This is a genomic window from Frankia sp. AvcI1 (assembly GCF_001420875.1).
GTDB classification, from domain to species: domain Bacteria; phylum Actinomycetota; class Actinomycetes; order Frankiales; family Frankiaceae; genus Frankia; species Frankia alni.
Window position 1 is genome coordinate 1 of sequence record NZ_LJFZ01000011.1, and the last position, 57,671, is coordinate 57,671.

Annotated in this window: 33 protein-coding genes, 41 pseudogenes and 3 riboswitches (1 of these 77 running past the window's edge); of the genes and pseudogenes, 14 read left to right on the top strand and 60 right to left on the bottom strand. The window is 73.7% G+C overall.

What is annotated here, in order from left to right; translation table 11 throughout:
- The 4 genes and pseudogenes from UK94_RS13255 to UK94_RS50485 form a co-directional block, all read right to left on the bottom strand.
- Window positions 1–215, bottom strand: a 215-nt coding sequence (locus UK94_RS13255) for a TCP-1/cpn60 chaperonin family protein (protein ID WP_313949499.1), incomplete at both ends; no start/stop codon positions are given.
- Between the two features lies 1 nt (window position 216).
- Window positions 217–307: pseudogene (locus tag UK94_RS73710) on the bottom strand (hypothetical protein); the annotation flags it as partial.
- 399 nt (window positions 308–706) lie between these two features.
- A partial coding sequence (thrC, locus tag UK94_RS50480) for a threonine synthase (RefSeq protein ID WP_235487768.1) occupies window positions 707–1,506 on the bottom strand: 800 nt, incomplete at its 5' end.
- 1 nt (window position 1,507) lies between these two features.
- Window positions 1,508–1,984 (bottom strand): annotated as a pseudogene (locus UK94_RS50485) (pyridoxal-phosphate dependent enzyme); the annotation flags it as partial.
- Window positions 1,985–1,992: 8 nt separating this feature from the next.
- Window positions 1,993–2,108, bottom strand: a riboswitch (SAM riboswitch).
- A gap of 281 nt (window positions 2,109–2,389) precedes the next feature.
- On the opposite strand from UK94_RS50485, the gene UK94_RS13265 reads away from it, so the two are divergent.
- The 3 genes and pseudogenes from UK94_RS13265 to UK94_RS13270 form a co-directional block, all read left to right on the top strand.
- Window positions 2,390–3,187: an HAD hydrolase family protein gene (locus UK94_RS13265; RefSeq protein WP_041941141.1), complete on the top strand. Its 798-nt coding sequence runs from the start codon at window positions 2,390–2,392 to the stop codon at window positions 3,185–3,187.
- A 324-nt stretch (window positions 3,188–3,511) separates the two neighbouring features.
- Window positions 3,512–3,859, top strand: a pseudogene (locus UK94_RS50490) (trehalose-6-phosphate synthase); the annotation flags it as partial.
- Window position 3,860: 1 nt separating this feature from the next.
- Window positions 3,861–5,011 (top strand): annotated as a pseudogene (locus tag UK94_RS13270) (trehalose-6-phosphate synthase); the annotation flags it as partial.
- Here UK94_RS13270 and otsB read toward each other — a convergent pair.
- The 3 genes from otsB to UK94_RS13285 all read right to left on the bottom strand — a co-directional run bounded on the left by otsB (window position 4,989) and on the right by UK94_RS13285 (window position 6,888).
- Window positions 4,989–5,837: a trehalose-phosphatase gene (gene otsB, locus UK94_RS13275; protein WP_011607734.1), complete on the bottom strand. Its 849-nt coding sequence runs from the start codon at window positions 5,835–5,837 to the stop codon at window positions 4,989–4,991. The pseudogene UK94_RS13270 and the gene otsB sit on opposite strands and share 23 nt — an antisense overlap.
- A gap of 86 nt (window positions 5,838–5,923) precedes the next feature.
- On the bottom strand, window positions 5,924–6,571 hold the full coding sequence (locus UK94_RS13280; protein WP_011607733.1) for a LytR C-terminal domain-containing protein: 648 nt from the start codon (window positions 6,569–6,571) through the stop codon (window positions 5,924–5,926).
- Window positions 6,572–6,579: 8 nt separating this feature from the next.
- Complete coding sequence (locus UK94_RS13285; protein WP_011607732.1) at window positions 6,580–6,888, bottom strand: DUF3263 domain-containing protein; 309 nt, start codon at window positions 6,886–6,888, stop codon at window positions 6,580–6,582.
- A 261-nt stretch (window positions 6,889–7,149) separates the two neighbouring features.
- Between UK94_RS13285 and UK94_RS13290 the strand changes: the two genes are divergently transcribed.
- A complete protein-coding gene (locus tag UK94_RS13290) occupies window positions 7,150–7,530 on the top strand; it encodes an RNHCP domain-containing protein (protein WP_011607731.1) in 381 nt (126 codons plus the stop codon).
- Window positions 7,531–7,825: 295 nt separating this feature from the next.
- Here the strand turns inward: UK94_RS13290 and UK94_RS50495 are convergent.
- Window positions 7,826–8,496 (bottom strand): glutamate dehydrogenase (locus UK94_RS50495; RefSeq protein ID WP_235487769.1); only part of this gene is annotated, 671 nt, incomplete at its 5' end.
- Window positions 8,497–8,555: 59 nt separating this feature from the next.
- Window positions 8,556–8,966: pseudogene (locus tag UK94_RS50500) on the bottom strand (Glu/Leu/Phe/Val dehydrogenase dimerization domain-containing protein); the annotation flags it as partial.
- Between the two features lie 582 nt (window positions 8,967–9,548).
- Between UK94_RS50500 and UK94_RS13300 the strand changes: the two are divergent.
- The gene (locus tag UK94_RS13300) at window positions 9,549–10,859 is read left to right on the top strand and encodes a glycosyltransferase 87 family protein (RefSeq protein ID WP_268761338.1); all 1,311 of its coding nucleotides are present in this window, start codon (window positions 9,549–9,551) and stop codon (window positions 10,857–10,859) included.
- Here UK94_RS13300 and mptB read toward each other — a convergent pair.
- On the bottom strand, window positions 10,768–12,117 hold a 1,350-nt coding region (gene mptB / locus UK94_RS34345), incomplete at its 5' end, for a polyprenol phosphomannose-dependent alpha 1,6 mannosyltransferase MptB (protein ID WP_235487771.1). The two genes, UK94_RS13300 and mptB, sit on opposite strands and share 92 nt — an antisense overlap.
- Before the next feature lies 1 nt (window position 12,118).
- Window positions 12,119–12,348 (bottom strand): annotated as a pseudogene (locus UK94_RS73715) (hypothetical protein); the annotation flags it as partial.
- A 146-nt stretch (window positions 12,349–12,494) separates the two neighbouring features.
- Between UK94_RS73715 and UK94_RS50510 the strand changes: the two are divergent.
- From UK94_RS50510 to UK94_RS50520, 3 pseudogenes are all read left to right on the top strand, one after another.
- A pseudogene (locus tag UK94_RS50510) lies at window positions 12,495–13,065 on the top strand (hypothetical protein); the annotation flags it as partial.
- 1 nt (window position 13,066) lies between these two features.
- Window positions 13,067–13,468: pseudogene (locus tag UK94_RS50515) on the top strand (hypothetical protein); the annotation flags it as partial.
- Between the two features lies 1 nt (window position 13,469).
- Window positions 13,470–14,291 (top strand): annotated as a pseudogene (locus UK94_RS50520) (hypothetical protein); the annotation flags it as partial.
- Between the two features lie 2,105 nt (window positions 14,292–16,396).
- Here UK94_RS50520 and UK94_RS50525 read toward each other — a convergent pair.
- The 7 genes and pseudogenes from UK94_RS50525 to UK94_RS50550 form a co-directional block, all read right to left on the bottom strand.
- Window positions 16,397–17,317 (bottom strand): annotated as a pseudogene (locus UK94_RS50525) (NAD-binding protein); the annotation flags it as partial.
- Between the two features lies 1 nt (window position 17,318).
- Window positions 17,319–17,672 (bottom strand): annotated as a pseudogene (locus UK94_RS50530) (potassium channel protein); the annotation flags it as partial.
- A gap of 273 nt (window positions 17,673–17,945) precedes the next feature.
- The gene (locus UK94_RS13330) at window positions 17,946–19,289 is read right to left on the bottom strand and encodes a serine/threonine-protein phosphatase (RefSeq protein WP_041939950.1); all 1,344 of its coding nucleotides are present in this window, start codon (window positions 19,287–19,289) and stop codon (window positions 17,946–17,948) included.
- Window positions 19,290–19,533: 244 nt separating this feature from the next.
- A pseudogene (locus UK94_RS50540) lies at window positions 19,534–19,983 on the bottom strand (hypothetical protein); the annotation flags it as partial.
- Window positions 19,984–23,696: 3,713 nt separating this feature from the next.
- Window positions 23,697–24,833, bottom strand: a complete 1,137-nt coding sequence (locus UK94_RS13340) for a hypothetical protein (protein WP_055750098.1) — start codon at window positions 24,831–24,833, stop codon at window positions 23,697–23,699.
- A 909-nt stretch (window positions 24,834–25,742) separates the two neighbouring features.
- Window positions 25,743–26,574: metallophosphoesterase (locus UK94_RS50545; RefSeq protein ID WP_235487773.1), on the bottom strand; the 832-nt coding region annotated here is incomplete at its 5' end.
- A 1-nt stretch (window position 26,575) separates the two neighbouring features.
- Window positions 26,576–27,224: pseudogene (locus tag UK94_RS50550) on the bottom strand (metallophosphoesterase family protein); the annotation flags it as partial.
- A 192-nt stretch (window positions 27,225–27,416) separates the two neighbouring features.
- Here UK94_RS50550 and UK94_RS13350 point away from each other — a divergent pair.
- Window positions 27,417–28,130: a sulfite exporter TauE/SafE family protein gene (locus UK94_RS13350; RefSeq protein ID WP_041941139.1), complete on the top strand. Its 714-nt coding sequence runs from the start codon at window positions 27,417–27,419 to the stop codon at window positions 28,128–28,130.
- Between the two features lie 173 nt (window positions 28,131–28,303).
- Here UK94_RS13350 and UK94_RS73720 read toward each other — a convergent pair.
- From UK94_RS73720 to UK94_RS50590, 8 genes and pseudogenes are all read right to left on the bottom strand, one after another.
- The coding region (locus UK94_RS73720; protein WP_268761339.1) for a hypothetical protein at window positions 28,304–28,482 on the bottom strand (179 nt) is incomplete at its 5' end.
- 1 nt (window position 28,483) lies between these two features.
- Window positions 28,484–28,974, bottom strand: a pseudogene (locus UK94_RS50555) (AAA family ATPase); the annotation flags it as partial.
- 1 nt (window position 28,975) lies between these two features.
- Window positions 28,976–29,675, bottom strand: a pseudogene (locus tag UK94_RS50560) (AAA family ATPase); the annotation flags it as partial.
- A gap of 1 nt (window position 29,676) precedes the next feature.
- Window positions 29,677–30,102: pseudogene (locus UK94_RS50565) on the bottom strand (AAA family ATPase); the annotation flags it as partial.
- Between the two features lie 38 nt (window positions 30,103–30,140).
- Window positions 30,141–30,329: pseudogene (locus UK94_RS50575) on the bottom strand (hypothetical protein); the annotation flags it as partial.
- Window position 30,330: 1 nt separating this feature from the next.
- Window positions 30,331–30,561: pseudogene (locus UK94_RS50580) on the bottom strand (Clp protease N-terminal domain-containing protein); the annotation flags it as partial.
- A 30-nt stretch (window positions 30,562–30,591) separates the two neighbouring features.
- A pseudogene (locus UK94_RS50585) lies at window positions 30,592–30,808 on the bottom strand (Clp protease N-terminal domain-containing protein); the annotation flags it as partial.
- A 552-nt stretch (window positions 30,809–31,360) separates the two neighbouring features.
- Window positions 31,361–31,449 (bottom strand): annotated as a pseudogene (locus tag UK94_RS50590) ((2Fe-2S)-binding protein); the annotation flags it as partial.
- Between the two features lie 1,585 nt (window positions 31,450–33,034).
- Here UK94_RS50590 and UK94_RS13365 point away from each other — a divergent pair.
- Window positions 33,035–33,232, top strand: a complete 198-nt coding sequence (locus tag UK94_RS13365) for a type II toxin-antitoxin system HicA family toxin (protein WP_235487774.1) — start codon at window positions 33,035–33,037, stop codon at window positions 33,230–33,232.
- Window positions 33,233–33,260: 28 nt separating this feature from the next.
- Here UK94_RS13365 and UK94_RS13370 read toward each other — a convergent pair whose 3' ends face one another.
- The 34 genes and pseudogenes from UK94_RS13370 to fbaA all read right to left on the bottom strand — a co-directional run.
- Entirely contained in the window at window positions 33,261–33,527 is a 267-nt protein-coding gene (locus UK94_RS13370; RefSeq protein ID WP_197537234.1) for a type II toxin-antitoxin system HicB family antitoxin, read from the bottom strand.
- A gap of 210 nt (window positions 33,528–33,737) precedes the next feature.
- Window positions 33,738–34,643 (bottom strand): annotated as a pseudogene (locus tag UK94_RS13375) (SGNH/GDSL hydrolase family protein); the annotation flags it as partial.
- A gap of 125 nt (window positions 34,644–34,768) precedes the next feature.
- Complete coding sequence (locus UK94_RS13380; protein ID WP_011607711.1) at window positions 34,769–35,521, bottom strand: type III pantothenate kinase; 753 nt, start codon at window positions 35,519–35,521, stop codon at window positions 34,769–34,771.
- Window positions 35,521–36,579 (bottom strand): carboxylating nicotinate-nucleotide diphosphorylase, encoded by a 1,059-nt coding sequence (nadC, locus tag UK94_RS13385; protein ID WP_095212723.1) that lies wholly within the window; start codon window positions 36,577–36,579, stop codon window positions 35,521–35,523. Before nadC ends, UK94_RS13380 begins: the two co-directional genes overlap by 1 nt.
- On the bottom strand, window positions 36,576–36,726 hold a 151-nt coding region (locus tag UK94_RS50595), incomplete at its 5' end, for a hypothetical protein (protein ID WP_235487856.1). The genes UK94_RS50595 and nadC, both read right to left, overlap by 4 nt.
- A 1-nt stretch (window position 36,727) precedes the next feature.
- Window positions 36,728–38,276 (bottom strand): annotated as a pseudogene (locus UK94_RS13390) (L-aspartate oxidase); the annotation flags it as partial.
- A complete protein-coding gene (locus UK94_RS13395) occupies window positions 38,273–38,785 on the bottom strand; it encodes an aspartate 1-decarboxylase (protein ID WP_055750104.1) in 513 nt (170 codons plus the stop codon). The pseudogene UK94_RS13390 and the gene UK94_RS13395, both read right to left, overlap by 4 nt.
- A gap of 2 nt (window positions 38,786–38,787) precedes the next feature.
- Window positions 38,788–39,172: pantoate--beta-alanine ligase (locus tag UK94_RS50600; RefSeq protein WP_235487776.1), on the bottom strand; the 385-nt coding region annotated here is incomplete at its 5' end.
- A 1-nt stretch (window position 39,173) separates the two neighbouring features.
- Window positions 39,174–39,813 (bottom strand): annotated as a pseudogene (locus tag UK94_RS76085) (pantoate--beta-alanine ligase); the annotation flags it as partial.
- A 180-nt stretch (window positions 39,814–39,993) separates the two neighbouring features.
- On the bottom strand, window positions 39,994–40,524 hold a 531-nt coding region (locus tag UK94_RS50610; RefSeq protein WP_235487778.1), incomplete at its 5' end, for an MMPL family transporter.
- 1 nt (window position 40,525) lies between these two features.
- Window positions 40,526–40,625: pseudogene (locus UK94_RS50615) on the bottom strand (hypothetical protein); the annotation flags it as partial.
- 1 nt (window position 40,626) lies between these two features.
- A pseudogene (locus UK94_RS50620) lies at window positions 40,627–41,531 on the bottom strand (MMPL family transporter); the annotation flags it as partial.
- Window position 41,532: 1 nt separating this feature from the next.
- Window positions 41,533–42,077: pseudogene (locus tag UK94_RS50625) on the bottom strand (MMPL family transporter); the annotation flags it as partial.
- A gap of 592 nt (window positions 42,078–42,669) precedes the next feature.
- Window positions 42,670–43,581 (bottom strand): phosphoribosylaminoimidazolesuccinocarboxamide synthase, encoded by a 912-nt coding sequence (locus UK94_RS13410; protein WP_011607705.1) that lies wholly within the window; start codon window positions 43,579–43,581, stop codon window positions 42,670–42,672.
- Between the two features lie 404 nt (window positions 43,582–43,985).
- Window positions 43,986–44,460, bottom strand: a pseudogene (locus UK94_RS50635) (adenylosuccinate lyase); the annotation flags it as partial.
- 1 nt (window position 44,461) lies between these two features.
- Window positions 44,462–44,826, bottom strand: a pseudogene (locus tag UK94_RS50640) (lyase family protein); the annotation flags it as partial.
- A 1-nt stretch (window position 44,827) separates the two neighbouring features.
- Window positions 44,828–45,060: pseudogene (locus UK94_RS50645) on the bottom strand (lyase family protein); the annotation flags it as partial.
- Window position 45,061: 1 nt separating this feature from the next.
- Window positions 45,062–45,271, bottom strand: a pseudogene (locus tag UK94_RS50650) (adenylosuccinate lyase); the annotation flags it as partial.
- An 18-nt stretch (window positions 45,272–45,289) separates the two neighbouring features.
- The gene (purE, locus tag UK94_RS13420) at window positions 45,290–45,814 is read right to left on the bottom strand and encodes a 5-(carboxyamino)imidazole ribonucleotide mutase (RefSeq protein ID WP_041939945.1); all 525 of its coding nucleotides are present in this window, start codon (window positions 45,812–45,814) and stop codon (window positions 45,290–45,292) included.
- A gap of 55 nt (window positions 45,815–45,869) precedes the next feature.
- Window positions 45,870–47,128 (bottom strand): annotated as a pseudogene (purD, locus tag UK94_RS13425) (phosphoribosylamine--glycine ligase); the annotation flags it as partial.
- Between the two features lie 423 nt (window positions 47,129–47,551).
- Window positions 47,552–48,430: a hypothetical protein gene (locus UK94_RS13430; protein WP_235487780.1), complete on the bottom strand. Its 879-nt coding sequence runs from the start codon at window positions 48,428–48,430 to the stop codon at window positions 47,552–47,554.
- A 105-nt stretch (window positions 48,431–48,535) separates the two neighbouring features.
- Window positions 48,536–48,923: adenylosuccinate synthetase (locus UK94_RS50655; RefSeq protein WP_235487781.1), on the bottom strand; the 388-nt coding region annotated here is incomplete at its 5' end.
- Window position 48,924: 1 nt separating this feature from the next.
- A pseudogene (locus UK94_RS50660) lies at window positions 48,925–49,178 on the bottom strand (adenylosuccinate synthetase); the annotation flags it as partial.
- A 1-nt stretch (window position 49,179) separates the two neighbouring features.
- Window positions 49,180–49,381, bottom strand: a pseudogene (locus tag UK94_RS50665) (adenylosuccinate synthetase); the annotation flags it as partial.
- Window position 49,382: 1 nt separating this feature from the next.
- Window positions 49,383–49,819 (bottom strand): annotated as a pseudogene (locus UK94_RS50670) (adenylosuccinate synthetase); the annotation flags it as partial.
- Window positions 49,820–49,892: 73 nt separating this feature from the next.
- Window positions 49,893–50,267 (bottom strand): DUF3151 domain-containing protein (locus UK94_RS13440; RefSeq protein WP_235487784.1); only part of this gene is annotated, 375 nt, incomplete at its 5' end.
- A 1-nt stretch (window position 50,268) separates the two neighbouring features.
- Window positions 50,269–50,330, bottom strand: a pseudogene (locus tag UK94_RS50675) (DUF3151 domain-containing protein); the annotation flags it as partial.
- A gap of 106 nt (window positions 50,331–50,436) precedes the next feature.
- A pseudogene (locus UK94_RS50680) lies at window positions 50,437–50,617 on the bottom strand (transglycosylase); the annotation flags it as partial.
- A gap of 1 nt (window position 50,618) precedes the next feature.
- Window positions 50,619–51,066 (bottom strand): annotated as a pseudogene (locus UK94_RS50685) (transglycosylase family protein); the annotation flags it as partial.
- Window position 51,067: 1 nt separating this feature from the next.
- Window positions 51,068–51,159 (bottom strand): annotated as a pseudogene (locus UK94_RS50690) (transglycosylase); the annotation flags it as partial.
- 2 nt (window positions 51,160–51,161) lie between these two features.
- A riboswitch (cyclic di-AMP (ydaO/yuaA leader) is annotated at window positions 51,162–51,363 on the bottom strand.
- 465 nt (window positions 51,364–51,828) lie between these two features.
- A partial coding sequence (locus tag UK94_RS50695) for a peptidoglycan-binding domain-containing protein (RefSeq protein ID WP_235487858.1) occupies window positions 51,829–51,927 on the bottom strand: 99 nt, incomplete at its 5' end.
- A 1-nt stretch (window position 51,928) separates the two neighbouring features.
- Window positions 51,929–52,368 (bottom strand): annotated as a pseudogene (locus UK94_RS50700) (transglycosylase family protein); the annotation flags it as partial.
- Between the two features lie 148 nt (window positions 52,369–52,516).
- Window positions 52,517–52,720: riboswitch (cyclic di-AMP (ydaO/yuaA leader) on the bottom strand.
- Window positions 52,721–53,738: 1,018 nt separating this feature from the next.
- On the bottom strand, window positions 53,739–53,808 hold a 70-nt coding region (locus tag UK94_RS73725; protein WP_268761340.1), incomplete at its 5' end, for a hypothetical protein.
- A gap of 1 nt (window position 53,809) precedes the next feature.
- Window positions 53,810–54,776: pseudogene (fbaA, locus tag UK94_RS13455) on the bottom strand (class II fructose-bisphosphate aldolase); the annotation flags it as partial.
- Window positions 54,777–55,176: 400 nt separating this feature from the next.
- Between fbaA and UK94_RS50710 the strand changes: the two are divergent.
- From UK94_RS50710 to UK94_RS13470, 4 genes and pseudogenes are all read left to right on the top strand, one after another.
- Window positions 55,177–55,631: DedA family protein (locus tag UK94_RS50710; RefSeq protein WP_235487860.1), on the top strand; the 455-nt coding region annotated here is incomplete at its 3' end.
- 1 nt (window position 55,632) lies between these two features.
- Window positions 55,633–55,860, top strand: a pseudogene (locus UK94_RS50715) (DedA family protein); the annotation flags it as partial.
- A 413-nt stretch (window positions 55,861–56,273) separates the two neighbouring features.
- A partial coding sequence (locus tag UK94_RS13465; RefSeq protein ID WP_235487862.1) for a CAP domain-containing protein occupies window positions 56,274–56,883 on the top strand: 610 nt, incomplete at its 3' end.
- A 309-nt stretch (window positions 56,884–57,192) separates the two neighbouring features.
- On the top strand, window positions 57,193–57,671 hold the start of the coding sequence (locus tag UK94_RS13470) for an NAD-dependent epimerase/dehydratase family protein (RefSeq protein ID WP_055750112.1). Its footprint extends 856 nt past the window's final position; 479 of the gene's 1,335 nt are visible here — the first part of the coding sequence; it begins with the start codon at window positions 57,193–57,195; its stop codon lies off the right edge, out of view.

Here is a 57,671-nt window from a genome sequence, read left to right on the forward strand (position 1 = left end):
GACCCTCACGCACCAGGGCCTGGGCCAGGATCGTCGCGGTGGTGGTGCCGTCACCCGCGACGTCGTTGGTCTTCTTCGCGACTTCCTTGACGAGCTCCGCACCGATCTTCTCGTACGGGTCCTCGAGCTCGATCTCCTTGGCGATGCTCACACCGTCGTTGGTGATCGTGGGGACGCCCCACTTCTTCTCCAGAACGACGTTGCGACCCTTCGGANCGAGCGTGACCTTGACCGCATCGGCCAGCTGGTTCATGCCGCGCTCCAGGCCGCGCCGAGCCTCCTCATCGAAGGCAATGATCTTCGGCATGGTTTCTGGGTCCTCCCAGTGGGATGGCAGGTTCGATGGCCTGGCCACAACGACGCCCGCGACGGACGGCTCCCNCCGGCTCCGACCTCGGTGCAACCACCGTGGACGCCGGGCGGAACGGNCAGCCTCGCCGTTTCAGCCTTGGCACTCCCTAGGTGAGAGTGCCAAGTCCTGTTTAGCACTCGGCATGGGAGAGTGCAAGCTCGCCGCCGCTTCTCCGTGTTGCGCACCGCGGCCTCCACGGCCCGCTGCGCGACCGGGCGCGGCACGGCGACGCCCCCGGTCAGGCCGCGTGGCAGGGCCGCGACGCGCCGGCTGCCGGCCCGGTGTCGGCCAGCCGACAGGCCGCGGCATCGGCGCCGGGCGCCGGGGCGGTCAGTGTCGCCGAGGCCGGCGGGGTCAGTCGTCGCCGAGGCCGGCGGCCTCGAAGGCACGCAGCGACGGCTTGATGGTGGCCGTCGGGCCGCCGGTCTCGACCAGCGGGTCGAGGGTCTTCAGCCCGTCGCCGGTGTTGTAGATGACGGTCTCGGCGGCCGGGTCGAGCAGACCCTCGCGCAGCAGGCGGCGCAGGTTCGCGACCGTGACGCCGCCGGCGGTCTCGCCGAAGATGCCCTCGGTACGGGCCAGCAGCCGCATGCCCTCGAGGATCTCGTCGTCGCTGACGTCCGTGATCGCACCGCCGGTGCGGCGGGCGACGTCGAGGGCGTACGGGCCGTCGGCCGGGTTGCCGATGGACAGCGACTTGGCGATCGTCGACGGTCGCACCGGGGCAACCGTGTCGACCCCGCGGGCGAACGCCGCGGCCACCGGGTTGCAGCCGGCGGCCTGCGCGCCGAAGACCCGGTACGGCGTCGGCTCCACCAGGCCCAGCTTGCCGAGCTCGCCGAACGCCTTGTCGACCTTGGTCAGCAGGGAGCCGGACGCGATCGGCACGACGACCTGCTCGGGAAGCCGCCAGCCGAGCTGCTCGGCGACCTCGTAACCCAGCGTCTTGGAGCCCTCGGCGTAGAACGGGCGGACGTTGACGTTGACGAACGCCCACTCGTACTCGCCGGCCAGCTCGCTGCACAGCCGGTTGACGTCGTCGTAGTTGCCCTGGATCGCGACGAGGGTCCCGCCGTACACGCCGGTGGAGACGGTCTTGCCGGCCTCCAGGTCGTGCGGCACCAGCACCACCGAGCGCAGCCCGGCCCCGGCGGNGTGCGCGGCCACGGACTGGGCGAGGTTGCCGGTCGAGGCGCAGGCCACCGTGGTGAAGCCGAGCTCGCGGGCGGCGCTCAGCGCCACCGAGACGACGCGGTCCTTGAACGAGTGCGTCGGGTTGGCGCTGTCGTCCTTGACGTAGAGGGTCTTCATCCCCAGCTCGGCGGCCAGGCGCGGGGCCGGGCGCAGCGGCGTCCAGCCGGCGCCGAGCGACACCCGGCGCGCCGGGTCGTGCCCCGCGGGCAGCAGGCCGACGTAGCGCCACAGGTTGGCCGGCCCACGCTCGATGGACTCCCGGGTGACCCGGCCGAGCAGGTCGGGGTCGTAGGAGATCTCCAGCGGGGCGAAGCACTCCACGCACACGTGGGACGGGGAGAGGGGGTAGGTGGCGCCGCAGTGGCGACAGGACAGTCCGACCGCGGGGTTCGCGACGTCGAGGGCGGGAGTGTCGGCACGCTCGGGCGCGAGAGTCATGAAGAAGCTCCTCATCTTTCCCGGGGCAACCTGCCACGGGTCGGAATTAGCACCTGCCACGCATCGGATGCGGGTGGTTGCCGGGGCTTCACTGGGCCGTTCCCTCTGCCCCTCTGGATGAGCCAGATGAAGTTGTCTGTCCGTACTGTAGACCGAGTGCCGGAGATCGTGCACCGGTGTTTCGTGGTTCACGCTCATGAGATCGTGTTTCGTCGGGTGCGGCCCGCCGCGGCCCCACAATGTTCATCGACGTTCCTCGGCGCCCCGGGCACGGTCACCGGGGCCGGGCACGTCCACCGGCACCGGGAACGCCGGACCGCGTCCGGCGACCGCCGCTCGCGCCCGGTGCCCGGGCGGTCGGTGCCGGCGGGCCGACCCACCTTGCAGACCAGGGAGTCCGTGACAGTGAGTATTCGCGTCGTCTACACCGATCTCGACGGCACGATGGTCGGCCCGAAGGGCTGCTTCTTCCGCGCCGAGGGCGGGGCGATCACCCTGGACCCGGCGCAGGCGCTCGCCGAGCTGCACGCGGCCGGCATCGCGCTGGTGCTGGTCAGCGGCCGCACTCGGCCCCAGCTCGTCGAGGCGGCGCAGATCTTCGGCGCGGACGGCTTCATCGGGGAGCTCGGCGCCATCGTCGGCTGGAACGACGGGCGGGACAGCGAGATCCTGCGCGGCGCCATGCCGCCGGACTTCGACCAGGTCCCCGCGTCGCTGCTCGACCGGCTGATCGAGAACTACCCGGGCCGCCTGGAGCTGCACACCCCCTGGCACGCCGGCCGCGAGGTCGACGTCATGCTCCGCGGTCGCATCGACGTCCCCGAGGTCGACGGCTGGCTCGCCGAGACCGGTTTCGCCTGGTTGAGCATGCGTGACAACGGTCTGATCTCGCCCGCCCACATGCCCGGGCTGGGCGTCGCGCCGCACGTCTACCACCTCGTCCCCGACGGGGTGGGCAAGGGCGACGCGGTGGCCTACGACCTCAAACGGCGCGGCGTGTCCCCGGCCGAGGCGATCGCGATCGGCGACTCGGCCAGCGACCTGGCGATGGCCCCGCATGTCGGCCGCATGCACCTGGTCGCCAACGCGCTTCGCCACCCCGACATCACCGCCCTGCTCGAGCGGTACGACAACGTCACCGTCGAGGCGGGCACGGTCGGCGCGGGGTGGGCGAGCGCCGTGCGCACGGCCGTCGCCGCCTGACCCGCTCGCCGGCAGCGCCCCTCCTGTTCCAGGCGCGTTCGCAGGCGGTTCGATGCTGGTTCACGGCCGGTCCGATGCTGGTTCACGGCCGGTCCGACGCCGGTTCAGGGAGGGTTCGCCCGGTGTTGGCCGACCGGACGGTGTTCGGACACCGGACGGACGATCTCCGGCCATATCCGCCGGAATCCGCGCCGGATGGCCGCGGTGTGGCCGGCGGTCCGGCCTGGAAGGCCGCCCGGATGGCCTACCCTCCGNAGTGTGCAGCGGACGCGGGAAGCCGAGCAGGGCACGTCGGGGGGTCCTTCACCGCTGGGGACGGCGCGGGTGCTGGTCGCCTCCAACCGGGGGCCGGTCGCCTTCGCCACCGGTGACAGCGGGGAGCTGGTGCTGCGCCGGGGGGCGGGCGGGCTGGTCAGCGGTCTGGGGCAGGCGGCGGCCGACGCCCCGCCCGACGCCCTGCCGATGGTCTGGGTGTGCGCCGCGCTCGGCGACGCCGACCGGCGCGCCGTGCGCGCCGCACCGGCCGGCCGGCTCGACCTCGCCGGCCACGACACCGGCGGCACGGCCGTGCGGATGCTCGACGTCGACCGGGTCGTGTTCGACCGGGCCTACAACGCGGTCGCGAACCGCATCCTGTGGTTCATCCAGCACCTGCTCTACGCCCCGGCCTCGNAGCCGGTGTTCGACCCGTCGTTCCGCCGCGACTGGGCGGCCTACGAGGCGTACAACGCGATGTTCGCCGAGGCGCTGGCGCACGAGGCCGCTCCGGGCGCCTCGGTGCTCGTCCAGGACTACCACCTGACCCTCGTCCCCGGGCAGCTGCGCCGGCTGCGCCCGGACCTGCGCATCGGCCACTTCAGCCACACCCCGTGGGCGCCGCCGGAGTACTTCCGGATGCTGCCCGACGACGTCGGCGAGCAGATCCTGCGCGGCATGCTCGGCGCCGACCGGCTGGGGTTCCTCACCGACGCGTGGGCCGACGCCTTCACCGAGTGCGCCCGCGGTCTGCTCGGCGTGCGGGTCGAGGGACGCTCGATCACGGTGGCGCCGCCCGCCGGGGCCGCGGGAGCCGGGCACACGGTGCGCATCGGCGTGCACCCGCTCGGCGTCGACGCCGACGAGCTGCGCGACCGGGCCGACGCGTCCGACGTCGCCGCCCGGGCCGCGGAGCTCGTCGAGCTGGCCGAGGGCAGGCGCCTGATCGTCCGGGTCGACCGCACCGAGCTGTCCAAGAACATCGTGCGCGGCCTCGCCGCCTACCGCGAGCTGCTGCGGACCCGCCCGGAGTGGCGCGGCAAGGTGATGCACCTCGTCTGCGCCTACCCGTCGCGGCACGACCTGCCGGAGTACCGCGAGTACACGGCCGCGGTGCAGCGGCTCGCCGCGGAGATCGAGGACGAGTTCGCCACCGACACGTGGCTGCCGCTGCGGTTGGAGATCACCGACGACTACCCGCGGTCGATCGCCGCGCTCTCGCTGGCCGAGGTGCTCGTCGTCAACCCGATCCGGGACGGGATGAACCTCGTCGCGAAGGAGGGGCCGGTCGTGTCGCGGCGCGACGCCGTGCTGGTGCTGTCCCGGGAGGCGGGGGCCTGCGCGGAGATGGGCAGGGCTGCACTGGTGATCAATCCGTTCGACATCCAGGCGACGGCGCAGGCCCTGCACGCGGCGCTGACGATGCCCGCGGCCGACCGCCGGCGCCGCGCCGGCGAGCTCGCCGCCGTGGCGGGCCGGCTGCCACCGCGGGTCTGGTTCACCGACCAGCTCGACGCCCTCGCCGCCGACCGCCCCGACGCACCGATCAGCCGCCGAGACGCTCGATGAGCACCTCCAGCAGCGCGACCATGCCCGCGGGACCGCCGACGACCAGGTCGGCGCGCTCCCGCAACACGGCGGGGACCTCGGGGCTGTCGCTGCACACCGAGATGCCGGGCAGCCCGCCCGCCCGCATCTCGTCGACGGCGGAGAAGGCGGGCAGGTCGCCGTAGTCGTCCCCGGCGACGAGCACCGAGCGTGCTCCGCGGGCGGCGACGAGCTCGCGCAGCGCGCCCCCCTTGTCGTGGCCGGGCGGGCGCAGCTCCAGCACCTTCTTGCCGGGGGCGGCCTCCAGCCCGTGCTCCTCGGCCAGCGTCGTCAGCGCCGGGGCGAGCGCGGCCAGCGCCGCGTCCGGGTCGGCGGTGCGGCGCACGTGCACGACGAGCGCCTGGTGCTTGTCCTCGACGACCGTGCCGGCGGGGGCGTCGCGCAGCAGCTCGGGCAGCGCGGCGCGGACGGCGGCCACGCCCGGCAACGGCTCCGGGCTGGTGATCGCCCGGGACTGCGAATCCCACCGCTGCAGTCCGTACTGGCCGAGGATGACCAGCTCGCCGAGGTCGGAAAGCTTCTCCAGCCCGGTCAGCTCCAGCAGCGCGTCGACCGGCCGCCCGGTGATGATTGCCAGCGTGCCCACCGCGCGGGAGATGCGGCGCAGTGCCTCGATCGCCCCGGGTGCGGGGACGGCGTCGGCCGGGCGGGCGACGATCGGGGAGAGCGTGCCGTCGTAGTCGAGGGCGATCAGCGCGCGGTCGGGCGCGGTGAGCAGGGCGGCGAGCCCGGCACCCCCGGCGGGGGTGCGGGGCGCTGGCGTGCTGTGCGGGGCGGAATCGCTCACGGAGCCTTCCCGGGGTCGATGTCGTCGATGGTCGAGGGCCGGCGGACATTCCCACCGGGGGATGTCTCAGGCGGGACGATCACTGATCATTTTTCCGGGTCGGCGGGGAAGTCGCGAGTGATGACGAGGATCAGGGTGTCGGTGGAGACGATCCTCGTCTGCGAGCGAGGGACGATCTTCTCGATGCCCGGGACGGCGTCCTTGAGCGCCTGGGCGGCCGCGGCGTCGTCGTCGTCGTAGAACACCGTCGAGACCGGCACGTTGTAGACCGACTGGAAGTTCCCGGTCCGCTCGACGGTGAACCCGGCCGCCTCGACCCGCCCGGCCGCGACCTCCGCGAGGCCGGAGACCCGGGAGTTGTTCAGCACGACCACCGGCGCCGTCACGGTGGGCCGGTGGCTCTGCGCTGCCGGCGGCGGCGCGGGTGTCGGGGACGGCGGGCGCTCGGCGGGCGGCGTCGTCGCGGCCGGGCTCGGGCGGCGGGTCGGCGAGGCCGCGGGCGTCGTGCGGTGCGCCGAGGCCGACGGGCTCGGGCCGGCGTCGTCCGGGGTGTGGGCGGGCGCCGCGACCGGCTTCGGCCGCTCGGGGTCGGACGAGCCGTTGACCAGGTTCACCAGCAGGATGCCCGCGAGCACGGCGAGGACGGCGACGGCCCCCGCCGCCACGGCGTGCAGCCGGTCCGCGCGCCGGCCCGGGGGGCGGCGTCGCGGTGGCGCGCTCGTGCCATGCGTCATGCGGAGCTCTACTCCTCGTTCCGGTCCCGGCGGCCGGACCTGGCGGCCCGGCGCTGCTCGCGCAGCCGGCGCAGCCGCCGGACGAGCATCGGATCGGTGATCAGCGCCGCGTCCGAGTCGATCAGTCGATTGAGGATCTGGTAGTAGCGGGTCGAGGACAGGCCGAACTCGGCGCGGATCGCCTCCTCCTTCGCCCCCGGATGACGCCACCAGCCCTGCTCGAAGCGAAGAATGCGACGGTCGCGGTCGGACAGCTCCGCGGCCGGGGTGCTCGTCCGCCCGGGTTCCTCGGGCGGCAGGGGTTGAGCTGCCTGCACAGCGGGACCTCCTCGGGACGCATCCGGGATGACGAGCGCGGTCGGGCGCGGTCACGCCACGCCCGGTATGGTTCGCCGCCCACTATTTCATCCTGTGGGTCCGACATCCCCGGTCGTCTCCGGGAACACACGTTCCGGCCGATGACCGCCACCCGAGCTCGTTGCACACCGGGCCGAGCCGATTGCGGTGCGTTCTGCGCGGTCCGGGTCCGCGGACCGTGCGCACCGTGCCGCCCGGCGGCCGATGGCTACGCTGGACCGGTGAGCCGGCGATTCACCCGCACCACGGAGGACTTCGACTGCCTCGTCTGTGGGACCGCCGTGCGCGGCGACGGATACACCAACCACTGCCCGGCCTGCCTGTGCTCGCGCCACGTCGACGTGCATCCCGGCGACCGCGCGGCCGCCTGCGGTGGGGTGATGCGCCCGGTGGCCGTCGAGGCCCGCACGCATGACGTGATGCTCACCCACGCCTGCGAGCGCTGCGGTCACCGCCGCCGAAACCGCACCGCGCCGGCCGACGACCGCGACGCCCTGCTCGCCGTCGCCGCCGCGGCGGCCCAGGCGGCGGTGTTCCCCGACGCGGCCCGGTCGGGAGGCGGTTCGGTCGGGAGGCGGCCCGGTCGGGAGGCGGCCGGGTAGGGCAGCCGCGCGAGTTGCCGAGAGATCGCACGATCGGTGGCCTTGACCGTGGTCACCCTCGGCAACTCGGCGACCGGCACCGTCCGGTGGCAGTCCCGGACATCCCGGGATGCCGCCCGGCGCGGCCCGTTCCGGTGCCGGCGCGTCACCTCGCGCCGGCGGGCGTCCCGCCGGTCGGATCTGAGCCCGGACGAGCGGGTCCCGTCCTCGGGGGTCGGCGTGGGGGAGGGGACGGGTCGGTGTCAGGTGGGAACGGCGTGTCGGCCGTGGGCCGCTCGGGGGNGTCGCGGGTCGCTCAGGGGTAGAGGCCGCGCGTCTGGTGGGCCTCGGCGACCCGGCTCACCCCGATGATGTGCGCCGCGGCGCGCATGGTGACGCCCTGGGTGGTGGCAAGCATCGCCACCTCGCCGTAGGCCCGCTCCATCAGGGTCCGCAGCCGGTCGTTGACCTCGTCCTCGGACCAGAAGTAGGCCTGCATGTCCTGCACCCACTCGAAGTACGAGACCGCGACGCCGCCGCCGTTGGCGAGGATGTCCGGCACGACCATCACGCCCCGGTCCTCCAGGATCCGGTCGGCGTCCGCCGTGACCGGGCCGTTGGCGCCCTCGACGATGATCTTTGCCTTGATCCGGTCCGCGTTCTCGATGGTGATGACGCCTTCGAGGGCCGCGGGGACCAGCACGTCCACGTCGAGTTCGAGCAGGTCGTCGTTGGTGAGCGTGTCCGTGCCCGGGAAACCGACGACGGTCTCCGCCCCCTCGGCGAGGTGGCGGATCAGCGCCGCCGGGTTGAGGCCCTGCGGGTTGTAGACGCCGCCCTTGACGTCCGAGACGGCGACGACCTTGCAGCCGGCGTCGTGCAGGTACTGGGCGGCGAGCGCCCCGACCTTGCCGAAGCCCTGGATGGCGACGGTCGTGTCGTACGGGTCCCGCCCGGTCTGGCGCAGGGCGGCGAACAACGCGAGCTNNACGCCGCGGCTGGTCGCCCCGGCCCGCCCGGCGGAGCCGCCGATCGACAGCGGTTTNCCGGTCACGACGCCGGTCGCGGTGTAGCCGGTGTGGGCGGAGTAGGTGTCCATGATCCAGGCCATGGTCTGCTCGTCGGTGCCCACGTCGGGGGCGGGAATGTCCTTCTCCGGCCCGATCAGGGGGACGAGCTCGGCGGCGTAGCGCCGGGTCATGCGCTCGCGCTCCTGGCGGGACAGCAGCGCCGGCTCCACGGCGATGCCGCCCTTCGCCCCGCCGTAGGGGATCCCCATCAGCGCGCACTTCCAGGTCATCCACATCGCCAGTGCCTTGACCTCGTCGAGGTCGCAGCTGGGGTGGAAGCGGATGCCGCCCTTGCCGGGGCCGCGGGCGAGGTTGTGCTGGACCCGGTAGCCGGTCAGCACCATCAGCGATCCGTCGTCACGCAGCAGTGGCACGCTGACGGTGATCNCCCGGCGGGGCGTGCGGAGCAGTTCGTGCAGTCCGTCGTCGAGGCCCAGATGACGAGCCGCGTTCCCCAGTTGAACGCAGGCCGTGTCCCATGCTGAGCCGGATCCGAGGATCACAGGCACCTCCGCGGCGCGTTTCGAGCCACCCTCTGCCGCCGAACGCGCCGCCGGGTTCGTCGGCCACGGCGCGCTCCGTTGCGCACCGTGGCAGTGACTCGATATGGCGCAAACAATAGGTGACGGCAGAGGCCCTCCGCCCGGCGCCTCGAGGGCGCGCCTCGGGCCGCCCGAACGGGCGGGTACGGTCGCGGGCGTGCGCCCGGATCAGTCGGCCCCGTCCGCCGGGGCGCCCCGCCCGCCCGCCCCGCGGGCGACCGCCGCCGCCGGCCGGGCAGCCACATCCCGGACCGGTCCGGGGGCACCCCGATCGGCCGCCCGCCGGTTGTGGGGCGGCTGGCTGCTCACTCGCACCCTGCTCGTCGCCGGCGTCCTGACCGGCCAGACGTTCGGTGCTCAGCAGACCGTCCTCGGTGATGTTCGGATCTACGCCGGCTGGGCGCACGATCTCGGCCACGGCGGNGGGCTGCCCGTCGGCGACGACCGCTGGCAGTACCCGCCCGGGGCGGCGGTCGCGCTGGTGCTGCCGGAGCTGGCTCACACCCTTTCGGCGGTGCCCTATCGGGTGGCGTTCGTCGTGCTGACGCTCCTCGCCGACCTCGCCGTGACCGCCGCGTTGGCGCGGCGCGACCGTGGCGCGGCGTTGTTCTGGGTGCTTGGGATCACCGCCCTGGGCCCCGTGGCGCTGGCCCGGTTCGACCTGCTTCCGGCCGCGGCGGGGCTCGCCGCGGTGCTCGCCGTGTCGCGGGCCCGGTTCGGCCGCGCCGGCTTCCACCTCGGCGTGGGGACGCTGCTCAAGGTGTGGCCGTTGCTGCTGCTGGTCGCGATTCCGGCGCCGGCAGGCTCCCCGGCCCGGTGGCCGGCCCGGCTGCGGGCGGGGGCGGCCCGGCTGGCCGGCGGGTTGGCGGGCGCGGTGGGGCTGCTTGCCGCCGTCGTCGCGCTGACCGGCTGGTGGCGCGACATCCTGGGCTTCCTCGGCGCGCAGCAGGCCCGCGGGCTGCAGATCGAGGCGGTGGCCGCGACGCCGTTCGTCGTCGCCCACATGCTCGGCGGCCCGGCGCCCGCCTACTCCTACGGCTCCCTGCAGTTCGGCGGTTCGGTGGCCCGCGCCGTCGCCACCGCGTGCAGCCTCGTCGAGGGCGTCGTCATCGTCGCGGCGGCGGCGTGGTGGTGGACGCGGGGCCGCCGGCCGGCGGCCGGACCCGCCCGGACGGGTGACGCGGCGGACATGCCGGACGAGACCTTCAGGGCCCCGACGGGCGAGGCCCGCATGGTCTCGACGGGCGGCGGTGGCGAGGACCCGCGGGCGATGGCCGGGACGCTCGCCGGGCGGGCCCTCGCGCTGGTCGTCGTGGTCGTCGTGACAGCCCGGGTGCTCAGCCCGCAGTACCTCGTGTGGATCCTCGCGCTGGTCGCCGCTGGCCTGGCCGTCGCCCCCGCGGCCGCGTCGGACGCCGGGGCCGCCGGGGGTGGCGGGGGTGGCGTCGGGGCCGCCGGGGGTGGCGTCGGCAGCGCGCCGGCGCCGGGGCTCGGCGGCCGGCCGTGGGGCCTGCCCGGTCGCCTGCCGGTGGCGCTGCTGGCCTGCGCCGCGCTGACCCAGCTCATCTATCCGTGGCGGTACAACGACGTCATCCAGGGTCGGATCGTGCTGAGCCTGTTGCTGGTCGGACGCAACCTCGGTCTGCTCACGGTGTGCTGGTGGGCGGTGCGGGCCGCCGCCGGGCCGCCACCAGCGCGGTCGCGACCCCGGCCCCCACGGCGAGCGCGGCGACCGTGACCAGGGCGGCGATCCCGGCGGGACCGAGCAGCCGCCAGGTGGCCGCGAGCGGCGAGAGGGTCGCGAGGCACAGCCAGGCGGAGGTCACGACCAGCGCGGCGACCGTGCGTCCCGCGGCCGTGCCCGGCAGCCGTCCCGTCCGTCGCCCGCCCGGGGCGCCGCCGGTCGTCAGGATCGCGAGCGGCGTCAGGCACAGCGCCAGGTACCAGGGGTAGACCACCGGATTGCCGAGCGCCACGGCCAGCCCGCCGAAGCCGACGACGACCAGGTCCGGCCGCCGGTCGGCGAACGCCCGCAACGCGCGATCGCCCCCCGTCGTGCCGGGGCCGGCGGGTGCCTCGGAGGAGCGGCGCCAGGCGCGCACGGCGAGGGCGCCGACGACGGCCGCCGCGGCCGCCAGGCACAGCGTCCGGGTCACCCGCTGCGTCGCCCCGTCCGCGGGATGCACGCCGAGCAGCGCGAGCACGCCGTCCGCCGCCGCCGCGAGGACCGCGGCGGGAGCGATGCCGGTGGTCAGGGTGCCCGAGGTCGACAGCGCGTGGATCCAGGTCGGGCCGAAGCCGGCGGCGGCGATGCTCAGGGCCGAGGCGACGGCGACGGCGACCGCGTCGGCGGCGAGACGCACGACTGCCGCCCGTACCGGTCGCGGCGCCCGCCGCGCGGCCAGCAGGTGGGCCAGCACCAGCCAGCCGACGCAGAGCAGGGCGGTCGCCTTGACGTTGCCGGCGAGGCCCGCCAGTCCCGTCGCGGCGGCGCCCGGCAGGGTCCCGTGTCCCGCCACGCGCGGGACGCGGTCGAGCACGAGGGCGGCGACGACGAGCGCGGCGGCGAGCGCGTCGAGGTGCGCGCCGCCCACGAGGTGGATGACGACGACGGGGTTCGCCGCGACCAGGACCGCGACCGCGCGGCGCCGGCCCGGCTCGGACCCGGCGAGGAGCAGCGACAGGCAGATCAGGGCGATCGTGGCGAGCACGGCGATCACCCGGAGAACCGCGATGGTCCCCGCCGGGCCACCGCCGATGGCCGCCGCGGCCTTCTCGACCGCGACCGCGGCACCGCCGTAGGGGGTGTGGGTGTGCCACCACCGCGGGTCGACGGCTCGGACGAAGGCCTGGCCGGATCCGTCCGACGCGCCGGCCGTCAGCAGGGTGGCCACCCCGTGGGTCGCCGGGTCCAGGCCGAGCCTGGCCAGCTCCCCCTGGGCGGCGTAGGCGTAGACGTCCCGGCTGAACAGCGGCGGCCCGACGGCGAACGGCAGNCTCCAGGCGGCGGCGGCGGCGAGCCCGGTGCGGGTGGACACCCGCCCGGCGGCCATCGCGCGTACCAGGAGAACCCAGCACAGGCACAGCGTGATGACGCTGAGCGCGGACAGTCCGGCCAGAACGCCCCTTGCCGTCTCCGTCGGCGGGGTCGATGGGAGAATTCCCCACCAGGACGAGGGGTCGGTGACGTTCGGATCGCGTGGGCCGAGCCACCCCTCGGCCAACATGGCCGCGACCGCGGCGCCGGCTCCCCCGATGATCAACCAGATGACGCTGGTCGGGGGCCTGACGGCGGTCGGTCCGCGGCCGTCGTGCGCCGCCGCGTCGGTGGTGGCCGCGGCCGGCCGTTCGCCGACCGGCGGGCCGTCGGGAGATGATCGGTGGGACGCGGCGGACGGACCGTCGTCGGTGCCTTGGGAGGTCGCGGGTGACAGCGCTCGCGGCGCCCGGTTCCCCGGTCGACGCCACGCGCGGTAGCCAGCCGACGACTGTGGCCGTGGCGGTGCCGGCGGGCGAGACCGAGTCTCGCGTGGCTCCACTGCCCCAGACCCCCTTCATCGCCCTCGAGCCGCCGCGGCACCACGGGCCGGTCGTGCGTGGCCTGCTCGTCCTCGTCGCGGCCGTGCGCCGGTGGCCCTGGACGCTGACCGCGGCCCTGTGCCTGCTGTGCGTCGGGCTCGGCGTGACCGGCCCCGACACCCCCGCCCAGGAATACCGGGTGTGGCTGTTCCGCCATGGCGGGGCGGTCCTGTGGGACGATCAGTGGTACGGCGGCCACACCATACCCGGGTACAGTGTGCTGTTCCCGCCCCTGGGGGCGTTGCTCGGGGTGCAGCTGCTGGGCGCGATCTCCTGCGTCGCCTCCACGGTGATCGTGACCCGCCTGCTGCGCGGGCCGGGCCGGCGGTCGGGGCAGGACCTCGTCCTCGTCTGGTTCGCCGTGGNGACGGTGTCGAACCTCGTCGTCGGGCGGATGCCGTTCGCCCTGGGCATGGCGTTCGGCGCGCTGGCGCTGCTCGGGGCCCGTGAGCGCCGGACGAAGCTGACCTGGGCCGGCGCCGTGCTGTCGTCGCTGGCCTCGCCCCTGGCCGCCGGGTTCGTCCTGCTCGTCGGCGCCGCGCTGGTGCTGACCATCGGCTGGCGCCGCGTGCTGCCGTTCGCCGGGGCCGGGGCCGGCATCGTCGTCGCGCTGGCGTTCCCCGAGGACGGCTACCAGCCGTTCCCGGCGCTGACCTTCCTGTCACTGCTGGCGCTCATCGCGGTGGGCCTGCTGGTCGTCCCGAGGGAGGCCCGGGCGATCCGTCACGGCCTGCTGCTGTGGGCCGCCGCGGCGGCGGTGTTCTTCTTNATCCCCTCCCAGGTCGGGGGGAACATCACCCGGCCGGCGACGCTGCTGGCCGGCCCCGCGGCGGCGCTGCTGCTCGCCGACCGCCGCCGGGTGCTCGCGATCGTCGCGATCCCGCTGATCGGCTGGCAGGTCGGCCCGATCCACGGCGCGCTGCTCACCCAGGGCGATCCGTCGTCGTCCGCCGGGTACTACACCGAGCTGCTCGACTACCTCGACCGCGGCGCGCCCGTGCCGGCCGGCCGGGTCGAGGTGCCGTTCACCCGCGCCCACTGGGAGGCGCGTTTCGTGGCGCCGAGCGTGCCGATGGCCCGGGGCTGGCTGCGCCAGCTCGACAGCAAGTACAACGCGCTGTTCTACGACGGCAGCCTCGACGCCGAGACCTACCACGAGTGGCTGCTCGCCCGGGGCATCCGCTACGTCGCCCTGCCCGACGTGGAGCTCGACCCGTCCGCCGTCGCGGAGGCGAAACTACTGCGGGCGGGCCTGCCCTACCTCGAACTCGCCTGGGCGAACCCGCACTGGAAGGTCTGGCTCGTCACCGACTCCGCCGGTCTGGTGCAGGGGCCGGCGAGCCTCACGGAGCTCGGGGTGAGCTCGGTGGCCGTGCGCTTTCGCACTCCGGGGATCGCCACCGTGCTCGTCCACTACACGCCCTACTGGCGGTTGTCGGAGGGCAGGGCGTGCGTGTTCCGCGCCGCCGGCGGCTGGACGGGCATTCTCACCGAGGCGTCCGGGCCGGTGCGGCTGTCCGCCCGACTCTCGGTCGACGGCCTGACCCGGGCCAGCGCCCTGGACTGCCCCGTGGACCAGCGCATCTCCTGACCCCGGCCGTGGCCACTCGGCGAGCTGCTCGGGGGTGAACGCACCGGCGGATCCGGAGCAGGCGACGATCGTGGCAGAGATCCTGGTGTCCTTCCGCTCGCGGACGAACGAGTCACATACCGCGAAGTCGGCCCGCAGCAGCGCGGCGGAGCGTCGCCGCAGCTCGTCATGTTCGAGGATCTGTGCCGTAGGACCGCCGAAGCGGGCCGCGGCGCGTAGCGCCCTCCGGCGGCACCGGCGCGGCAGCCGGCGACTCCGGTCGGGATGCCAGCCGCCGAGCATCCGCCCACCGCCCCAGGTAGGCCGACAGCAGGACCAACCCCCCTCCCGTGAGTTGGGTGGGGCCGAGATTCTCGCTCAGGAGCACGACGGCGAAGACCGCTGCGAAGAACGGCTCGGTGGACATCATGAGACCGACCCGGGTCGGGGAGGACGCCCGCGCGGCATAGAGCTGGGTCAGGAAGGCGAAGGCGGTGCCCGCCACGCCGAGGTACGCGATGACCAGCCAGGCCTCGCCGGGCAGGTGCGTCGCCTCGTGGACGGACCGGCCCGGCCGGAACAGGGAGACCAGCAGACCCCCGCACGCGACGACCCAGAGTTCGACGCCGGTGACGCGCAGCAGCGAGATGTCCCGGCCCTTCGACTGCGAGCTGAAGAGCACGATCTGGACGGCCCGGATCAGCGCGGCCCCCAGAATGATCAGATCTCCCCCGCGCACGGTGAAGCCCCGATCCAGGGTGAGCAGCGCGCACCCGNCCAGGGACACCAGCGTCAGCGGGTAGGTAACCCGGGCGATCCGTGCCCGGAGGAAGGTCCTCTCGATCAGGGGGACGAGTATCACCGACAGTGAGATGAGAAAGCCCGCGTTGGAGGCGAGGGTGTGACGGACACCCAGCGTCTCGAGATACAGGATCCCGAACAGCAAACAGCCGAACAGGGCTCCGATCGACATCTCCTGGCGGGTCAGACCACGCCATGCCCGCGGTGCCAGGACGACGATGGTCGACGCTCCCATCGCGAACCNCAGAAACAGGAAGGCGGGGACGGAGATGAACCGCCCTGACCACTGCATCGCCACGTAGGTTGAGCCCCACACCACCGCTACGCCCAGCACGCCCAGATCTGCCAGCCAGGCAGTGCGGCCATGTTCGGCCGCGACCGGTGGTGCGGGGGCGGTCGCGGCGCGGCCTGTCGGTGCGGGCCGGCTCGCCGCGAGCCCGCCGACGTCGGCGGCGAGGCTGCGCACCGCGGTGCGCCGTCGGCTGGCGCTGTCAGGCGTGCTCGACGGCATATCCCACCTCACCTCGGTCTCGACCACGAAGTGATACGTGTCGACCAGATACACATGATTCTGCCGCATGTGGGCTCCGGAAGGCTGGTTCAGCGAGAATACGAGTGAATCAAAGTAGGCGTATTGGTTTATGGTCAGCCGCAATCGGGCCGGTAAAGTGAATGTGAGCTACGTCATACTCTTGGTCTCGGGCGTCTGCTGACTGCGGGCAGATCTCGTTTTGCTGTCAGACGGATCAGGGTCGCGTACACCGAGAAAACTTCTTGCGGCCGGGTGCGGGGTATGGCCGATGAAAAGTCGTGTTCGGGCCGCCTGCGTTACTCGCCGACGGCGCAGTGCCGGCGGCTACCGAACCGGGCAGGTGTCGGAAGTCAGGTCGGATCCTCCAGGCGGACGATGCGCAGCCCCGCGTGGGCGAGGATCGCCGGCAGGCTGCGGATGACGTCGCGGTCGCGATCCCGGTCGATCTCGGACAGCGCCGACCAGTCGACCATCGCGGGGTGGCGCCGGTCGGCCCCGTCCTGGTGGGTCGGCCCCAGGGCGAAGCCCTTCGCCTCCCGCTCCCGGCGCCACCGCTCGTGCTCCTGCTGGGCGAGCTCGTCGATCTCCCCCACGGTGAACGCGAAGTCGGCGTCAGCCTCTCCGGCCGGCATCAGCATCAGCGCCTGCGCCCNCAGGACCTCCCCGAACTGGGCGGCCTGCGCCCGGTTGGAGTCGCGCAGGTCGTCCGGCAGGTCCGCCCACGCCACCATCGCCCGTCTGGACCCCATCGCGTTGCCCCGGCGGCGTTCCGTGTCCAGGTAGCGCTCGTGGNTTGCCCGGGCGAAGCGTTCGATGAGGTCGGTGTCGCCGAGGTCGAGGGGAAGCGCCTCGTCGTTGACGGCGAAGAAGCGCACGCCCCCCTGGAGGTCCTCCAGCAGCGGCCCCGGCAGCGGGGTCGCGGGGCGGGGAAACGTCGGCCGGCCGAAGACGTCCTGCAGGCTGCGCTGGCGTCCGGTGCGCACGATGACCGTGGTCCGCGCGACGCCGAACCGGCCGTTGAGGGCCTGGGCGGCGTCCAGCCCGTACAACAGCGCCCGTTCCTCGTCGCTCTGGCAGACGTAGACGAACTCGGGCGGCTCCTGCGGACCATCCGCCTGCGTGACGGCCGGCGGCAGCTCGCCGTGCGGGGTGTCGTGCGCGGTGAGCGCGACGCGGGCCAGGGCGGGCTCCCGGGCGCGCAGCGCGGCGAGCTTCTCCTCGGCCGCCGGATCGGCCACGGCGATGGGCAACAGCGGCCCGGACGCGCCGGCCAGGGACCGCCAGCGGCGGGCCAGCTCCATCACCAGGGCGCGGCCGAGGCCGGACAGCCCGAGCACGACCAGCGGCGCCGGCGCGACGGTCGGCGCCGCGCCGGGCTCCGGGGCGGCCCAGCTCGGCGGGTACCGGTTGAGCAGGGCGTGCGCGCCGAGCACCTCGACGGCGAAGAAGTCCAGCCGGAACCCGCTGTCGTCGTTCAGCCCGATCCGCCGGGCGCGCAGGTGCGGGATCAGGGACAGGTCGCCCACCTGGGCCAGGCAGCGCAGCGGCTGCTCCACCCGGTCGGCGGCGAGGCGCCGGGCGGCCAGCGCGATCGCCAGGTTCGACGAGGTGTCCGGCAGACAGCCGTAGACCACGTCCGCACGGGCGACGCCGGCCTTCGCCAGGACCAGCGGTTCCACCGGGTCACCGACAACCCGCAGCAGGCCGGGCGGCANCTCGGCGTCCGGATACTCCCGCTCCGCATCCTCGGCGACCAGTACCACCCGTTTGGATCGGGAGAGCTTGTCGACGAGCGCCGACGCCGTGGGGCCGGTGCCGCACACGATGACGTGATGGCGGGCGTGGCGCGCCCGGAACCGTTCGAAGCGCTGGGCGAAGATCGTGCTCACGCCGTCGGCGACCCCGACGGCCGTCGCCACCGGCGCGAGGAACCGGGCGATCTCCAGCGTCAGCGGGAACTTCCCGCCGTCCTGGAAGACCGTCCCGTCGGCGAGGAAGAGCGTCGCCGTGAAGAACACGATGTTGGGCCAGCTGAACATCGCCGGCTCGCTGCGGAAATGCCGGTACATCCCGATCAGGCCGAGGCTGAACGCGATCACCCCGAGGACGGCGAACGTCCCCAGCAGGTGGCGGCGCAACCAGCGGGCCAGCCGCCCGGCGACGAGCAGCGGCCGGGCCGCCCAGCGTTCCAGCCGGTGCCCCAGGCCGGCGCGCCCGCCCCGGCCACCGGGCGCGCCGCGGCCGATCACCGTGGCCGTCCCGGGCGGACTGCCGGGGCCGGGTCCGGGACTCCGACCGCCGACGCCGGGTGCGCCGCGGCCGGGCCGGACGCCCGACCGGGGTCACCGCGAGGTGGGCTCGGAGACCAGATCGGCGACGACGATGGTGGTGTCATCGCGGGCGCCGGCCAGCAGGGCCGCCTCGACGAGGGCATCCGCGGCCCGCTCGGGCGGCTCGGAGCCCAGCTCGCCGAGCAGCCCGTCGAGCTGCTCGGGCGTCATCACCTTGGTGATGCCGTCGCTGGCGAGGACGACCCGGTCGCCGGCCCGGACCGGCTCGCTGAAGATGTCGGCCTCGATCTCGTCGGCGAGGCCGACGGCGTTCAGCAGCGGGCCGTTGCGGATCGCGTGCGGGGTGGTCAACGCCCGCGGGCGCCCCCGGCCCGGCTGCAGCCAGACCGAGCTGTCGCCGACGTGGGCGACGGTCAGGTACTCGCCGGTGTTGTGCTGCCGGCCGAGGATGACGACGTCCAGCGTGCAGGCCATGCCCAGCCAGGTCGGTTCCTCCCTGGCGCGGGTGCGGACCACCCGGTTCGCCCGTTCCACGGCCCGGCGCAGGCCCTCCAGCGGATCCTCCGCGTACTGCGGCCGGAAGCCGGCCACCGTGGTGACGGTCAGCGTGGAGGCGATCTGCCCGGCGGCCTCCCCGCCGACGCCGTCCGAGACCGCCAGCAGGCCGTCCACGACGACGAAGGCGTCCTCGTTGGGACCGCCGCGCTTGCCCCGGCGGGTCCGGCCGGCGGCGGCCAGCCGCAGCGGGGCGGCCGTGGTCTGCTCGGGCTCGGTCGCCATCAGGTCGGCGGCCTGCTCCCGCGACGCGGCGGCCGCGACGTTGGGATAGGTCGTCGCGGTCGGCGAGCTCTCCCACCGCGGGTCGCCCACGGCCGCCCGCCCCCCAACCGGCTCCGCTCCCACCGCGGCCGACTGCGCGACGAAGGTCGTCGTGGGCGGCGCGATCGGGTAGTCGCCGGTCTGTGGGTCGTAGTAGCGGGTGGCGTCCTCCCGCTCGTCCTCGCGGGACTGGGCCTGATGCGGCGGGGCGGCGGGCGGTGGTGTCCAACCGGTCGCGTCGGGATCGCGACTGTTCTCCCCCCCGACTGGAACCTGCGTGGTCACATCCCCTCCCCACGACGCGCCCGCCTCCGGGCCGTCGCTCGGGTCGTCGGCCGTCTGTTCGGCGGGGGGGTCCGGCGCCGGCTCGGTGAAGCCCGGCACGATCCCGTCCGGCGCGGCGGCGTCGGAGCTGTCTCGCAGCGGCACCGTACCGGATCGATGCCGCTGATGGTCCAAGCCACGGCTGCGGCGTTGGCTGCCCTGCCGAACCGGCCGGTTGTTGAGAGCGAAGTAGATCACCAGGGCCACCAGCAGCACCACGATGAGCATGATTGGTACCAGCGAGCTACCCATGGCCTCCGTCCTCGCCGAACCAGTCACGATCACGCTGTCGGGACGTGTCGCCAGCCGTCTTCCTTCTTACCCAAGGGCACCGACGCACGGCGAACCCCGGGTGTGTCGCGACACCGACACAGGTGCAGGTCATTGTTCCAGACTCGACCGACCCCGAGTAGGGCGAACGGGGCAGNCGCGGTGATCGGGCCGCCCGGTCGGGCGGGATGGCGGTCGTCGCCCCTCGGCCCGGCGACCGGTGCTGTCACCGGACGACGACGAGCAGGGCGAGCACGGCGACGGCCAGGGTGAGAGCGAACACGGGGAGCCCGAAGGAGCGCCGACGGCGCCGGGTCTCGCCTCCTGCGGCGATCTCGCCGATGACCCGGGACTCGACGAAGCCGGGGAGCTCGTGGGCGGCCCGCAGGCGTGGGTCGTCCGGCAGGTAGAGCGCCACCAGTCGGCGCACGACACGTTCCAGGTCGGCGGCGTGCGTGCCGACGACGTCGTCGCCGTACCCCTCGTCGCTGTACCCCTCGTCGCGGTAGCCTCCGTCGCCGTGGCCCTCGTCGCCGCGGGCCTGCGCGTGGTCGTCGGCGCCGACGGAGCCGAAACCGTCACCGTCGCCGGCACGCAGGGCGTGGCGGAAGTACCGCTCCCCCGCAGCGCCCAGCTCCGCCGCCGAGGGCGGGCCGGGCACCATCCTGCCGTCGCGNCGAGGTGTGCCTCGGCTCCAGATCGCCTCGTACAGATCCCAGGCGTCGTCCCAGCTCGGCACGTACCGGACGAGCAGGCCGAAGACCCGGGCCGCGTCGGGTCGGCCCGACGTGCACGCGTCGAGGAACGCGACCGCCGGATCCCGCGGTGCCGCCGCGGTCGGCGGGATGCGCCTGGTGAGCTCGCCGCCGAGGGCGTGCAGTTCCGCAGCGGACGAGGTGGGCCGCCGCGACCGTGGCGCCGCGCTCGCCGCCCGGACCTCGCCACCTTCGCCGTGCACCCCCCCGGATTCCTCCTCCCCGGATGCCGCGCCCTCTCCGGATGCCTCGCCGTCGTCGCCGCGGACGTAGAGGTCCAGCACGCGAGCGACGGTGTCGACCACCTGGCGCCCGCCCGGTCGGGCCGTCGCGAGCCGCTCGAAGAAGGGTCGGGCGCCGGCCGCGAGCAGCGCGGATCCGTCGTCGTCGGCTCCCGGCGGCCCGAACCCGCCCGGCTCGGCCGCCACGGCGGCGGCGATGGCATACCGGACGTCCTCGGCTCCGTGCCAGCCCGGGGCGTACAGGACGAGTATCCGGAAGGCGTCGGCTCCCCACGACCGGGTCTCCCGCAGCAGCCGCACCACCGCCGCGGCCGGTGACTCGGCCGGCGACTCGGCGGGCCGTCCGTCGGCGGGCCATCCGCCGGCGGCCCGCTCGTCGGCAGGCTGCTCGTCGGCAGGCCGTTCTTGAGCGGGCCCTTCGTGGGCGGGGAGTCCCGTTGCCGGGCGTGCCGTCGTGGGGGGTGCCGGGCCGGCGGTCAGCCAGGCCAGCTCGTCGGCCAGTGCGTCGGCGAACGCGAACCCCTCCGTCAGCCCGAACCGGTCGAAGACGGTCCGCAGAGCGGGGGCGAGCAGGTCCCGCATGCGCGCGGCCCGGTGGGTCTCGTCCGGCCGGTCCGTGCCGCCCTGCGCTGCCACCGGCAGGGCGGCCAGGTCCGTGACCAGCCCGGCCAGTAGCTGCACGATCTGCCGATGCATCTCCTCGACGGCGCTGTGGACCGCGGCGACGTAGGCCGTCCGGTCCACCTCGGCCAGGCGGCGCTCCGGTGTCAGTCGGGTGATCGCCTGGGTGACGTCGCTGGCGGCGCGGGCGAGGACGTCGGCGCACCGGCCCGGCGGGCGGTCAGGCTGCGGCCGGGACCGGGCGGCCGGCGGGCCCAGCGGGCCGAACAGGTCGCGCAGCGCGGCGAGTTCACGCAGCTCGGTGGGCGATTCCAGCGGATCGGCCAGCGGATCGGGACCCGACTCCGCCAGCGAGATCCCGAGCGGCACGCCCAGCACGGCCAGCAGCCGGTCGACGGGGTGCAGGCGGCCGTCCCAGTACGACCACTCCGTCCGGTAGGCCGCCGCGACGTGCCGGGTGACCGCGGCCCATGCGGCCTGCTCCAGCTCCTGCCGGTGCGCGGCGGCAGCAACCGCGGGGGAGACTGCCGCCGGCGGTCGGACCGTCACCGTCACCTCGAAGCCGTTCTCCGCCCCGGCCGGGCGGTCGATGCGGCTGGGCGGTGCTTCGAGGTGGCTTGGCGGGGTGGTCGGTGCGGACTGGGTGGCCACGGGCGGGGTGGCCGCGGGCGGGGTGGCCGCGGGGGCCGGGCGACGGACGGTGCGCAGCGCGTCGAGGGTCTCGGCGGCGAGCCGCCGCGCGCTCCCGCCGGCCGTCGCGAGGCGGTAGGACGAGAAGACTGCGTCCAGGCCGGCCGTCAGGAGTCCGATCGCCTGGCGCGACGACTGCTCGGCACCCCGGGTGGGCGACGGGCCACGCAGCGCGGCGAGGTCGTCGGCCAGCGCGGTCAGCGCCCCCTCGACCTGCCGTTGCTCCTCGACGACCGCGGCCTCGACGTCCGCTGTGATCCGGACCCGATCGGCCGGATCACACCCCAGGCGGTCGAGGACACCGGCCACGATCATGTCGCGTCCCTGCTCGCGCGACTGCGGCCCGGGGCGTGCCTGCTGCCCCGTCGCCGATCTTGGCGGCTGGCCGGAGGCACCCGGCGTGGTCAGCCGGCCGGCGACGCGGTGGAGCTGCCCGCGCAGCCGTTCGGCGCTCGGCAGGTCGGCGGGCAGGCCGACCGGGTGGGTCAGGATGGCGATCAGGCGACCCGCCGGATCGGTGTCGTCCCCGACGGCGCCGCCCGGTGCCAGCACCAGCTCGTAGGCGTCATGAAGGTGCTCGGCGACCGCGAGTGCCTGCCCGGCGGCCCCTCGCCCCGCGAGCGGCGCCGCCGGTGATCGCGCATCTGCCGGCGGCGGTGCGGGCCGCCCCGGCGACGGCCAGGCCGGTTCGGACGCCCAGTCCGCGTGCGGGTGGCCGATCGGATTCGGGTCAATCGGACTCGGGTCAATCGGACTCGGGTCGATCGGCTGAGAGTCGATGGGACCGGGGCCGCTCGGCTGGGGGGCAGTCGGCGGAGGGTCGGCCGTGAGCGCGTCGGCCGTGAGCGCGTCGGCCGTGAGCGCGTCGGCCGTGAGGGGGTCGGCGGAGAGGGAGCCGGCGGCGAACGACCCGGCCGTGCCGGGGCCCGGCCACACGCCGGATCCGGCCACCGCCGCGTCCCGTCCGCCGGTCGCCAGCAGCCGGTGGCACCAGCGCTCGGGATCGTGGGGCCGGAACGCCTCGTCGCCGACCAGGGCCAGCAGGTCGCTCACGCCGCGGATTCCGCCCCGTCCGTAGACGTCGACGAGCAGGTGGGCCGCGTCGGAGATGGTCGGGGGGACCGGCGGCGCCACGCGGGGATCCACGTGTATCACCGCCGGGTCGGTGCCGGGCCCGAGCTCGGGGGGGACCGGGACGAACCGGAACCGCGGATCGGACCGGCCCAGGCCGGTGGTCGCCCCGGCCGACGCCCTCGTCGCGTGGTCCGCGGCCGACGCCGGCCCGTTCGCCGCCCACGCCGGCCCGTTCGCCGCACCGGCCGCGCGGGCGGCGGGCGACGTGCGGCGGGGAGTGGGCGGGGCGGCGTGGATGGCGAAGGTGAGCCGGTAGGGAAGCACCCCTTCGAGCATCTCGACGAGTGCCCACATCAGCGTGACGGCCTCGGTCGAGCCGGTAGGTGACACCACCACCGGTCGGTCCATCCACGACCAGGTGAGGGCCGTCGAGACCAGGACGGTCAGCCGGTTGCGCCGGGCGCTGGCCCGGGCGGCCTGGCGCAGCGTCCGCTCGCCGGCCCGTCGCTGCGCGGTGANGTCGTCGAGGTGCAGTGGCTCAAGCCGCGGTGTGGTCCGGGCACCGGCCGCGGTGGCCCCGCCCGCCGCGTGGAGCGCCAGCGCGACCCGTTCGGTCAGGTAGTCGGCCCGCCCGATCAGGACATGCGCCCGCAGCCGGCCGCTTCCGGCGCCGCTTCGGCCGGCGACGTGGGTGTGGTGGACGAGCGCGGCGTCCGGGACGTCGTCCGGATCGTCCCGGGCGGGCCGGTCGGGTGCGCCGACGACGTAGGCGAGAGTGGGCGGCGGCCGGTCGACAGGGCTGTCGCCCGCCTCGACCTGGGCGGCGAGCAGGCCGTTCCACGAACGGGTCGCCGCGGAGCTCAGAGAGCTCGCGACGGGAAAGTAGCCTTCGGTGCCGGCCCGCGTCCGCCTGGACCAGGCGTAGACGATCTGGTCGATGCGGGTCACCGCGGAGGTGGCGTCCCCCGCCGACGGGGCCCGGTCCACGGCCGCGGGGGCGGNGCGGTTCACGGTTGCAGACCCGGGAACAGGACCCCCAGCGCTTCGGCGTCCCGCGCAGGAGTCAGCCGCAGCACGCCGGCGAGCATCGTCGCGGCGGTCCAGACGATCTCGACGGCCGGCCCGACGGCGTCTGCCGGCTCGACGGCGTCTGCCGGGCTGGCGTCATCCGCCTCCGGCGGTGCCGGCTCCGGCGGTGCCGGCTCCGTGCGGGCAACCCGTGGCGCGAAGGCGATGACCGCCGCGGCCTCGGGTCGGGGATCCAGCAGCACACGCTGCCTCTCGCCGGCAAGCTCGGGAACCGCCGCCGCGTCGGCGTGGACATCGGACTGGGCGCCGGCATCGGCCTGGACCGCGGCCCCGATCCGCAACGCGCGCAGCAACTCGCCGGGGAGCCGGCCGACGACGGCGCGGATGCCGGGGAAGGCGAGGCGGCCGGGCATGGCGGACACCGCACGGTGGACCGCGTCGAACACCTCGGGGCTGCGCAGCGCGTCGAGTAGCACCCGCAGCGCCGGGCCGGCCGGGTCCACCGCGGCGGCCGACGATCCGCCCTCGACCGCTCCGACCCAGAGGATCGCTGGGACGGCGGGCGCACTGCCGTCCGCCGCGGTGGTGTCCTCGCCGAAGGCCGGGTCGTCGCCGAGGGCCGGGTCGTCGCCGAGGGCCGGGTCGTCGCCGAGGGCCGGGTCGTCGCCGAGGGCCGTGTCGTCGCCGAGGGCCGTGTCGTCGGTGATGGCCGTGTGGTGGTCGCCGAAGGTCGGGTCGTCGGCGAAGGCATAGAAGGCCGGGTTGTAGGGGGCGTCGAGGTCGAGGAGCGGCTCCTCGCTCGGCCCGGCGCCGAACGGCTCGTCGCGGACACCGGTGCCGCGCGCGGTGATCTCGCCCGGCGCCGGCCCCACCAGGACGAGCAGCACCGACTCGGCGGGACGCCCGGTGGTCAGCGCGGCCACTCCGACCTGGTGGGCCGCCGCCGCGCGGGCCTCGTCGACGATCAGCAGACGTTGCGCCGCGCCCACGTCGAACCGCAGCCGCCGGGTGAGCAGCGTCCGCAGGGCACCGGGAGCCCAGGGGCGTCGCGCCACCCGCCGACGGCAGCCCGAGCGCAGGTCCAGGGTGGCCACCGGGGCGGCCGCGGCGCTCACCGAGGGCCCCGGGCGACGGCCGTCCCGCGCAGCGGCGAACCATTCCGCCGACCCCGCGGACGTTCATTCCGCCGGGTCGGGTATGCCGGGGTGAGATCGACCTTCGACGAGTTTCGGGACTGCCGTTGATTTGCTGGCGGGCAGTATTCCCGCAGAATGGATGCCCGGGTTTCGGCACGTGGACGGGATGAGCTGCCCTCACCCGGCGTCCGCTGCATCCCTGACAATGGACGTCCCCCCGGTTCGCCGCAGTTGACAATGATCGTGTAGTCGACCGATTACCGCCTNCTGGCGAAAGTTATTCCTCGGACCCCCNGTCGGTCCAGCGGAAGTCCGAAAAAATCATCCCGGCCCGGGTGACTGGATCTCCGGACGGCGCCGCCGGCAGCGACCGTCGNCGGCAGCGGGAATTCTGGTCGGCTCCACCGTGTGACGGAGCCGAAGGCAGGTGCCGCGTGCAGCGGCATGTGCAGCACGTTGTTCCCGTTTGNGGTGCGCCGTGGGACCGCGATCGATGATCGTTCCGAGTGTCCTCGCGTACGACTGTTCCGAACACCGCGCCGGGGTTTCCGGCAAAGATGTGCGGACGTTGCAGTGTTGATGTCGGTTCGATGTTCCGCGGGATGTCCGGCGGTCACCGCCCGGGGGTGGTCGGGCTGTCCGGGGAAAGGAGCCCGGAGCTGCGTGCGATCATCTCGTCGCGCCGGGACGCGAGGAGCCTTCTTCACCGGGCGTGACGCGAATTCGGTTCGGCGGCGCGGCCGGAACATATTTCGTCACGGCAGGCGAGCGGTGAANGATCGGAAGATCGCCGACCGCGGCGCATCCCCTGAGTTCCGCATTTCCCGAAGGGCGCCCACGAACCCCGCGGCGGCCACCGCCGGCGGAGGGCCGGGCCCGCTCCCGGCGTCAGCCGGTCGGTGCCGCGTCGGTTCTGGGCCGGACCAGAGTCACCCGGTCGAACGGCACCGGGTCGGGAGAGCCCGAGTCGTACGCGGTGACCCGGATGCTGGTCAGCCCGCCGGCCTCGCCGGGATCCACCTCGAACCCGGCGAAGGCGTAGGGGTGGTCGGGAGCCCGGAAGGCCAACCAGGCCGCGTCCTCGAGCGCACGGACGGCGGCCCGGTGCCGGCGTCCCGGCTCGGGGTCACGGACGCCGACCACGATCCGCCCGGCGGGCGGGTCCAGGAGGGTGTCCGTGGACGGCGACGACGAGCCTCCGGTGCCCGCCATCAGGTGGACCGTGCCCGCCGACGTGTCCACGACGGCGCCGCCAGGCCCGACCGCGCTCGCGACCGGCCGGGGGGCGAGGGTCGGGCTGCCCGGGACGGTGCCTCGCACCGGGTGGCTGCGTTCGTAGTGGTGTTCGTGCCCGTAGAGCACGAGGTCCACTCCGTACCGGTCGAACAGCGGCAGCCAGGCCTCCCGGATGCCCAGGTCGGCGCCGTTGTGATCGGCCGAGGTGGACAGCGCCGCATGGTGCATGGCGACCACGATCCAGTCGATGCCCGGGTCGGCCCGGGCCTGCTCCAGCGTCCGGGCGAGCCAGGCGGTCTGCCGGCCGGCACTGAACCCGCGCAGGTAGATCGGGCCGCTGTTCTGGTAGCAGACGTCGTCGGCGCTGACGACCACGAAGCGGACCGCCCCGACCGTGAACGCGTACCAGAGCCCGGCGAGGTAGCCCTCGTCCCCGTTCGGCGGCAGCTCGAAGTAGGTCTGGTAGGCCGCGAGGCCCAGCGCGNCGTTCCCCCGCTCGATCTCGTGGTTGCCGACGCACGGCATCCACGGCCGTGCCCCCGCGGACGGGCTGATCATCGTGAACCAGTCGGACCAGGTGCGGACCGGGTCCTCGCGCTGATTGGCGTAGGACAGATCCCCGCCGGTGAGCGCGAACAGCGGTGCACACCGCTCGACCCCGACCACGGCGTACCCGGAGGCGGGCGAGCCGTACGGGTCGTACGGCCGGTCGGTGCCCTGATCGCCGAAGAAGGTGAAGCCGAAGGCGGCCCGCGAGCCCGGCGCCGTGCGGAACGAGCCGTCCGCCCCCTGCGGCCGGCCGTCGTGCTCGAGGGTGAACGCGTAGTCCGTGGCGGGTTCGAGCCCGGTCAGGCTCGCGTGATGGACGAAGACCCGCTCGCCCGTGCGCGCGTCCCGGTAGGAGCGGATGGTCGCCGGCACCGGCGGGCCGAGGGCGCCGGGCCGGGCTGCGCAGCGAACCGCGGGCCGGGTGGCGGGGCCGTGGCTCAGCCAGGAGACGACCATGGCCGTCGACGGCTCGGCGCCGAAGGTGAGATGGACGCCGTAGGCATCGTCGGCACCGCCCGTCACTCCACCCGATCCCGCCTGAACTGGTCTGATCTGACCTGGTTGTCGTTGCCGACCAACGAGCATGGTGCCACGGCCCCCGGCTGCCCATCGACTGAACGTCGTGTGGGATGGCCGACGTTGCGCCGCCGCCGCTGCTCGCCCCGTGATCCCCTACTGTCCTGGTGACGCCGCAGGCGCCCGCCGTCCCGGGGACGGGTGACACCGGGGGAGTGAACCCTGACCNCCGCCGACATCGCCCTGCTGGTGGGCGCCGGCGTGCTGGCCGGCATCACCAGCACCGTCGCGGGGCTGGCGTCGCTCGTCTCCTACCCCGCGCTGCTCGCGACCGGGCTGCCGCCGCTGGCGGCGAACGTCACCAACACGACGGCGCTGCTGTTCGTCGCGGTCGGTGCGGCCGCCGGGTCGAGGCCCGAGCTTGCGGGCCAGGCCGACCGGGTCGCCCGGTTCGGGGTGATGACCCTCGCCGGCGGGGCGGTGGGCGCCGTCGGACTCCTGACGCTGCCGGAGCGGACGTTCGAACGAGCGGTGCCGGTGCTGATCGCCGGGGCGGCCGTGCTGCTGTGGGCGCAGCCCCGGATCCTCGCCCGGCGGGCCGAGGCGCCGGCCGAGGGTGGCCCGGCGGTGCTCGCCGCGGTCTTCGGAACCGGGATCTACCTGGGCTATTTCGGCGCCGGTGGCGGGGCGGCGCTGCTCGCCGTGCTCGCGGTGGCGATCCCTGAGCCGCTCGCCCGGGTCAACGCCGTCAAGAACGTGTCGTCGGGCTTCGCGAATCTGGTCGCGGCGGCGGGGTTCGCCGTCTTCGGCCCTGTGCGCTGGACCGCGGTGGTGCCCCTCGGCGTCGGTCTGTTGATCGGCGGCGCGGTCGGGCCGCTGATCGTGCGCCGATTGCCGGGCGATCTTCTGCGGGTGCTCATCGGACTGGCCGCGCTCGGCCTCGCCACGAGCCTCGCGTGGGATGCCTACACCTGAGCCGCGCCCACGCCTGAGCCGGGCCCACCGCTGAGCCGGGCCTACCGCTGGGCCGCGCCCACGCCCGAGGGGAGCCGTCTGCGCGCGGGCCGCCGAAACGGCTGAGCCCCGGAACCTGGCGGGGTTCCGGGGCTCAGCCGCGGTCCGGTGGCGCTGGAGACGCGCCGCTGGTGCTACTCGCTGGACTTGGCGAGGTCGACCGGCGGGGCGTCGGGCACCTGGTTCGGCTTGGTCTCGCCGCGGAAGACGAACTTGGCGTCGTCCCCCTCGCCCTCGACGTCGCCGACGACGATCTCGCCCGGCTTGAGCGTGCCGTACAGGATCTTCTCGGACAGGACGTCCTCGATCTCCCNCTGGATCGTCCGGCGCAGCGGCCGGGCGCCGAGCACGGGGTCGTAGCCCTTCTTCGCCAGCAGCGCCTTGGCGGCCGACGTCAGCTCGAGGGCCATGTCCTTGTTCTTGAGCTGGATGTCCACCCGGGCCAGCATGAGATCGACGATCTGGATGATCTCGTTCTCGGAGAGCTGGTGGAAGACGATGATGTCGTCGATCCGGTTGAGGAACTCCGGCCGGAAGTGCTGCTTGAGCTCGTCCTGGACCTTCGCCTTCATCCGCTCGTAGTCGACGGCGCCCTGACCGGTGGCGAAGCCGATGCCGGGGCCCTTGGAGATGTCTCGGGTGCCCAGGTTCGACGTCATGATCAGGACGGTGTTCTTGAAGTCGACCAGCCGGCCCTGGGAGTCGGTCAGGCGACCGTCCTCCAGGATCTGCAGGAGCGTGTTGAAGACGTCGGGGTGGGCCTTCTCGACCTCGTCGAACAGGACGACCGAGAACGGCTTGCGCCNCACCCGCTCGGTGAGCTGGCCGCCCTCCTCGTAGCCGACGTAGCCGGGCGGGGAGCCCACCAGCCGCGAGACGGTGTGCTTCTCCATGTACTCGGACATGTCGAGCTGGATGAGCGCGTCCTCGTCGCCGAAGAGGAACTCGGCGAGCGTCTTGGACAGCTCGGTCTTACCGACTCCGGACGGGCCGGCGAAGATGAACGACCCGCCGGGACGCTTGGGGTCCTTCAGCCCGGCGCGGGTGCGCCGGATCGCCTGCGAGACGGCCTTGATGGCCTGCTGCTGGCCGATGACCCGCTTGTGCAGCTCGTCCTCCATGCGCAGCAGACGGGCCGTCTCCTCCTCGGTGAGCTTGAAGACCGGGATGCCCGTCCAGATGGCGAGCACCTCGGCGATCTCCTCGTCGCCCACCTCGGCGACGACGTCCATGTCGCCGGCCTTCCACTCCTTCTCCCGCTTCGCCTTCTCGGACAGGAGGGTCTTCTCCTTGTCCCGCAGCGAGGCGGCCTTCTCGAAGTCCTGCGCGTCGATCGCGGACTCCTTGTCGCGGCGGACACCCGCGATGCGCTCGTCGAACTCGCGCAGGTCCGGCGGCGCGGTCATCCGGCGGATGCGCATCCGCGAGCCGGCCTCGTCGATCAGGTCGATCGCCTTGTCCGGCAGGAAGCGGTCCGAGATGTACCGGTCGGCCAGGGAGGCGGCGNCGACCAGGGCGGCGTCGGTGATCGACACGCGGTGGTGCGCCTCGTAACGGTCGCGCAGGCCCTTGAGGATCTCGATGGTGTGCGCCACCGACGGCTCCGCGACCTGGATCGGCTGGAAGCGGCGCTCCAGCGCGGCGTCCTTCTCCAGGTGCTTGCGGTACTCGTCGAGGGTGGTGGCACCGATCGTCTGCAGCTCGCCGCGGGCGAGCATCGGCTTGAGGATCGACGCGGCGTCGATCGCGCCCTCGGCGGCGCCCGCGCCGACCAGCGTGTGCAGCTCGTCGATGAACAGGATGATGTCGCCGCGGGTGCGGATCTCCTTGAGGACCTTCTTCAGCCGCTCCTCGAAGTCACCGCGGTAGCGGGAACCGGCGACCAGAGCGCCGAGGTCGAGGGTGTAGAGCTGCTTGTCCTTCAGGGTCTCGGNCACCTCGCCCTTGACGATCGCCTGCGCCAGGCCCTCNACGACGGCGGTCTTGCCGACGCCGGGCTCACCGATCAGGACCGGGTTGTTCTTGGTCCGGCGCGACAGCACCTGCATGACGCGCTCGATCTCCTTCTCGCGCCCGATGACCGGGTCGAGCTTGGACTCGCGCGCCGCCGCGGTGAGGTTGCGGCCGAACTGGTCGAGCACCAGCGAGGTGGACGGGGTGNCCTCGGCCGGAGCGCCGGAGGTGGCCGTCTCGCCCTTGCCCTGGTACCCGGACAGGAGCTGGATGACCTGCTGACGCACGCGGTTGAGGTCCGCGCCCAGCTTGACGAGCACCTGAGCGGCGACGCCCTCGCCCTCGCGGATCAGGCCAAGCAGGATGTGTTCGGTCCCGATGTAGTTGTGGCCGAGCTGGAGGGCCTCCCGAAGCGACAGCTCCAGGACCTTCTTCGCACNCGGGGTGAACGGGATGTGCCCGCTCGGTNCCTGCTGGCCCTGGCCGATGATCTCCTCGACCTGCGACCGCACACCCTCAAGGGAGATGCCGAGGGACTCGAGGGCCTTGGCGGCGACGCCCTCGCCCTCGTGGATCAGGCCAAGCAGGATGTGCTCGGTCCCGATGTAGTTGTGGTTGAGCATCCTGGCCTCTTCTTGGGCCAGGACGACGACCCGACGTGCCCGGTCGGTGAATCTCTCGAACATGTGCGCTCCTTCGAGCTGCGACCGACCACACGACAGCCGGTATCCGCATGCTAGCTCCGCCGAGGCATGTCCTCACGCATCGAACAGAAACCTACCCGCCGGCTCCGTCCACTTCGTCGGGGACGGAGGACCAGCTTGACTGCCGGCCCGACCAGCGGAGACGCCTAAGGCAACCGTGGCCGACCAGCCATGATTCCGTCACGTCGTTCCGCCAAGAGCAGAACGACTCGAGCCTCGCGGCGCCGTCGCCGCCCGCCCGCTCGGGGCGGTGGAGCCTGCCCGCCAGGCGATCTCTCGCCCGGCCGGCTCTCCCTTGTCGCTACCGACGGTAGTCGATGGCGGGGTGCCTTCTGTTGTGATTGGGGCCACATGCACATCGCTTTGCAATTTTGATGTTACTGTTCGGCGTTGAGGCATTAAAGATCTTGTATTAGCGAGACTCAACGCCTTCCTACAACCACTTTACGTGTGTCCACGGCCGACCGCGTGCTGAGCGCGAGTCAGACCGCAAGACCTCCATTACCCTGCGTGTCTATCCAGGCGCGCATCCGNCGCTCGCGATCGGCGTCGTCGGTGAAGGGACAGGTCGTGCAGTACTCCTCGCCGAGGCGGTGCGCGAGGCAGCACGATCCGCAGCGCATCCCGGTGTAGGACCGGCCGCGATGGACGAACTCGTGNCAACGCGGGCGGGCACGCATCGTCGGGGCCGCGCGTTCGAAGAACGCGTCCGCCTCCTGCCGTCCCGTGTCGGGGTCCCCGGTGGCCCNCTCGGTCAGCAGGAAGGCCCGTGCGCACTGCGCGGCCACCGCGCCCCAGAGGGCCGGGTAGCCGAGTCGGACCCGCGCCCGCAGCTCGCGGACGAACGGACCGAGATGGGAGAGCACCTCCTCCACGAGGACTCCCCGCAGGGCGGCGAGATCGCCGACCACCCGATCCGGCCGATCCGACCCGCTGTGGCGCGCCGTCGTCCGGTCGACGGGGCCCGCGAGCGCGGCGTCGGCCAGCACCGTCCCGACGGGCAGGTGCAGCGCCGTCCGGTCGAACCAGCCGCTGTCGAGCTCCCGCAGCGACATCCCCGCCGGTTCCAGGTCCGGGACCCGTCGCAGCAGCACGTAGGAGGCGACGGCCGGCGCGACGACGGCGGCGGCGTACCAGTTGGCCAGGTAGCTCGCGGCGACCTCGGGGCTGGCGCCGGGATGGGACCGGGCGATCCGCGCCAGCGACCGCGTCACACCCNCCGGCCCCGAGAGAAAGGCGCAGTCCGCCCAGCCGGGGCCGGTCGGCACGCCAAGACACAGGCCGCGAGGTTCCAGCGCGTTGGCGAGGCTACGCGGGACCATCCCCTGGGCGGCGGTCGCGATCGACTCCCGCGGGGATCGGAGGGGCGAGGATCCACCTTCGGTGGCCGGCTCCCGCGGCGTTGCGGGAGTCGGCAGTGGCACCAGCATGGACTTAGGTAAGGCTAACTTCAGGCTCGCTGTCAAATGAGTGTGGCCGCTCCGACATGCAAGCCGGGCATAGGGCGTTCCGCACCTTTTACCCCTCATGGCCCGGTGGCGGCCCACCGCCACCCGGTCCGCAAGGTGGTAGAACCGACATTCATCATCCTGCGGCGGCCACGCCGGAGTCGGCCGCGCGCTCGCGCCCGACTGTGCTGTGCAACGTGACCAATGCACGATGTGACCAATNCGCGACGAGGCCAGAGCCCAACGTGGCCAACGCGCAACGTGGTCGATTGTCCTCGGACCGTCGGCGCCGCGCATCCGCAGGTTGCCTCGGGATGCCGCACCGCAGGTGGCGGGGCACGGGCCGGTGGCCCGGACGGGTGGGCGAGATCGTTCGGTGGCGCGGAGGCGTGGTCGGCGCGGAGGCGTGGTCGCGGCGGCGGCGCGGCACCGGCGGCGGCCCGCCCGGCGGCGCGGCGCGGCTGGGACGTCACGATCCGCCGTGGCCATCCGTACCGGAAAGTCGCCGATCACCTACGGCAAACGGGCTGACTTGACACGTTGTGTCCGTTATGAAACGTTTTGTAGCTCTCGGCGATCCGTGTGCGTACCTGGGCGGGGATCGTGCATCCCTTGCCGGTACGGTGCGTGTACACGGGTCGGAGATCTTCTGTTCACGGCCCGGTTGTCACGGCGCTACGCAAGTCTGTTCCATTCGACGACGAATAGGCCAGGGTTGATGGGGCTGAAAGATCTTCCCGTCGCGGTCGGAGACCGGCATGTGGCCGCGTTCCAACGGGCGGGTTGGGAGGTGGCTCGCCGCAGCGGTAGCCACGTCGTGCTCCGCCGGGCCGGGGTGCAGGCGAACCTCTCGGTGCCCTGCAATGGGCAGGAGGTCAAGCGGCCGCTGCTGGCCAAGCTCATCGAACGAGCCGGCCTCACCTTGGAGGAGTACTGCGACTACTTCCGGCGGCGCTGACGATCCGCCGCCGTAGGCGCCGCGGAGCTCAGGCCGCCACCCGGACCGGGACGGTCAGCTCGGTCGGTAGTCTGTCCGCGTCGGGCTGCTCGTGCCGACCCACACTGAGGTGCTGGCCGCTCTGGACCTCCAGGACGAGGATCATCGCGTCGATGATGTTGTCCACCGTCTCGTCGAGGCTGTCGCCCTGGGACACGCATCCCGGGAGCTCGAGGACTTCCGCGATGTAGCCGCCGTCGATCTCCGCCGTTTCGATACGTATCGTATAGACCTGGTCTGCACTACGTATCGTCATGGTTGTCTGCTTCCAAGCCGCCGACATCTGCGTCAGGTAAGAGCCTAGCGTTCATGGGAGCCAGCCGCCTCGGGTACCGGGCTGAAGACCACCCCCTCCTTCCACTGAAGGCCACCCCCTTCTTCGGCGGCCACCGCTGACGTCGGGACCGATCGTGCCGGCGCCGGCCGCGATCGCCCCCGGCCACCGCCGGACGGAGCCTCAGCGGCNGTCGGCGGCGAGGTAGCGGTCGACCGCTGTGGCGATGGCCTGCTGGCCGCGGGCCGTCGGGTGCGCGCTGAGGTCGCGGGCCGGCGGCAGCAGGCCGATCGGGGCCACCCAGGAGTCCCTGGTGCAGATCTCGTGGCCGCGCAGCGCCCGGTCGGTCGCGACGTACTCCACGTCCGCGTCGGCCGCCGCCCGTCGGATCACCCGGTTCAACTGGCTGTTCAGGTTGGTGAGCTGCCGCCGTTCGGTGTTGCTCAACCATTTGCAGTTGTTCTTCCGCTGGCTGCTCGGGAAGATGTCGGGATATCCGACGACGAGAATCCTGGACTGCGGCGCAGCCGCCTTCAGTGCGGCATAGTTCGCGCTCAGGACGTCCGGGAGCTCCCTGGTGATGAGATCTCGCTCGCGCTTGTCCTTGCCATCCCAGAAACACTTCCAGGTGAAGCAGCTCAGGATTACGTCGCTGAAACCGGCGTCGTTACCGCCGATGGTGATGGTGACGATATCCGGGGCGGTGCGCAGCCGCCGCAGTTGGGTGAGCTGTGGCAGTTCGCCCTTGTACGATTCGTTGAGGGCGTCGGTGGTCGCCCCGGCGCACGCGGCGAAGAGCGCGACGGTGGTCGGCGGTTCCATGGTGGCGAGCGTGCGCGGCCACGCCTGGTTGCTCCGCCGACAGCGGGGTGTGAGCACGTCGAAGGGCGGATTGCCCTCGCCGGAGGAGTAGGAGTCGCCCAGCACCGCCAGGGTGCGGGGCCGGGCCGCCGCGGACGCCGGAGTGTTCCACCCGGACGACGCCGTCACGGCGGTATACAGAAATACCGTCGACAGCGTGAGGAGGAAGGGCCGGGCCAGGCGCCCGGCCCGACCGCGCCTGCCACCCGCCCAGGCCTCCGAGGATCGGTCCCGCATAGCCTGGAATCGTAACCGGTGGAACCGGTCGCGCACTCTCGATGCGGCGGGATGTCGGTATCCCGACCGGCGTTCGTCAGAGAATTCTGCCGCCGCGCGCCGGACGAATCACCCCGAGGTCGGAATCAGATGTTCTTCTCGAAGACCAGGCGAAGACCGATGAGGGTGAGATGCGGCTCGTGCCGGTCGAGCGTCTCACTCTCCTTGACGACGAGCGAGGCGAGCCCGCCGGTGGCGATCGCGGTCGCGTGCGCGCCGAGCTCGGCACGGATGCGCCGGACCAGCCCGTCCACCTGGCCGGCGACCCCGTAGATCATCCCGGACTGCAGCGCCTCGACGGTGCTCTTGCCGATCACCGATCGCGGTGGGGTGAGCTCGACCTTGCGCAACTGCGCCGCCCGGGACGCCAGCGCGTCCAGGGCGATCTCGATGCCGGGCGCGAGCACCCCGCCGATGAACTCGCCCCGCGCCGAGACCACATCCAGGTTCGTCGAGGTTCCGAAGTCGACGACGATCGCCGGCCCGCCGTAGAGGTGGTGTGCGGCGAGCGTGTTCATGATCCGGTCCGCGCCGGCCTCCTTGGGGTTGTCGATCAGGATCGGCACCCCCGTCCGGGTACCCGGTTCGACGATGACGACCGGGAGGTCGCGGAAGGCACGAACCACCATCCGGCGCAGCTCCCGCAGCGCCGCGGGGACCGTCGAGCAGATCGACACGCCCGTGATCCGATGCTCGCCGAGCAGCCCGCGGTAGAGCAGCACGAGCTCGTCGGCGGTGGCGTGCGGATCGGTACGGACCCGCCAGGAGTCGGCGAGGTCGTCACCGTCGAAGACCCCGACGACGGTGTTGGTGTTGCCGACGTCGATGGCGAGCAGCATCAGGACTCCTCCACGGTCGGGCCCGCCGAGCTCGGGCCCGCGCAGTCCGGTCCCGACGGCCGGCCGGGATCGAGATCGAGGCCGAGATCGAGAGCGGGCGCCGAGTGGGTCAGGGCGCCGACCGCAAGATAGTCCACCCCGGTGGCCGCGACGTCCGCGGCCACCCGCAGGCTCAGCCCGCCGCTGGCCTCCAGGCGCACCCCCGCCGGCCTGGCCAGGGCCACCGAGGCCCGCAGGTCCCGCGGCGTCATGTTGTCGCAGAGGATGAGGTCCGCCCCCGCGGCGACCGCCTCGGCGACCTGGTCGACGGTGTCGCACTCGACCTCGACGGGCAGCCCCGGGAACCGGTCCCGCACCGCGGCGAAGGCCGCCGCCACCCCGCCGGCGGCGACCACGTGGTTGTCCTTGATCAGGGCGGCGTCGGTCAGCGACATCCGGTGGTTGCTGCCGCCGCCGCAGCGCACGGCGTACTTCTCCAGGGCGCGCAGGCCGGGCAGCGTCTTGCGGGTGTCGCGGATCGCCGCGCCCGTCCCGGCGACGGCGTCGACCCAGGACCGGGTCAGCGTGGCGATCCCGGACAGGTGGCACAGCAGGTTCAGCGCGGTGCGCTCGGCGGTGAGCAGGCCGCGGACCGGGCCGTTGACCCGGGCCACCGTCGTGCCGGGGGAGACGGCGTCGCCGTCGGCGGCGGTCAGGGTGACGGTCACGGACCGGCCGAGCAGGCTCTCGAACACGGCCGCGGCCACCGGCAGCCCGGCGACCGTCCCCGCCGCGCGGCTGACCAGGGCGCCGTGCCCGACCAGGGCGGCGTCGACGGTCGCCGCGGAGGTGGCGTCGACCGCGCCGGCGCGACCGCCCGGCCCGTCCGGCTCCCCGCTCGGCAGGTCCTCGGCGACGGCCCGGCCGATCACCGTGACGACGCCCTCGGGGTCGAGGCCGGCCGCGACCAGCGCGCTGCGGGTGGCGGGGGACAGCCGACCGCTGTGCACCTCGGTCCAGCCGTGCCCGTCGGTCCAGCCGTGCCCGTCGGTCCAGCCGTGCCCGTCGGTCTCGCTCACGGCGCCGGCCGCATGGGTTCGACGTCGATGATCAGTTCCCCCTCGGGGTCGAGCCGGGTCAGGATCCGGCCGAGCCAGTGGGCGTCGTCGCGGTCGCCGAAGTCCTCCCGCCAGTGCGAGCCCCGGGTCTCCGTGCGGGTCGCGGCGNCGGCGACCAACGCGGTCGCGACGGTGCGCAGGTTGGTCATCTCCCAGGCCGGCGGGCCGGCGGTCACGGTCGCGCCGCTGACCCGCAGGTCCCCGAGGCCGGCGAGGACCTTCGCCGTCGCCCGCAGGCTGTCGGCGCTGCGCAGCACCCCGGCGCCGTCGGTCATCGCCCGGGTCAGCTCGGCACGCTCGGCCGGATCGGTCAGCCCGCTGCCCCGGCCGACGACGGGGGCGGCGGGCACCGGGTCCCGGCGCCGGCCCGCGCGCGCGGCGCCCGCGATGTCCTGGGCGATGCGGGCGGCGAAGACCAGGCCCTCCAGCAGGCTGTTCGACGCCAGCCGGTTGGCCCCGTGCACGCCGGTGCAGGCCACCTCCCCGCAGGCGTACAGGCCGGGCACGGTCGTGCGGCCCCACAGGTCGGTGCGCACCCCGCCGGAGGCGTAGTGGGCGGCCGGCGCGACCGGGATCGGCATCGTCACCGGGTCCACGCCGACGGAGCGGCAGCGCGCGGTGATCGACGGGAAGCGCCGCTCGATCGTCGCCGCCCCGAGCCCCCGGGCGTCGAGGTACAGGTGCTCGACCCCCTGTGCGGCCATCACCCGCGACATCTGCTTGGCGACGACGTCGCGGGGAGCGAGGTCGGCGAGCGGGTGGGCGCCGGCCATCACCCGCTGCCCGGAGGCGTCGACGAGGACGGCACCCTCGCCGCGCATCGCCTCGCTGACCAGCGGCTGTTGGCCGCCGGGCTGGGCGCCCACCCGGGCCGAGTCCGCCGGCGGCAGCCACAGCGCGGTCGGGTGGAACTGGACGAACTCCAGGTCGGCGACGACGGCGCCGGCCCGCAGCGCCAGCGCCACGCCATCGCCGGTGGAGACGCCCGGATTGGTGGTCGAGGCGAAGATCTGCCCCATCCCGCCGGTCGCGAGCACGACCGCGGGCGCGGTGACCGCCCCGACGCCGTCCCGGCTGCCCTCGCCGAGCACGTGCAGGGTCGCGCCCGCAGTCCGACCGTCGGCATCCCGCAACAGGTCAAGGACGAGGGCGTTCTCGATCACCTCGACCGCCGGGTCGGCCCGCACCGCGGTGATCAGGGCCCGCTCGACCTCCAGCCCGGTGGCGTCGCCGCCGGCGTGGACGATCCGGTTGCGCAGGTGGCCGCCCTCGCGGGTGAGGGCGAACGAGCCGTCGTCGGCCCGGTCGAAGCGCGCGCCGAGCTCGGCGAGTTCCCGCACCCGGGCCGGCCCCTCGTCGACCAGCACCTGCGCGGCGTCCGGGTCGCACAGGCCGACGCCGGCGACGAGGGTGTCGGCGAGATGGTCGGCGGGGGAGTCCTCGGCGGCGAGCGCCGCGGCGATCCCGCCCTGCGCCCACCGGGTGGAGCCGGCGTCGAGATGCGCCTTCGTGACCAGCAGGACCCGGGCCGCGGGCAGCTCCCGGCGCAGGTGCAGGACCGCGGTGAGCCCGGCGATCCCCGATCCGATGACGACGATGTCCGCGGCGCGGCTCCACCCTGGGCGCGGCGCGCCGAGTCGGCACGGCAGCATGATCACCGGGGGGCCACGACCGTCCGGCTCGCCGGGAGCGCGACGGGGGCCTGGTGGGGCGGGGTGCCCCGGCGGGCGGCGGCCGTCACCGGGTTTCCCGGCACGGCGAGGTCGCCGCGCAGACTCGAGGGATCGTCGGGAAGCGCCTCGGCCGGGTCGTGGCCGCGGCCGATGATCCGGTTCTCGGCGTCGACGAACAGCACCCGCGGGACGTGCCGGCGCGCCTCGGCGTCGTCCATCATCCCGTAGGCGATGATGATGACGAGGTCCCCGGGCTGGACCAGCCGGGCCGCCGCGCCGTTGATGCCGATCACGCCGCTGCCGGCCGGGCCCGCGATCGCGTACGTCTCCAGCCGGGCCCCGTTGTTGATGTCGACGATCGTCACCTGCTCGCCGGGGAGCAGGTCGGCGGCCTCCAGCAGGTCGGCGTCGATCGTCACCGAGCCCACGTAGTGCAGGTCGGCCTGGGTGACCGTGGCCCGGTGGATCTTGGCGGTGAGCATGGTGCGCAGCACGGTCAGGCTCCCTGGGTGTCGGTGGGGAGGATGAGCGAGACGTTGTCGATCAGGCGGGTCGTGCCCACGCGGGCGGCGACGAGCAGCAGCGCGGGGCCGCCGCGGACCGGCCCCAGATCCTCGGGGCCGGCCAGTTCGAGGTAGTCGACGTCGACGCCGTCCGCCGCGTCGAGCACGGCGCGCGCGGCCGCGAGCACCGCCGGCGCCCCGTCGGCGCTGGCCGCCGCGCCGGCGGCGAGCGCCCGGGACAGCGCGAGCGCCTCGGTCCGCTGCTCGGCGGTGAGGTACACGTTGCGGCTCGACCTCGCCAGGCCGTCGGGCTCGCGGGCCGTCTCCACGCCGATCACCGTGACGTCGAAGGCGAGGTCGGCGACCATCCGCCGGATGNAGACGAGCTGCTGGGCATCCTTGCGCCCGAAGAACGCCAGGTCGGGCTGGACCAGGTGCAGCATGGTCCCGACGAGGGTGAGCATCCCGTCGAAGTGGCCCGGGCGGGACGCCCCCTCCAGCACCGCGCCGAGCGGGCCGGCGCCGAACCGGACCAACGGCGGCGGATCGTGGATCACCGCGGGGGCGAACACGACGTCGACCCCCTCCCGGGCGCACACCGCGAGGTCCGCGGCAAGCGTGCGCGGGTAGCGGTCGAGGTCCTCGCCCGCGCCGAACTGCAGCGGGTTGACGAAGATCGTGGCGACCACCTGGTCCGCCCGGGCACGGGCCGCGCGCAGCAGGCTGGCGTGCCCCTCGTGCAGCGCCCCCATGGTCATGACCACGGCGCGGACCGGCCGGTCGTGCCGCGAGGCCGCGCGGGCGGGCCCCGCGTCCTGCGCGGCGGCTGGCGGGTGCGAGCTCGCCGCGCGGTCCAGCGCGACGAGGGCGGCCCGGAGCTCGGCCCGGTCGCGGACCAGCACGGGCCGGTCGGATCCGGCCGGCGCCGGCGCCGGGCTGGGGATGACGGCGGGATCGGAGCCGCTGGGCCGACCGGGGCGCGGGGCGCGGTCGGGCGCGGTGGAGGAGACGATGCTCATGGTTTCCGTTCCAGTCCTCGGGTGGGGTACCGGACGTCGAGCGCCACTGTAACTCGCCCGCAATGCTCGCCGCGACTCCCTGTGATCCGGGCATCGCCCCGATGATCCACGCACCGTTTCCCCAGCCCCGCGCCCGTGCCCCGCGCCCCATGCCCCTGCGGGGGCCCACGACGGGGCGCGTCAGCCCGGGGGCATCGCCCAGCGGTCCGAACAACGGACGGGGACCTGGGCACCGACCGTGCCGACGCTGCCGACCGTGCCGACGCTGCCGACCGTGCCGACGCTGCCGACGCTGCCGACCGTGCCGACGGTGCCGGCGTCGCCCCTCGTGCCGCCGGTGCCGACCGGCTGGGTGGGCAGCTCGGGGCGTCGGCCGTCGGGCCCCGGCTGGTCGCCGCGCCACACGCGATCCCCGAGCAGGGTGAGCACGGCCGGCATGAGAATCACCCGGATCAGGGTGGCGTCGAGGAGGATCGCCGCGCCCAGGCCCACCCCGAGCTGCTTCATGCTGACCTGGGACAGCGTCGCGAAGATCGAGAACACCGCGACCATGATGACCGCCGCGCTGGTCACCACCCCCGCGCTGCGTCGCACCCCCACCGTCACGGCGTCGCGCATGGACAGCCCGGCCGCCCGGGCCTCCCGGACCCGGCTGAGCACGAAGACCTGGTAGTCCATCGACAGCCCGAACAGCACCACGAACAGCATCAGNGGTAGCCAGTTGGTGACGGCTCCGGTGGAGGTGTAGCCGAGCAGCCCGTCGGCCCAGTGGTGCTGGAAGACGGCGACGAGCAGGCCGTACGCCGCCCCCANCGACAGCAGGTTCAGGCCGACGGCCACGGCCGCGACCAGGGCGCTGCGGAACGCCGCCAGCAGCAGCCCGAAGGCCAGCACCATGACGAAGGCGATCACCAGCGGGGTCCGGCCGTTGAGCCGGGCGTTGAAGTCCGCGGATCCGGCGGTGGTGCCGGTGACGTCGGCCCGCAGGCCCGGGGCGGCGCCGACGGTCGCGGGGATCACCGTCGAGCGCAGCGTGTGCAGGGCCCTGACGGACTCCCCGTCCGTGCCGCTGCCCGCGATCGGGATCCTGACCCGTGCGACCCGGTGATCGTCGGTGACCGTGACGACCACGGGCTCGAACATCCGGCCGCTGGCCACCGCCCGGCTGCGCAGCGCGTCGATGGCCGCTCGCGCCTGCGGGGTGGTGACGTCCGCGCCGTCGGTGCCGGAGACGACGACGGCCGCCGCGACCTCGCCGCCGGGGAAGGCGGCCGACAGCCGTCCGTAGGTCTTCATGATCGGCAGGTTCTTCGGGATGTCGTCGATGCCGGGCTCGGCGGTGTGCATCCCGAGCGCGGGCAGCGCCAGCAGCACCAGCAGGCCGCCCGTCACCGCGGCGACCGGCGCGGGCCGGCGCAGCAGCCGACCCATGATTCCCGGCCTGGCCAGGTGCGCCTGCACATCGCTGTGGCGCCGCCGCGTCGCCCGGCGCCGCCACGGCAGCCGCAGCAGCTCCACCCGGTCGCCGAGCAGCGACAGCAGCGCGGGCAGCACGGTCAGCGAGCCGAGCACGGCCACCAGGACGACGATGATGGTGCCGACCGCGACGCCGGTGAACACCGACAGGCCGGTGATGAACAGGCCGGCCATCGACGCCGCGACGGTGAGGCCCGAGACGAGTACCGCATGCCCGGAGGTCTCGGCGGCGATCTCCAGCGNACGCTCGGGACCGTGGCCGGCGGCCCGCTCCTCGCGTTCCCGGCGGATGTAGAACAGCGCGTAGTCGACGCCGACCGCCAGCCCGATCAGCAGCATGACCGACGTCGCCGTGTCGTCGGTCGGGAACAGCCGGCTGGCGAAGGCGACCAGGCCCAGCGCCCCGACGAAGGCGGTCAGCGCCAGCGCCATCGGGATCACCGCGGCGACCACCGCGCCGAACACGGCCAGCAGGATGCCGAGGGTCAGCGGGATGGCGAGCAGCTCGGCGCGGTGGAAGTCCTTGCCGACGGTGGCATTGAGCGCCTTGTCGGCGCTGGCATCCCCGAACTGCTCGACCGACACGCCGGGGTGCGCCGCGCGGACGGCGGCGACGGCGTCCAGGGTCGGGTCGACCGACGCCGGATCGTCGGCGGTGCCCTTGAGGTCGAAGGTGAGCAGCACCGAGCGCAGATCCCGCGACACCAGGCCGGGGTCGACGCTCGCCCCGGCCACGCCCAGCGGGCTGCGCAGCGCCGTCGCCACCCCGCTCGCCCGTACCCGGGTGGNGGCGTCGCTCAACGCCGCGCGGACCTGCGGGTCCGCCAGCAACGCCCGGGGGTCCGCCGCCGGGGTCGCGCGCTGGATCAGGATGTTCTCGCTGTCCGTGTCGACGTAGCCGTGATCGGCCAGGATGTGCTGGGCCCGGGAGTCCTCGCCCGTGCTGTAGTCGGCGTCGGCCAGGGTGTGGGTGCCGATCATGCTGCCGAGGACGATCGCCAGCACGACGCCGAGCAGCCAGCCGCCGACGGCCAGCCCGCGGTGCCGCACGCTCCACCGCGCCGCCCGCGCGGCGAGGTGCGTCGGCCGGTTCGCGCCGACCGTCGGCCGATCCGCGCCGGCCGTCGGCCGATCCGCGCCGGCCGTCGGCCGAGTGGGTCGGCCGGCCCCGGGGGGATCGGCCGACCGCTCTCGATCGGCTGTCGGAGCTGCGAAAACGTCTGTCGGACGAGGTGGCGTCTGCATGGAACGACGATCTCGTTGCGGACGTTCATGGTCACTGCGGCGGGCTACCGGCTTTCCGCTGCGGCCATCCGCCCGTCCGCGGTAGGGCTGTCCCCACCATCCGTCCTTCTGGAGGCAGGGGCCTCCAGAAGGTTCTCAGGAGGTGGAGAGGTAGTCCTTGAAGGAGATGCCGGTCAGCCGCTCGTAGGCCTCGACGTAGCGGGCCCGCGTCGCCTCGACGACGTGGTCCGGCAGCTCCGGCCCCGGCTCGGTCCTGTCCCAGCCGGTGCTCGTCAGGTAGTCCCGGATGTACTGCTTGTCGAACGACGGCTGGGAGACGCCCGGCGACCAGGTGTCCTCCGGCCAGAACCGGGACGAGTCGGGGGTGAGCACCTCGTCGGCGAGCCGCAGCGTGCCCTCGGCGTCGTGGCCGAACTCGAACTTGGTGTCCGCGAGCAGGATGCCCCGCTCGGCCGCGAGGTCGCTGGCCCGCCCGAAGATCTGCAGGGTGAGCCGCTCCAGCTCGGCGGCGAGCTCGGCGCCGACCCGCCCGGCCGCGTCCGCGCGGCTGATGTTCTCGTCGTGCTCGCCGATCGGCGCCTTCGTCGACGGAGTGTAGATCGTCGACGGCAGCCGGCTGCCGTCCACCAGCCCGGCCGGCAGCGGATGCCCGCTGACCGCGCCGGTGCGCTGGTAGTCCTTCAGCCCGCTGCCGGTCAGGTAGCCGCGGGCCACGCACTCGATGAGCACCATGTCGAGGCGGCGGCACAGCATCGACCGGCCGCGCAGCTGCTCGGTGTACGGCGCGAGCTCGGCCGGGTACTCGTCCACGTTCGAGCTGATGACGTGCGACGGGACGAGGTCGGAGAGCTGGTCGAACCACCACAGCGACAGCCCGGTCAGCACGGCGCCCTTGTCGGGAATCTCGGTCGGCAGGACCACGTCGAACGCCGAGATGCGGTCGCTGGCGACCAGGAGCACGGCGTCGTCCCCGACCGCGAACAGCTCCCGTACCTTGCCCGAACCCAGGTGGGTGAGTCCGGCGAACTCCTCATGTGTCAGCGGCATGCCCCGACCGTACCGACCCCGGACACCACCCGTGGCCTGGTGCGTCCCGCGCCATGCCCGCGTGCGGATTTGTCCGTTTGTGTGTCCGGTACAGGTCGGACGATCCGCCGCCGACCTGCGTCGCCGNCACCCGCCACCGAGCATGGATGCCGCCGGACGTGTCGATGCAGGCCGAGGTGACGGCAGGAGACTGGATGGAGGCGGCAGACAACCGGGACCGCGCCGCCTGGACCAACCCTGGCCGGCGCCGTCCAGGTCCCCGACTGCCGGCTTATCCAGAGGGATGAATCGGGCGCGGAACCCTCTGGATAAGCAGGAAGCCGGCGCGGTGGCCGTCCGGACGGGCGGTCGTGGCCCTGCGCCCGGGGAGCCGGTGCCGTTGGCCGGCCGCCGGCCGCCGACTCTCAGGTGAGGGCGGCGAGGGCGGCGAAGACGGGGCCGAGGCGCTCGGTGTAGCGCTCGGGGCGGCTGACCTCGTCCAGGCGGGCCTCGTCGAGGGGCAGGCCGCGGTCGCCGGCGTGCTTGCGCAGGGTCTCGCGGAACGGCACGCCGGTCTGCCAGGTCTCCATCGCCGCCGCCTGGGTGACGGCGTAGGCGTCCTCACGGGACAGGCCCGTCTCGACCAGCTCCAGCAGCACCGCCGAGGTGTAGACCAGCCCGCCGGTGGCATCGAGGTTCGCCCGCATCCGCCCGGTGTCGACGACCAGGCCGGTGACCAGTCGCGTCGTCAGGTGCAGCAGGTAGTCGACGCCGGCCGCCGCGTCCGGCAGGGCGATCCGCTCGGTCGAGGAGTGCGAGATGTCGCGCTCGTGCCAGAGCGGCACCCCCTCCAGGACCGGGACGTACTGGGCCCGCACGATCCGGGCGAGGCCGGCGATCNGCTCCGACATGATCGGGTTCTTCTTGTGCGGCATCGCCGAGGAGCCCTTCTGCCCGGAGCCGAACGGCTCGGACAGCTCGCGGACCTCCGTGCGCTGGCCGTGGCGCACCTCCAGCGCGACCGCCTCGCAGAGCGTCGCCAGCCCCGCCAGCGCCGCCACCCAGTTCGCGACGCCGTCACGCAGCACCACCTGAGTCGCCACCGGCGTCGGGCGCAGGCCCAGCTTCTCGGCGACGTACGCCTCGACGTCGGGGGTGATGTTCGAGTACGTCCCGACCGCGCCGGAGATCTTCGCGACGGCCACGTCGGCGCGGGCCGCGCGCAGCCGGTCGCGGCAGCGGGCCAGGCCGAAGGCGAGGTCGGCGNCCCGGTGGCCGAACACGGTCGGCTCGCCGTGGATGCCGTGGGTGCGCCCGACCCGCAGGGTGTCCCGGTGGGCCAACCCCAGGTCGCGCAGCGCCGCGACGAGGGTGTCCGCGCGGGCGAGCAGCAGGTCGGTCGACTCGACGAGCTGCAGGGCCAGCGCCGTGTCCAGCAGGTCGGACGACGTCATGCCGAAGTGGACGTAGGCGGCGGCCGAGCGCGGCTCGGTGCGGTCCNCCCAGGCAGACAGGAAGGCGATCACGTCGTGCTGGGTGACGGCCTCGATCTCCGCGACCGCCTCGGGCGTGGGGGCGGGAGCTGCCCGGACCGGCGCGACGGAGTCGGCGGGGATCCGGCCGGCGGCGGCGTGCGCCTCCATCACCAGCACCTCGACCTGGCACCACAGTTCGTACTTGTGCGCCTCCGACCACACCCGGCCCATGTCGGNCAGGGTGTACCGGCCGATCACGGCCGGGCGCCGGCGGCGGCTGCCGTGGCCAGGGCGTCGGCCGCGGCCTGCTCGAAGTCGTCCTTGAACGCGGCGAGCTTGAGGCTCAGGTCCGGGTCGGACAGCGCCAGGATCTGGATGGCGAGGATCGCCGCGTTCGTCGAGTTGTTCAGGCCGACGGTGGCCACCGGCACGCCGGGGGGCATCTGCGCGATGGCGAGCATCGAGTCCATCCCGTCCAGCGCCCCGCCGGAGATCGGCACCCCGATCACCGGCAGCGTCGTCAGCGCGGCGATGGCGCCGGGCAGCGCCGCGGCCAGGCCCGCCCCGGCGATGACCACCGAGATGTCCCGGGCGCGAAGCTGGCCGACGTACTCGGCGAGGGTGCGCGGGGCCCGGTGCGCCGACAGCGACACCTGCTCGTACGGCACGCCGAAGCGCTCCAGGGTGGCGCCGGCCTTGCTCATCGTCTGGGTGTCCGACGGCGACCCGAAGACGACGGCCACTCGGGGACGGTCGGATCCGGTGCTGCTCTGCGACACGGTCTACTCCTTCTCTTTCGGCCGCGTCGGGTCCTCGCCCGGCGCGGTGTCCGCNCGGTGTACGTCAGCCGCATGACGCATCCGGGACGGGTCCCCGATATCGGTGCGGTAGTGGGCGCCGGCCAGCGAGATCCGGCTGACGGCCTCGTAGGCAGATCCTCGCGCGGACTCCAGGTTGGAGCCGATCGCCGTGACCGACAGCACGCGCCCGCCGGACGAGACGACCTGCCCGTCGGCGTCGCGGCGGGTCCCGGCGTGCAGCACGTCGACCCCCGTCAGCGCCCCGGCGGCGGCGAGCCCCCGGATCGGGTCACCGAGGCGCGGCGCCGCCGGGTAGCCGGGCGCGGCCACGACGACGCTGACGGCGGCGCCCGAGCGCCACACCGGCGCGCGGCGCCCGGACAGCACGTCGGTCAGCGGCGTGGTGAGCAGGGCGAGGATGGCCTGGGTCTCGGGATCGCCGAAGCGGACGTTGAACTCCACCACCCGCGGGCCGCGGGTGGTCAGCGCGAGCCCCGCGTAGAGCAGGCCGGTGAACGGGGTGCCGCGCCGGGCCATCTCGTCCACGGTCGGGCGGATCACCGTCGCGACGATCTCCGCGGTCAGCCCGTGCGACGCCCAGGGCAGCGGGGTGTACGCGCCCATCCCGCCGGTGTTCGGGCCGGTGTCGCCGTCGCCGACCCGCTTGTGGTCCTGCGCGGGCAGCAGCGGCAGGACCGCGCCGGCCTCGGTCACGATCGCGAACAGGGAGACCTCCGGCCCGTCGAGGTACTCCTCCAGGACGACCCGGTCGTCCGGGCCGCGCAGGCTCGCCCGCACGGCGGCGACCGCGGCCTCGCGGTCCTCGGTCACGGTGACGCCCTTGCCGGCGGCGAGCCCGTCGTACTTCACCACGTACGGCGGCCCGAACTCGTCGAGGTCGGCCAGCGCCGGCTCGACCTCGGTGTGGTCGCGGCCGGCGGCTGTGGGCACACCCGCGGCGCGCATGACCTCCTTGGCGAAGGCCTTGCTGCCCTCCAGCCGGGCGGCGGCCGCGGTCGGGCCGAACACCGACAGGCCGCGGGCGCGAACCTCGTCGGTGGCGCCGGCGACCAGCGGCACCTCGGGGCCGATCACGGTGAGGTCGGCGCCCACCCGTTCGGCGAGGTCGGCGACCGCGTCCGGGTCGGCGACGTCGAGCGGGCGGGGCTCGGCGAGCTCGGCCGTGCCGGCGTTGCCCGGCGCGCAGACCAGTGCGTCGACCCGCGGGTCGCGAGCGAGCGCCCGGCACAGTGCGTGCTCGCGTCCACCGGATCCGACGACCAGGACTTTCATCTGTTCACCTCGGGGCGGGGGCGGCGACCGGCCGCGCGCCGGCTGGCACCGGGGCCTCGCCGGGCGGCCTGGGATGGCGTGGCGCGGGCGGCGGCAGCGGGGCCGCGGCCGCGCTGCGGCGGAACGTGGTGCAGGCGGCGGCCCCGGGCGGCCGTCACAACCGGTCCCCGGCGCGCGGCGCCGGGCCGGGAGAAGGGGACCGGCGCGGGCACGGCGAAGGGCGCGGCACTCCCGCGACCGCCGGAACGGGCCGGGAGCCGTGGCGGTCGGATCGGGTCACGGCCCCAGCCTAGCGCGCAACTGATCATCAGGTGTCCCGTGCCGGTTGCGTGGCAGCCAAAGCGGTGCGTTGTGCACGTTCCCGGGGGCTCGGACCGGGCGAAACGCACCGCAGTCCGCGGCAGGCCGGCCCGCGTCGGTCGATCAGAGACCGACGCCCGCGCGCCACAGCAGATGGGCCATCCCGTGCACCAGGTGCAGGGCGCAGCGGCGGGCGTCCACCTCGGCCATGCCGGCGACGATGACGGCCGTGTCGACCGGCCAGACGCGGACCTCCCGGCCGAGCACGGTCAGCGGCGACGGATCGTCACGTCCCTCGAAGGCACGCCCGCCCGGCTCGACGAACAGGTGCAGCGACCGCCCGGCGGCCGGGAAGGACTCGCACCGCCAGTACAGCAGCGGCCAGGCCTTCAGCCGCTCGCGGCGGTGCACCCGGTGTGCCGGCCCGGCAGCGGGCTCGGCGGCGGCCTCCGGCGCGACCCGCGCCGGGATGCTCCCCTGCGGGTCGACGACCGCGCGCGGCCGGGAGCCGTGCCGGCCCGCGGTCCGGCGCGCCACGGTGCCGCGGGCCCGCACGGTGACCGGCGGTACCAGGTTCTCCGCGGCACAGAAGTCCAGGAAGTCATGGATCTGGGCGTCGACGTGGTTCGCGACGGCGGCGGCGCGTTCGAGCCGCTGTGCCTCGGCCCGCTTCGAGCTGCGGATGGCGTGGCTGCCCCGAAGCAGCACGTCGGTGAGCGTTTCCGGCAGCGCCTCGCCGGTGGGGGAGAACCCGACCGGCCAGGCGTCGGAGTCGGTCGGGCGCAGGTACCGGTGCCGCACCGCCGGCGCCCACAGCGCCGGCCGGGTGTCGGGAACCGCCCGGGCATCGCCGGCCAGTGCCTCGCCGGCCAGTGCCTCGCCGGCCAGTGCCTCGCCGGTGGGGGCCTCGGCGGTGCGGGTGTCGGCCGGGGTGGGCGGTGGCGGCATCTGGCCGGGCACGGAGTGATCGTCGCTGGACGGGCGGGCCTGCGCACCGGACACCGTCCTCACCCCCACCCGCCATCGCTTAACGTGACCGTTCAAGCCTCGACGGTAACGCTGCGTTGTGCAACTGGGGCGGCGACCCCGGGGTTGCGCCGGGCGGGGTCAGACCAGGTCGTTGATGACCAGGGTCTGGTCGCGGCCCGGGCCGACGCCGATCGCGGAGACGGGCGCGCCGGAGAGTCCCTCCAGTGTCCGGATGTAGTCCTTCGCGGCCGCGGGCAGGTCGGCGTACTTCCGCACGTCGGAGAGGTCCTCCTGCCAGCCCGGCAGCTCGGTGTAGATGGGACGCGCGTGGTGGAACTCGGTCTGCGTCATCGGCATCTCGTCGACCCGTTCGCCACCGATGTCGTAGCCCACGCAGATCGGCACGCGATCGAAGCCGGACAGCACGTCCAGCTTGGTGAGGAACAGGTCGGTCAGGCCGTTGACCCGCACCGCGTAGCGGGCGATCACCGCGTCGAACCAGCCGGTGCGCCGGGCCCGGCCCGTCNTCACGCCGAACTCGCCGCCGATGCGCCGCAGCTCCTCGCCGACCTTGTCGTCCAGTTCGGTGGGGAAGGGGCCGGCGCCGACCCGGGTGGTGTACGCCTTGATGATCCCGACGACCCGGTTGATCCGGGTCGGCCCGATGCCGGCGCCGGTCGCCGCGTACCCGGCGGTCGGGTTCGACGAGGTCACGAACGGATAGGAGCCGTGGTCGACGTCGAGCAGCGTGCCCTGGGAGCCCTCCAGCAGCACGACCTTGNCCTCGCGCAGCGCGCGGTCCAGGACGAGGCCGGTGTCGGCGATGTGCGGGCCGAGGCGTTCGGCGTAGGCGGCGTACTCCTCGACGACCTCGTCGACCTCGATCCGTCGCCGGTTGTAGACCTTCGCCAGGACCTGGTTCTTCTCCCGCAGCGCGAGTTCGAGCTTCTTGCGGAAGATGCCCGGGTCGAGCAGGTCCTGGACNCGGATGCCGGTGCGGGCGACCTTGTCGCCGTAGGTCGGGCCGATGCCGCGGCCGGTGGTGCCGATCCGGGCCTTGCCCAGGTAGCGCTCGGTCACCCGGTCCAGCGCCCGGTGATGCGGCATGATCAGATGGGCGTTCGCGCTGATCAGCAGGCGCGAGACGTCGATGCCCCGGGCGGCGAGCCCGTCCATCTCGGTGAGCAGGACACCGGGGTCGATCACAACCCCGTTGCCGATCACCGGCACGCAGTCGGCCCGCAGGATGCCGCTGGGGATCAGGTGGAGGGCGTAGCGCTCCTCCCCGATGACCACCGTGTGGCCAGCGTTGTTGCCGCCCTGGTACCGGACGACGTAGTCGACGGCGCCGCCCAGAAGGTCGGTCGCCTTTCCTTTTCCCTCGTCGCCCCACTGGGCGCCGATGAGGACGAGAGCGGGCACCGGGCGAGGTTACTAGGGATGGCACTCGCGCGTGGCCGGTCGGCCGATGCCGCGACCAACCGGCGCCGAGGACTCACGATCCGTCGAAGCCGAGTTCCCGTGCGGCGGCGGGATCGCTGTCGGTGAGGAAGTTCTGACAGCGGGTGGCCTCTTCGGTCTCCCCGATGGCCGCCGCGGCGCGTCCGAGCGCGGCCAGGGAACGCAGGAAACCGCGGTTCGGCTCGTGCGACCAGGGAACCGGCCCGGTGCCCCGCCAGCCGGCGCGGCGCAGCGCGTCAAGTCCGCGGTGGTAGCCGGTGCGGGCGTAGGCGTACGCCTCGACGGGCCGGTCGCCGGCCAGCGCGAGTTCGGCGAGGGCGGCCCACGGGGCACTGAGCGCGGGCGAGGCGGCGGCCACGGCCGCCGGCGACTCCCCCGCGGCCAGCGCGTCGGTGGCGATGGCGTCGGANGGCAGCAGCGTCGGCGGCGGGCCCGAGAGCAGGTTGCGGCCCGGGTCGGACGGCGTCGTCATGGATGCATCCTGCCGCACGGCTGTGGCGACCTGCCGTGCGGGTGGTGCGACCTGCCGTGNGGGTGAGGTGACCGGCCGTGTGCGGGTGGTGCGCAGCCGCGGCGGGTCACGACCGGACGGTGACGTTCCACAGGTTCTGGCCGACGGCGCCGGGCTGGCCGTCGCTGACCCGGGTCAGGTAGCCGTAGAGGGCGGCGATGCCCTGCGACTGCGGACCGAACTTTCCGTCGACGGTGAGCAGGAAGCTCTTGTTGCGCATCGCGGCCTGCCAGACGAACGCGTCCGGGNGGACGTCGTTGCCGTAACCGGCGTTGAGGACGGTGCCCTTGTAGGAGTTGTCACCCATCTCCTGGCGAGCGCGATCCAGTGTCATCGGCGGCTCGGCGGGGGCGAGGGCCTGCTCGATGACGTCACCGGAGCCGACCGCGGCCGGGCCGTTGTTCGTCAGGCCCATCTTGCGCGAGCAGGACGGCCAGGGCTGCCATCCCCGCGCGTTGTAGAGCTTGGCGGCGGCCTCGTCCTGGGTGGCGGGGGAGGCCTGGTAAGGCCGGCCGGAGTAGCCGAGGCCGTGCCAGGTCTGGTCGTCGAACTGGTAACCGCCGGAGAAGCCGTTGCCCGTGTTGGTGGCGTAGTTCCCGCCGGACTCGCACTGGCGGAGCTTGGCGAAGTCGTCGGCGGTCGCGGCGCCGGCCGGGGCCGCGGCGACCGTGCTGACCGCGAGCCCGCTGCCGACGATNGCCGTCACCGCGCCGGTGGTGCGAAGGATGCGACCCGCGGTCGAGTGGGCCTGCGGGGCCCGATGTCTACCACCACGCCGTCCTGACGGCATGTCAGTCCAATCCCGATCGCCTGCGGGGTGAGCTGTCGGGTGCGGGCTGGGATGGCCCGGCCGGTCCGCCCCTGGCCGTCGGTACTGCGTGGGAAACGTTCTCCCCACACCGGATGGCTGGGACGAGCCTGCTTAACCCCAAGGGCGTCAGAGACGCCCGGATGGTGGGTCCCCCACTCCTGCCCGTTGCGGTGCGTACTAGGACCANCCGCTCGCACGTCGGGCAGGACTCGGCGTCCGTCCGAGCGACCTCGCCGGGTGGCGAGTGATNGGCACTCTAGCGAGAACGGTTCAGGGGGCGCAAACCGGGGTGGTTCGGAGTAACCAGGTTGGGACGCGCGAACGGCGGAGCCCGACGGTGCCGCCCGATCGGGTGGCGGGGTGTGCCGACGTCCGTCGTGGGGTACCACCACGACGGACGTCGGCGCCCGGTGCGGAGTTGGTGGCCGACCGGCCCGTTTCGGAGCGCGCAGCGGAGATCGTCCGGGCGTCCGGGCGGGCCGGTCGGGGCGAGTCGGTGAGCTCCCCTGGCCGGTGTCACCGGGGTGGGAAGGTCGTCCGGGTGGCGTGACGCGCGTCCCCGCGTCCCGGGCCGGATGGACTACGTGCGGACGGTGCCGTTCGGCGGCGCGGCGATCGGCCGGATGGCTACCGCGCGTGATGCGGCGCTCAGCCGAAGGTGGCGTGCCAGGTCGCCGGGCCGACGATGCCGTCGACGGCCAGACCGTGGCTTCCCTGGAAGGAGCGGGCGGCGGCGGCCGAACGTGGNCCGAAGTGGCCGTCCACCGCGATCGGGTAGCCGAGCTGGCTCATCCGGGTCTGCCAGGCGCGCACGTCGGCCCGGTCCTGCCCGACCAGCGCGGCCGTGAGGTTGCGGGTGAAGTTCGGGGTGGTGGAGGCGGCGGGACGGGCGGTCAGCGGGGCCCGCGTCGCCGAGCGCGACGCCTGCGCCGCGCCGCTGGCCGACGAGCCGCCCGCGAGCTGGTCGGCGCCCATGCCGCGACCGCAGACCGGCCACTGGCCGAAGCCGGAGCGCTGGGCGAGGCGGAGGGCGGCCTCGTCCTGGACCGCCGGGGCCGCCTCGTGTGGCAGACCGGAGTAGCCGAGACTGTGCCAGGTGCTGGCCGAGAACTGGAAGGCGCCGTAGTAGCCGTTTCCGGTGTTGGTCGTGTAATCACCGCCGGACTCGCACTGCCGCAGACCCGCCCANGTGCTGGCCGCCTCGGCCGGCTGGCTGACGGCAAGAGTGCCGCCGACCGCCGCCGCGAGAACCGGAGCAACCATGAGGGCCCGCGCCCGGATGCGGGTGCCGGCGCTCCATTGTCGGCCACTGGTACGTGCGTCGGACATATGTTTGTGGTCCTTCCCCACGCCTGCGAGGTGAGCTGTCGGATTCGGGCTGGGAACTGCCCGGCCATGCCAGGGATTCCTGGGGACGTGCGTCGCACCGAAAGACCCTGGTGCGTCCGTCGCTCATGGCTTCACCCCGAGAGCATCGAATCCCTTCGACNCTCGGAGATGGTTCCCCCGTTCCTGCCGCCCGGTCTGGCGAAATCGTCGGCCGGGGGCAGGATTCGGCGTGCCGCCCGACGAATGCCGGACGTTGTTGTCGGCACGGCGAAGACCATAACCACGCCGGCCGGCGAGTCGCCAAGCATTGAATAGGTCACGTGAAAAAGAGCACAGTCGGCGCGCCTGCTTGAGCACCCGTGGGGTGACTGGTATCGCGCGTGCGCGCCCGCTCATCAACCTGGCGTTATCGCGGGCGGGGGTATTTGTGGCCGGCTGATCACCCTGTTTGCCGATGGGTGATGGCGAGCGGAGCGTGGTGAATCACGCCGAATGGGTGACCTGCGGGAAAGCAACATCGACTGTGCCCCGGCGCGCCGGATGGGCGCAATGCGCCGCTTACCCGGGTTCGTCCGGGCCAGCCTACTCATGTGAGAAAAACAACGGAAACCTGGTGGTGACTTACGACCTTGTCATGCAGCTGCGGGAAGCGCCCGGCCGGGCACGCGGCGGCGTAGCGGGGCCCCAAGGCCCAGCTCCCGGGCAGGATGTCCTGGTTGGGTGCGCGGGGCTTCCGATGCGGTAGCACGTCCGTCTCGTGTGGGTCGATCTGGCCGAAACCTGCTGCTGATAAGCGTGACCAGGCAACGGACCCGAGGTGGACCACTCGGCGAAAGACAGTGGTCCCCCAGTCGCGTGACGCAACTGGGGGACCGCGGGTGGTCGCATGATACGGGACATCGTCGGGACGATCGATGGGGCGGATCTCCCGGATGTCCGTTCTGTGCCGGTCGCTTCGTCCCGACGTCGGGGTGCCGCCGGGAAACCGCGCGGCCGTCGGAACGGACGGCGATGCGCGTCGGGGCCGGTCCCGGCGACGTGCCGGCCGGGGCCGGCGGAGCTGACAGAGCCGACGGATCCGAGGAAAGCCACAGATCAGCCGGCCCGGCCCCGGATGTGCCCGGGTCGGGCCGGTCGGCGCCCGGCGGCACACCCGGCGCGGCGATCGCCGGGTGTCATCCTCCGGGTCGGGAGTGTTGCGGTCGGGTCGGGCTCGGAAGCGGGCGGTGCTATGCCCTGCTGAGGGACCGGCCGGCGGAGCGGAGGTCCTCGCACGCCTGGGCCACCCGGGCCGCCATGNCGCTTTCTGCGAGCTTTCCGTAGGTGCGCGGGTCGTATGCCTTCTTCGCCCCGACCTCGCCGTCCACCTTGAGTACCCCGTCATAGTTCTTGAAGACGTGGTCCACGATGGGGCGGGTAAATGCGTACTGGGTGTCGGTGTCCACATTCATCTTCACGACGCCGTAGTCCAGGGTCTCTCGGATCTCGCTGAGGTCCGAGCCGCTGCCGCCGTGGAAGACGAGGTCGAACGGCTTCGATCCGGCCGGCAGACCCAGCTTCTGGGCGACGTGGTCCTGACCCTCGCGAAGAATCGTCGGACGAAGCTTGACGTTTCCCGGCTTGTACACCCCGTGCACGTTGCCGAAGGTCGCGGCCAGCAGGTAACGGCCCTTCTCGCCCGAACCGAGGACTTCGGCGGTCCGCCACATGTCGCCCGGCGTGGTGTAGAGCTTCTCGTCGATCGCGCCGACGACGCCGTCCTCCTCGCCGCCGACGACGCCGATCTCGACCTCAAGGACGATCTTCGCGGCGGCGGCGTCGGCGAGCAGTTCCTCGGCGATCTTGAGGTTCTCCTCGAGCTCGACGGCCGAGCCGTCCCACATGTGGGACTGGAACAGCGGCTCGCGGCCGGCGGCGACCCGCTCCTTCGAGATCGCGATGAGCGGCCGGATGTAGGTGTCGAGCTTGTCCGCCGGGCAGTGGTCGGTGTGCAGCGCGATGGTGACCGGGTAGGCCTTCGCGACGTGGTGGGCGTACTCGGCCAGGGCCTCCGCGCCCAGGACCATGTTCTTCACCGTCGAACCGGACAGGTACTCCGCCCCGCCGGTGGAGACCTGCACGATTCCGTCGCTGCCCGCCTCCGCGAATCCCCGCAGGGCGGCGTTGAGGGTCTGCGACGAGGTGACGTTGATCGCGGGGTAGGCGAAGGACTCGGACTTTGCCCGGTCGAGCATCTGGGCGTAGGTCTCTGGGGTGGCGATGGGCATCGGTGGGGCTCCTTGTCGAAGCTGTCGGGGCGCCGATCAGCCATGGACGGCGGCGCTGAGCAGCCCGACAGGGCCGGCAGACCGCCGTTGGACTGTTGGTGGGCGAAGGGTATGACGGCTCGCCCCGTCGGGGTGGTCGGATGCGGCCGACGTCGCCGGGACAAAGTCGGTCATCGACCCGGCGCCGGTGCGCATTGCCTGTTCGGCGGGAGGTCGGGGGTCGCCGAGCGGCGAGACCAGGGGTGGGGGGAGCCGATGGCCCGGACGGGTGTGGTCCGTCGGCAGGCCGAGACACCGACCGTGGCGACGCGCCCGCCACCCGGCCGGACCCGCCCGGCACACTGGTCACGTGGACGTCGGCAGTCTGTCCGGGACGACGCTGTACATCGTCCTTTTCGCGATGATATTCACCGAGAGCGGGATCCTCATCGGGTTCTGGCTTCCCGGGGACACGATCCTGTTCGCGGCCGGCCTGGTCGCCGCGGACGCGGGCGCGGACGTCTCCATCTATGTCCTGTCCGTGGGGGTCGCTCTGGCCGCCAGCGCCGGCGCCGCCGCGGGCTATTACACCGGGCACCGGCTGGGCCGGCCCTTCCTCGAGCGCCGCTACGCCCCCGCCCTGGCCCGGACGGAGGAGTTCTACCGACGGTTCGGGGCGGTCACCCTGGTGGCCGCCCGGTTCGTCCCGTGGGCGCGGACGTTCGCCCCGGTCCTGGCCGGGGCCGTGGCCATGCCGTGGCACCGCTTCCTCCTCGCGGTGGTGTCCGGCGCGGTGGTGTGGGGGACCGGGCTGATCCTGCTGGGCTACGCGGCATCCGCCATCCCTGGCCTGCGCGACGCCACCGGCTGGCTCGCNCTGGTGGTGGTGGCCGTGTCCGTCCTGGCGGGGGTCGGGGGCGAGCTGCTGCGCCGCCGCACCGCCCGGGGCCGGTCCGCGCGCGGTCAGTCAGACCCCGGGGCGGCCACCGCCGACCGGGGGACGGCAAGCGATGATCCCCACCCGGACGGCGATTCGCCCGCGGCACCGGTGCCGGCCGCGGAACCGGACCCCTCGGCCGCCTCGGCGACCGATCGGGACCGGTGACCGCCGGGTCCGCGCCACAGGTCGTCGACCGCTCGCCGCGACCCGCCGCCGGAGGACGTCGGCCGAGTACGCCGGCGTTGTCCCCGTGTGCGTCGTGCGGAGGGGTTGCTGCCCCGGTCGCTCCGGCGGGTAATCTCCACCACACGACTACCAGATCACATCGGGTAGGCAATGGGTGTCGATGATGGTAATTCCTGACTACTCCTAGCTAGCCTTGATCGATCCAGGCACGAGGTCGGGGGGCCGACCGAGCGAAGGGTCCGATGCAGCGCACGCGTAATCGCCACCGGGCGCCCCGCCGCCCGGTGCTGCCCGCGTGGACAGTGGCGGCGGGCGTCCTGTTGGCCACGCTCGTGCTCGCGCTGTGGGTCACCGACCGTGCTGGAACGGCAACCGGGAGTCTCGCCGCCCGGATGGCCGGCGCGCCGTCGGCGGCCGAGGGGGCGCCCCCGGGGAGCCCCGCCGGCGCGGACGCGGGCACAGCCACGGGTCGGGCCGGCTCCGGCTCCCTCGGCGCGGCGCGCACGCCGGCCCGAGAGCTGGCGGCGCCCATCGGCGGCGCTGCCGGGTCGCCGTCGGCGCGGCGGCCCGACCCGGGTGCGCCGGAAACGGCCTCTGCGGGCACCCCCCGCCCGGCCGCGCCCGGCCAGCCGACGGCCCGGGCCCGCCTGATCGCCGACGTGATCGCGGCCACGAACCGGGCCCGGCGGGCGGCCGGCTGCCCGGATCTGGTGGCCGACCCGGTGCTGACGGCGGCGGCCGGGGCGCACAGCATCGACATGGCCGTGTCCGGCTACTTCCGCCACGACAGCCCCGACGGCCGTAGCCCGTTCGACCGGATGGCGGCGGCGGGCTTCGACTACTCCGTCGCCGCGGAGAACATCGCCGCCGGCCAGCGCAGTGCCGCCGAGGTCGTCCGGGACTGGATGGACAGCCCCGAGCACCGGGCGAACATCCTCACCTGCTCGCTGACGCGGATCGGCGTCGGCCTCGCGACGGGCGGGAGCTACGGCTACTACTGGANGCAGGACTTCGCGACCNCCGAAACGGGCCCCTGACCCGATCGGCCGGCCCGGCTCGGGCAGGTACCCGGGAGGCGTCGCCCGCGCCCGGCACCGGCGGATTCCGGTTTCGGGCGTGGAGGGGGCCGTCCGGCCGGGTCGACTCGCGCCGATGGTCCGCGGCCGCCGGCCGGTCGATCCCGTAGGGTCGGGACGTCGTCGCCGACGGCAGCGAGGGCGGCACGGCCGGCGGAGCGGACCGCGGCGATCGCGACAGGACCGTCGACGCGGGTGACCCGGGCATGGGTGACCCGGGTAGGAGGAGTGGGCCGTGGTTCGGGCGGTGGTCACCGGCGCGGCCGGGTTTCTGGGCGGAGCGCTTGCGCATGCCCTGCGCGAACAGGGCGCCGACGTCGTCGCGCTGGACGTCCGGCGCGCGCCCGGCGTGGTGCAGGCCGACATCAGCCGGCCCGGCACCTGGGAGCAGGCGCTCGACGGCGCCGAACTGGTCATCCACGCCGCCGCCGTGGGCACCGGCGGTGTCGCGGAGCTCACCCCGGTGCGCCCGGGGCGCGCCGGGGCGCCGCGGCGGGTCTCCGGTGCCGAGGTCCGGCGGGTGACCCTCGGCGGTACCGCCGCCCTGCTCGACGCGGCCGCCCGCGCCGGGGTCGCGCGTTTCCTGCATCTGTCCTGTGTGGACGTGCTGTCGCGGGTGACGCCGCGTGACGGCGAACGCGCCGAGGTCAGCCGGGTGAACGGGCCGCTGGTGGACGAGTCCGCCCCGGTCGGCCTCACCGGCGACGTGCGGGC

What these genes read in the sequence shown, in the direction of transcription:
- UK94_RS13280 (WP_011607733.1), bottom strand. Translation starts at nt 6,571, where the DNA reads ATGACGCATGGCACGAGCGCGCCACCGCGACGCCGCCCCCCGGGCCGG.
- UK94_RS13380 (WP_011607711.1), bottom strand. Translation starts at nt 35,521, where the DNA reads ATGCTGCTCGCCATCGACGTCGGCAACACCAACACCGTCGTCGGGGTC.
- UK94_RS13370 (WP_197537234.1), bottom strand. Translation starts at nt 33,527, where the DNA reads ATGACGATACGTAGTGCAGACCAGGTCTATACGATACGTATCGAAACG.
- UK94_RS13330 (WP_041939950.1), bottom strand. Translation starts at nt 19,289, where the DNA reads ATGGGTAGCTCGCTGGTACCAATCATGCTCATCGTGGTGCTGCTGGTG.
- UK94_RS13410 (WP_011607705.1), bottom strand. Translation starts at nt 43,581, where the DNA reads ATGCCGCTGACACATGAGGAGTTCGCCGGACTCACCCACCTGGGTTCG.